This is a genomic window from Paenibacillus sp. FSL R7-269 (assembly GCF_000517865.1).
GTDB lineage: Bacteria > Bacillota > Bacilli > Paenibacillales > Paenibacillaceae > Paenibacillus_AQ.
In genome coordinates, this window is record NZ_ASPS01000099.1 from 57,672 (window position 1) to 111,799 (window position 54,128).

The 54,128-nt window shown below is 47.4% G+C and carries 60 protein-coding genes, 1 tRNA gene and 1 pseudogene (1 of these 62 only partly in view); 48 read left to right on the forward strand and 14 right to left on the reverse strand.

The window, feature by feature from the left end; translation table 11 throughout:
• A protein-coding gene (locus C162_RS30240) for a serine hydrolase domain-containing protein (RefSeq protein WP_051494049.1) crosses the window boundary here: on the forward strand, positions 1-1,449 show its 3' portion. It extends 33 nt beyond the left edge of the window; the window shows 1,449 of its 1,482 coding nt (coding positions 34-1,482); the start codon falls outside the window, past its left edge; its stop codon occupies positions 1,447-1,449.
• A complete protein-coding gene (locus C162_RS30245) occupies positions 1,440-1,997 on the forward strand; it encodes a hypothetical protein (RefSeq protein ID WP_036701130.1) in 558 nt (185 codons plus the stop codon). Before C162_RS30240 ends, C162_RS30245 begins: the two co-directional genes overlap by 10 nt.
• 52 nt (positions 1,998-2,049) lie before the next feature.
• On the opposite strand, the gene C162_RS30250 is transcribed toward C162_RS30245, so the two are convergent.
• Positions 2,050-2,601 (reverse strand): helix-turn-helix domain-containing protein, encoded by a 552-nt coding sequence (locus C162_RS30250; RefSeq protein WP_036701133.1) that lies wholly within the window; start codon positions 2,599-2,601, stop codon positions 2,050-2,052.
• Between the two features lie 29 nt (positions 2,602-2,630).
• On the opposite strand from C162_RS30250, the gene C162_RS30255 reads away from it, so the two are divergent.
• The 8 genes from C162_RS30255 (at position 2,631) to C162_RS30290 (ending at position 6,738) form a co-directional block, all read left to right on the forward strand.
• Complete coding sequence (locus C162_RS30255; RefSeq protein ID WP_036701135.1) at positions 2,631-2,996, forward strand: hypothetical protein; 366 nt, start codon at positions 2,631-2,633, stop codon at positions 2,994-2,996.
• Positions 2,997-3,038: 42 nt separating this feature from the next.
• Entirely contained in the window at positions 3,039-3,221 is a 183-nt protein-coding gene (locus C162_RS30260) for a hypothetical protein (RefSeq protein WP_036701136.1), read from the forward strand.
• Positions 3,222-3,605 carry a hypothetical protein gene (locus C162_RS30265; RefSeq protein WP_036701138.1) on the forward strand — a complete coding sequence of 128 codons (384 nt, stop codon included), beginning with the start codon at positions 3,222-3,224 and terminating at the stop codon, positions 3,603-3,605.
• A 107-nt stretch (positions 3,606-3,712) separates the two neighbouring features.
• Entirely contained in the window at positions 3,713-3,928 is a 216-nt protein-coding gene (locus C162_RS30270; protein WP_156949747.1) for a hypothetical protein, read from the forward strand.
• Positions 3,929-4,064: 136 nt separating this feature from the next.
• On the forward strand, positions 4,065-4,280 hold the full coding sequence (locus tag C162_RS30275) for a phage holin (RefSeq protein ID WP_036701143.1): 216 nt from the start codon (positions 4,065-4,067) through the stop codon (positions 4,278-4,280).
• 271 nt (positions 4,281-4,551) lie between these two features.
• Positions 4,552-4,764, forward strand: a complete 213-nt coding sequence (locus tag C162_RS30280; protein WP_036701144.1) for a hypothetical protein — start codon at positions 4,552-4,554, stop codon at positions 4,762-4,764.
• Positions 4,765-4,811: 47 nt separating this feature from the next.
• Positions 4,812-5,966 (forward strand): AAA family ATPase, encoded by a 1,155-nt coding sequence (locus C162_RS30285; protein WP_036701146.1) that lies wholly within the window; start codon positions 4,812-4,814, stop codon positions 5,964-5,966.
• A 4-nt stretch (positions 5,967-5,970) separates the two neighbouring features.
• Entirely contained in the window at positions 5,971-6,738 is a 768-nt protein-coding gene (locus C162_RS30290; protein ID WP_036701148.1) for an HNH endonuclease, read from the forward strand.
• A 466-nt stretch (positions 6,739-7,204) separates the two neighbouring features.
• Here C162_RS30290 and C162_RS34790 read toward each other — a convergent pair whose 3' ends face one another.
• Complete coding sequence (locus C162_RS34790; protein WP_051494050.1) at positions 7,205-7,879, reverse strand: hypothetical protein; 675 nt, start codon at positions 7,877-7,879, stop codon at positions 7,205-7,207.
• 298 nt (positions 7,880-8,177) lie between these two features.
• On the opposite strand from C162_RS34790, the gene C162_RS30300 reads away from it, so the two are divergent.
• The 5 genes from C162_RS30300 to C162_RS30315 all read left to right on the forward strand — a co-directional run bounded on the left by C162_RS30300 (position 8,178) and on the right by C162_RS30315 (position 11,821).
• On the forward strand, positions 8,178-8,375 hold the full coding sequence (locus C162_RS30300; RefSeq protein WP_200869251.1) for a hypothetical protein: 198 nt from the start codon (positions 8,178-8,180) through the stop codon (positions 8,373-8,375).
• A 291-nt stretch (positions 8,376-8,666) separates the two neighbouring features.
• Positions 8,667-8,816, forward strand: coding sequence for a hypothetical protein (locus C162_RS36260; protein WP_156949748.1), 150 nt, complete (start codon positions 8,667-8,669; stop codon positions 8,814-8,816).
• Positions 8,817-9,166: 350 nt separating this feature from the next.
• Positions 9,167-10,093 carry a hypothetical protein gene (locus C162_RS30305; RefSeq protein WP_036701150.1) on the forward strand — a complete coding sequence of 309 codons (927 nt, stop codon included), beginning with the start codon at positions 9,167-9,169 and terminating at the stop codon, positions 10,091-10,093.
• 82 nt (positions 10,094-10,175) lie between these two features.
• Complete coding sequence (locus C162_RS30310; RefSeq protein ID WP_036701152.1) at positions 10,176-10,928, forward strand: hypothetical protein; 753 nt, start codon at positions 10,176-10,178, stop codon at positions 10,926-10,928.
• A gap of 26 nt (positions 10,929-10,954) precedes the next feature.
• Entirely contained in the window at positions 10,955-11,821 is an 867-nt protein-coding gene (locus C162_RS30315) for a DUF1648 domain-containing protein (protein ID WP_036701153.1), read from the forward strand.
• A 123-nt stretch (positions 11,822-11,944) separates the two neighbouring features.
• Here C162_RS30315 and C162_RS30320 read toward each other — a convergent pair whose 3' ends face one another.
• On the reverse strand, positions 11,945-12,436 hold the full coding sequence (locus C162_RS30320; RefSeq protein WP_036701155.1) for an effector binding domain-containing protein: 492 nt from the start codon (positions 12,434-12,436) through the stop codon (positions 11,945-11,947).
• Between the two features lie 105 nt (positions 12,437-12,541).
• Between C162_RS30320 and C162_RS30325 the strand changes: the two genes are divergently transcribed.
• From C162_RS30325 to C162_RS30350, 6 genes are all read left to right on the forward strand, one after another.
• Complete coding sequence (locus tag C162_RS30325; protein WP_200869252.1) at positions 12,542-13,477, forward strand: helix-turn-helix transcriptional regulator; 936 nt, start codon at positions 12,542-12,544, stop codon at positions 13,475-13,477.
• 78 nt (positions 13,478-13,555) lie between these two features.
• Entirely contained in the window at positions 13,556-14,203 is a 648-nt protein-coding gene (locus tag C162_RS30330; protein ID WP_036701249.1) for a hypothetical protein, read from the forward strand.
• A gap of 21 nt (positions 14,204-14,224) precedes the next feature.
• Positions 14,225-14,584 (forward strand): hypothetical protein, encoded by a 360-nt coding sequence (locus C162_RS30335; protein ID WP_036701158.1) that lies wholly within the window; start codon positions 14,225-14,227, stop codon positions 14,582-14,584.
• Positions 14,585-14,770: 186 nt separating this feature from the next.
• Positions 14,771-15,487, forward strand: a complete 717-nt coding sequence (locus C162_RS30340; protein WP_036701161.1) for a hypothetical protein — start codon at positions 14,771-14,773, stop codon at positions 15,485-15,487.
• 196 nt (positions 15,488-15,683) lie between these two features.
• Positions 15,684-17,060, forward strand: a complete 1,377-nt coding sequence (locus C162_RS30345; RefSeq protein WP_036701163.1) for an ADP-ribosylglycohydrolase family protein — start codon at positions 15,684-15,686, stop codon at positions 17,058-17,060.
• Positions 17,057-18,007: an alpha/beta hydrolase family protein gene (locus C162_RS30350; protein ID WP_036701164.1), complete on the forward strand. Its 951-nt coding sequence runs from the start codon at positions 17,057-17,059 to the stop codon at positions 18,005-18,007. The genes C162_RS30345 and C162_RS30350 overlap by 4 nt, the downstream gene beginning before the upstream one ends.
• Here C162_RS30350 and C162_RS30355 read toward each other — a convergent pair.
• Positions 18,004-18,321, reverse strand: coding sequence for a hypothetical protein (locus C162_RS30355; RefSeq protein WP_036701166.1), 318 nt, complete (start codon positions 18,319-18,321; stop codon positions 18,004-18,006). The two genes, C162_RS30350 and C162_RS30355, sit on opposite strands and share 4 nt — an antisense overlap.
• 458 nt (positions 18,322-18,779) lie before the next feature.
• Here C162_RS30355 and C162_RS30365 point away from each other — a divergent pair, with 458 nt between their 5' ends.
• From C162_RS30365 to C162_RS30375, 3 genes are all read left to right on the forward strand, one after another.
• Complete coding sequence (locus C162_RS30365) at positions 18,780-20,588, forward strand: copper amine oxidase N-terminal domain-containing protein (protein WP_036701168.1); 1,809 nt, start codon at positions 18,780-18,782, stop codon at positions 20,586-20,588.
• Positions 20,589-20,704: 116 nt separating this feature from the next.
• Positions 20,705-21,622, forward strand: coding sequence for a metallophosphoesterase family protein (locus tag C162_RS30370; protein WP_036701170.1), 918 nt, complete (start codon positions 20,705-20,707; stop codon positions 21,620-21,622).
• 121 nt (positions 21,623-21,743) lie between these two features.
• Positions 21,744-23,846, forward strand: a complete 2,103-nt coding sequence (locus C162_RS30375; protein WP_036701251.1) for a thioredoxin domain-containing protein — start codon at positions 21,744-21,746, stop codon at positions 23,844-23,846.
• A 48-nt stretch (positions 23,847-23,894) separates the two neighbouring features.
• Here the strand turns inward: C162_RS30375 and C162_RS30380 are convergent, their stop codons facing one another.
• On the reverse strand, positions 23,895-24,692 hold the full coding sequence (locus tag C162_RS30380; RefSeq protein ID WP_162174501.1) for a PaaX family transcriptional regulator C-terminal domain-containing protein: 798 nt from the start codon (positions 24,690-24,692) through the stop codon (positions 23,895-23,897).
• Positions 24,693-24,888: 196 nt separating this feature from the next.
• On the opposite strand from C162_RS30380, the gene C162_RS30385 reads away from it, so the two are divergent.
• A complete protein-coding gene (locus C162_RS30385) occupies positions 24,889-25,575 on the forward strand; it encodes a metal-dependent hydrolase (protein WP_036701172.1) in 687 nt (228 codons plus the stop codon).
• A gap of 104 nt (positions 25,576-25,679) precedes the next feature.
• Here the strand turns inward: C162_RS30385 and C162_RS30390 are convergent, their stop codons facing one another.
• Positions 25,680-26,489, reverse strand: coding sequence for an alpha/beta fold hydrolase (locus C162_RS30390; RefSeq protein ID WP_036701173.1), 810 nt, complete (start codon positions 26,487-26,489; stop codon positions 25,680-25,682).
• 117 nt (positions 26,490-26,606) lie between these two features.
• Here C162_RS30390 and C162_RS30395 point away from each other — a divergent pair, with 117 nt between their 5' ends.
• Positions 26,607-27,476 carry an aminoglycoside phosphotransferase family protein gene (locus tag C162_RS30395; RefSeq protein ID WP_036701176.1) on the forward strand — a complete coding sequence of 290 codons (870 nt, stop codon included), beginning with the start codon at positions 26,607-26,609 and terminating at the stop codon, positions 27,474-27,476.
• A 183-nt stretch (positions 27,477-27,659) separates the two neighbouring features.
• Here C162_RS30395 and C162_RS30400 read toward each other — a convergent pair whose 3' ends face one another.
• The gene (locus C162_RS30400) at positions 27,660-27,887 is read right to left on the reverse strand and encodes a hypothetical protein (protein WP_036701178.1); all 228 of its coding nucleotides are present in this window, start codon (positions 27,885-27,887) and stop codon (positions 27,660-27,662) included.
• A 151-nt stretch (positions 27,888-28,038) separates the two neighbouring features.
• On the opposite strand from C162_RS30400, the gene C162_RS30405 reads away from it, so the two are divergent.
• The 3 genes from C162_RS30405 (at position 28,039) to C162_RS30415 (ending at position 32,034) form a co-directional block, all read left to right on the forward strand.
• Positions 28,039-28,878: a DegV family protein gene (locus tag C162_RS30405; RefSeq protein ID WP_036701180.1), complete on the forward strand. Its 840-nt coding sequence runs from the start codon at positions 28,039-28,041 to the stop codon at positions 28,876-28,878.
• A 361-nt stretch (positions 28,879-29,239) separates the two neighbouring features.
• Complete coding sequence (locus C162_RS30410; RefSeq protein WP_036701181.1) at positions 29,240-29,608, forward strand: hypothetical protein; 369 nt, start codon at positions 29,240-29,242, stop codon at positions 29,606-29,608.
• 182 nt (positions 29,609-29,790) lie between these two features.
• Positions 29,791-32,034 carry a helix-turn-helix domain-containing protein gene (locus C162_RS30415; protein ID WP_036701183.1) on the forward strand — a complete coding sequence of 748 codons (2,244 nt, stop codon included), beginning with the start codon at positions 29,791-29,793 and terminating at the stop codon, positions 32,032-32,034.
• Between the two features lie 142 nt (positions 32,035-32,176).
• Here the strand turns inward: C162_RS30415 and C162_RS30420 are convergent, their stop codons facing one another.
• Positions 32,177-33,061 (reverse strand): carbohydrate ABC transporter permease, encoded by an 885-nt coding sequence (locus C162_RS30420; protein ID WP_036701185.1) that lies wholly within the window; start codon positions 33,059-33,061, stop codon positions 32,177-32,179.
• A 380-nt stretch (positions 33,062-33,441) separates the two neighbouring features.
• Between C162_RS30420 and C162_RS30425 the strand changes: the two genes are divergently transcribed.
• From C162_RS30425 to C162_RS30435, 3 genes are read left to right on the forward strand one after another with little or no spacing between them, the layout of a single operon-like run.
• A complete protein-coding gene (locus C162_RS30425; protein ID WP_084649097.1) occupies positions 33,442-34,299 on the forward strand; it encodes an ABC transporter permease subunit in 858 nt (285 codons plus the stop codon).
• Positions 34,300-34,340: 41 nt separating this feature from the next.
• Positions 34,341-35,843 (forward strand): extracellular solute-binding protein, encoded by a 1,503-nt coding sequence (locus tag C162_RS30430; RefSeq protein WP_036701190.1) that lies wholly within the window; start codon positions 34,341-34,343, stop codon positions 35,841-35,843.
• Between the two features lie 51 nt (positions 35,844-35,894).
• Positions 35,895-36,854 carry a pectinesterase family protein gene (locus C162_RS30435; RefSeq protein ID WP_036701191.1) on the forward strand — a complete coding sequence of 320 codons (960 nt, stop codon included), beginning with the start codon at positions 35,895-35,897 and terminating at the stop codon, positions 36,852-36,854.
• A 120-nt stretch (positions 36,855-36,974) separates the two neighbouring features.
• Here C162_RS30435 and C162_RS30440 read toward each other — a convergent pair whose 3' ends face one another.
• The 3 genes from C162_RS30440 to C162_RS30450 form a co-directional block, all read right to left on the reverse strand.
• Positions 36,975-37,262, reverse strand: a complete 288-nt coding sequence (locus C162_RS30440) for a YxcD family protein (RefSeq protein WP_036701193.1) — start codon at positions 37,260-37,262, stop codon at positions 36,975-36,977.
• A complete protein-coding gene (locus C162_RS30445; protein ID WP_200869254.1) occupies positions 37,262-37,696 on the reverse strand; it encodes a hypothetical protein in 435 nt (144 codons plus the stop codon). The genes C162_RS30440 and C162_RS30445 overlap by 1 nt, the downstream gene beginning before the upstream one ends.
• A 295-nt stretch (positions 37,697-37,991) precedes the next feature.
• Positions 37,992-38,555: a beta-class carbonic anhydrase gene (locus tag C162_RS30450; protein ID WP_036701195.1), complete on the reverse strand. Its 564-nt coding sequence runs from the start codon at positions 38,553-38,555 to the stop codon at positions 37,992-37,994.
• Between the two features lie 232 nt (positions 38,556-38,787).
• Between C162_RS30450 and C162_RS30455 the strand changes: the two genes are divergently transcribed.
• The 9 genes from C162_RS30455 to C162_RS30495 all read left to right on the forward strand — a co-directional run bounded on the left by C162_RS30455 (position 38,788) and on the right by C162_RS30495 (position 46,336).
• Entirely contained in the window at positions 38,788-40,305 is a 1,518-nt protein-coding gene (locus C162_RS30455; RefSeq protein WP_036701196.1) for a carboxypeptidase M32, read from the forward strand.
• Between the two features lie 151 nt (positions 40,306-40,456).
• Positions 40,457-41,104 carry a PAQR family membrane homeostasis protein TrhA gene (trhA, locus tag C162_RS30460; protein WP_036701197.1) on the forward strand — a complete coding sequence of 216 codons (648 nt, stop codon included), beginning with the start codon at positions 40,457-40,459 and terminating at the stop codon, positions 41,102-41,104.
• A 169-nt stretch (positions 41,105-41,273) separates the two neighbouring features.
• Positions 41,274-41,630, forward strand: a complete 357-nt coding sequence (locus C162_RS30465; protein WP_036701198.1) for a putative DNA-binding protein — start codon at positions 41,274-41,276, stop codon at positions 41,628-41,630.
• A gap of 21 nt (positions 41,631-41,651) precedes the next feature.
• Positions 41,652-43,043, forward strand: coding sequence for a signal recognition particle protein (gene ffh, locus C162_RS30470; protein WP_036701200.1), 1,392 nt, complete (start codon positions 41,652-41,654; stop codon positions 43,041-43,043).
• A 357-nt stretch (positions 43,044-43,400) separates the two neighbouring features.
• The gene (gene rpsP, locus C162_RS30475; RefSeq protein WP_036701203.1) at positions 43,401-43,673 is read left to right on the forward strand and encodes a 30S ribosomal protein S16; all 273 of its coding nucleotides are present in this window, start codon (positions 43,401-43,403) and stop codon (positions 43,671-43,673) included.
• A gap of 22 nt (positions 43,674-43,695) precedes the next feature.
• Complete coding sequence (locus C162_RS30480) at positions 43,696-43,926, forward strand: KH domain-containing protein (protein ID WP_020432321.1); 231 nt, start codon at positions 43,696-43,698, stop codon at positions 43,924-43,926.
• Positions 43,927-44,030: 104 nt separating this feature from the next.
• Positions 44,031-44,555, forward strand: coding sequence for a ribosome maturation factor RimM (rimM, locus tag C162_RS30485; RefSeq protein WP_036701208.1), 525 nt, complete (start codon positions 44,031-44,033; stop codon positions 44,553-44,555).
• Positions 44,555-45,343, forward strand: a complete 789-nt coding sequence (gene trmD, locus C162_RS30490) for a tRNA (guanosine(37)-N1)-methyltransferase TrmD (protein WP_036701255.1) — start codon at positions 44,555-44,557, stop codon at positions 45,341-45,343. The genes rimM and trmD overlap by 1 nt, the downstream gene beginning before the upstream one ends.
• A 919-nt stretch (positions 45,344-46,262) precedes the next feature.
• Positions 46,263-46,336, forward strand: a tRNA-Pro gene (locus C162_RS30495).
• A 255-nt stretch (positions 46,337-46,591) separates the two neighbouring features.
• Here C162_RS30495 and C162_RS37730 read toward each other — a convergent pair.
• Complete coding sequence (locus C162_RS37730; RefSeq protein ID WP_353953970.1) at positions 46,592-46,675, reverse strand: putative holin-like toxin; 84 nt, start codon at positions 46,673-46,675, stop codon at positions 46,592-46,594.
• A 201-nt stretch (positions 46,676-46,876) separates the two neighbouring features.
• Positions 46,877-47,071 carry a hypothetical protein gene (locus C162_RS30500; protein WP_036701210.1) on the reverse strand — a complete coding sequence of 65 codons (195 nt, stop codon included), beginning with the start codon at positions 47,069-47,071 and terminating at the stop codon, positions 46,877-46,879.
• Between the two features lie 227 nt (positions 47,072-47,298).
• Here C162_RS30500 and C162_RS30505 point away from each other — a divergent pair, with 227 nt between their 5' ends.
• Entirely contained in the window at positions 47,299-47,556 is a 258-nt protein-coding gene (locus C162_RS30505) for a hypothetical protein (protein WP_036701211.1), read from the forward strand.
• A 118-nt stretch (positions 47,557-47,674) separates the two neighbouring features.
• Here C162_RS30505 and C162_RS36740 read toward each other — a convergent pair whose 3' ends face one another.
• Positions 47,675-48,622, reverse strand: a complete 948-nt coding sequence (locus C162_RS36740; RefSeq protein ID WP_051494052.1) for a hypothetical protein — start codon at positions 48,620-48,622, stop codon at positions 47,675-47,677.
• Between the two features lie 278 nt (positions 48,623-48,900).
• On the opposite strand from C162_RS36740, the gene C162_RS30515 reads away from it, so the two are divergent.
• The 6 genes and pseudogenes from C162_RS30515 to C162_RS34800 form a co-directional block, all read left to right on the forward strand.
• Positions 48,901-49,194, forward strand: a complete 294-nt coding sequence (locus C162_RS30515) for a hypothetical protein (RefSeq protein WP_036701213.1) — start codon at positions 48,901-48,903, stop codon at positions 49,192-49,194.
• Between the two features lie 146 nt (positions 49,195-49,340).
• Positions 49,341-49,685 (forward strand): 50S ribosomal protein L19, encoded by a 345-nt coding sequence (rplS, locus tag C162_RS30520; protein WP_036701215.1) that lies wholly within the window; start codon positions 49,341-49,343, stop codon positions 49,683-49,685.
• A gap of 255 nt (positions 49,686-49,940) precedes the next feature.
• Complete coding sequence (gene lepB / locus C162_RS30525) at positions 49,941-50,561, forward strand: signal peptidase I (protein ID WP_036701218.1); 621 nt, start codon at positions 49,941-49,943, stop codon at positions 50,559-50,561.
• A 40-nt stretch (positions 50,562-50,601) separates the two neighbouring features.
• Positions 50,602-51,465 (forward strand): ribosome biogenesis GTPase YlqF, encoded by an 864-nt coding sequence (gene ylqF, locus C162_RS30530; RefSeq protein WP_036701219.1) that lies wholly within the window; start codon positions 50,602-50,604, stop codon positions 51,463-51,465.
• Positions 51,466-51,908: 443 nt separating this feature from the next.
• Positions 51,909-52,541: a ribonuclease HII gene (locus C162_RS30535; RefSeq protein ID WP_036701222.1), complete on the forward strand. Its 633-nt coding sequence runs from the start codon at positions 51,909-51,911 to the stop codon at positions 52,539-52,541.
• A 70-nt stretch (positions 52,542-52,611) separates the two neighbouring features.
• Positions 52,612-54,128: pseudogene (locus C162_RS34800) on the forward strand (hypothetical protein); the annotation flags it as partial.

The window sequence follows — 54,128 nt, forward strand, 5'->3', positions numbered from 1 at the left end:
CTGAAAGGCATAGCGGTGCTGCTGATTGTGATCCTTGCTACGGCTGCATGTTGGCATGAGATTGGAACTCTTTTGGCCTCAGGGAAGGTTGACAATGAGTCCGTTATGGTGCAGAGCATCATGGACAAGACAGCGACTCCAGGTATAGCGATTCTATCCACCAGTCACGGTAAGACCGAATTCAAAACCTACGGCAATGCTGATAAGGAGCAGAGAAGGCCGGTTACGGCGGAGTCACTTTTTGAGCTAGGCTCAACGACTAAGGCATTCACGGCTCTGGCTGTGAGTATGCTGCAAAATCAAGGGGACTTGGCTTATACCGATGATGTCTCGCAATATCTGCCAGAGTTTTCTCCGGCCTACAAGGGGGAGAAGGTTGAGATCACGATTAACCAGCTACTCGCACATACCAGCGGAATTCCGTCCTGGAGCATCCGCCTGATCCCTGAAGGTTCAGGTAAAGAGCAGCTTGCAGCGACCATACATACGATGTCCAGTCTAGCGCTGGATACCCAGCCGGGCAGTGCCTATCAGTACGCAACAGTGAATTACGATATTCTGGCAGCGATTATTGAACAAGTTACAGGGATGAGCTATCAGGATTATGTGACGGAGCACATTTTGAAGCCGCTGGGGATGAACGACAGTTATTTCTCGACAGGACAGGAACGGAAGCCGGAGCAGCTTGCGCAGGGGTATCGGGTGTTTTTTGGCAAAAGCATGGCTTACGATGCCCCTAGATACTACGGAAATATAGCCGCAGGTTATCTGGTGACGAGTCTGAACGATTTACAGCACTGGGTCAACGCCCAGATGGGAAGCAGCGCGATCCCGGATGATCTGCAGAAGGCCATTCAGCAATCGCATGAGCCTGACCTCCGAACAGCGGGACATGAAAGTGAAGACTTACTCTATGCCTTCGGCTGGAGCCAAGACCCGGAGACGCGGGTAATCCGTCATAGCGGCAGCAACCCAAATTATTCTTCCCAGGCGATCATTGATCCAGCGCGGAAGGAGGGGGTGTTCGTACTGGCTAATCTGAACTCTACCGCACCTGCGCTGATTGCCCAGAATATCTATAACCAGATGCAAGGGAAGCCGATGAAGGCCTTCAAGTATGACGACACCTATATCCTAATGGACGGGATAGCTTCGTTGTTAGTTGTGTTCACTGTGATTGGTATTGTGTTTAAGCTCATTCGGTTGGCGGGAGGGAGAAGCACATACACCATGGATGAGAAGGTCATTCGCCATCAAAAGATCAAGGCGCGTATTACGCTTCTAATCAGAGCGCTGTTGCTAATATTTATGCTGGGCTGGCCTTTTTTGGTAAATTACAATTACACTATGATTAGTGTATGGATGTCCTATTCCGTATTGCTGTGGATGGGGCTGGCTTCGCTTAGCTGCGTATTGTCCATGATTCTGGCAGGCAGACATTGGCGTTAATTATAGAGAGGGAGATGATCCTTATTAATCGCTGTACAAAAATAATATTGAGTATGCTTTTATGTTCATTACTTGTGGCACTTACCGCTTGTGATAGTAGTCCTAAGAGTACCGTTACCATTCTTGGCGGAAAAGAAAATATTAAATATGCGACTCTAAATAGTGATCCAAAGGCCTCTTTATCCGGTCAGACAGCTTCACCGTTTTCCTTTGCGTTTGAGGAAGAGAATCCTTCAGACATTCAATATTTGAAAAATGGCGAAGAGATTTCAATTGATTTTGGATCGAATCCGCCTGACACACTTTCCATAAGCGATGGATTACTTGATGCTAATGGAGATTATTTATATACATCCAAATTAATAACCGACGTTCCCTATGTTACAAAGAAAGGCGTGTATAGTTTCAATTTAGAAACGCACATCGCTTCTTCCTTAAGCTCTTACTATGAACAAGATAAAAAGGAATTTAGAGGTTTTATCATCAATGCATTCTGGGAGAAGCAGGAAAAGAAATATGCTTTTGCGATCCAATCAAGCGCTTACTGAAAGGAGCAGATGATGCGGAGGCTCGTTTTTGGCTAAAATAATTGACCGTAGTCTATGTTTTACTAACTTTGATACTATTCTCGATCATATAGTTAATAACTTTATCGCTCACATTAAATTTATCCAATACAGGCAGCCCGCGTTTAACGTTTTCGTGGTGCTCATCAATCTCTTCTTTTAAATCTTGCATTTTAGTTCGTAATGATTCTTTGCCGCCGTAGTCACGGCTTTTGTAATCAGAAGCGCCTAACTTCAGCTCTCTCCAGTGCATATTATCCAGCCAGACGAGCAATAGCCCGCCCACCAAGACTGCATGGGAAGAAAAGGTCCGCTCCACTGAAAGCCCTGCTTCATCAGCCATACCCTTAACTGTCCTGTAAACAGCCCTTAATTTCCTCATATTTGTTTCTTCTTCAATCATAATTGGACCAAATACCTGTAACATCCCAACCTCAAGGACGACCCACTGCGTTCCAAACTTTCGGGCGGTACCTGCTGGGAAGTCCTTGATTTTTTGTCGTACCCTTGAAACACTTATATCCCACTTCTGTGCTGCTTCGGATAATGTCAGGATTGTTTCATCGTTAAGATTGATATCGTTCATACATACACTGCTCCTATTCGTGAGGGAATATGGCTTGTTCTTATTATCAACTGAACTCGCAGGCCAGGCAAGGGAATGGAGACAAAGGAAATTCTGACTTAGGAAATAACAGTCGGATACAAGTTTCAGAACATTTGGAGGAGAAGGCGGGTATCATAAAATATTTAAAACTTTTCGATCTTTATGACGATAATAGAGGAAACATATCCCAAAAGGGAGTGCTTACCTTGAACAAGTTTATATCTGGGTTTATCACAGGCGCGTTATTGTTTGGTGGAGTTTCTGCTTTTGCTGCCTCATCAGGACTTATTGGTCAGAAAGTACAAGGTCTCTTTACAATTGAAAAGGCGGGGGTAAAGGTAGCTGATGCTGTAGTTATTAAAGGTTCAGCTTAGGCTCCTGTACGTGCTGTGGCAACTGCGATAGGAGCGGGGGTGATGGTAGAAGAGAAAAAAATAATTATGGAAGACTCAGTGTCGCAATGGGAGAACACGAAAAAGGAAAGAATGGTTATGCTTGAACAACTTAAAGCTGAACTGAACACACTCCAACAACAACTTTCTGATTTAGATGCTCAAATCAAGGCGCTGCAAAAAAACATACCCTTTGGAGAATATTAAATGAACAAAATTTTAATTATCATCTTTTCGAGTGCTCTTCTATTCGGGGGAGTTCATGGTATTTCTTTAGACAGCCTATCTTCATCAACATCTGTATCAGATAAGGCAGGGTTGAGTGATCGCTTAGAAATGTTACAGATTGAGCGCGATGAAATGGAATCTCAGATTCTAACAACAGAAAGCTTCATTGATAGTTACAAGAAAAATCAGGTGGATAAATGGAAAATTCAAATAGAGAAAAATCCAAACTCTCCCATGGTTCCCCAATGGCAAGAAGCATTTACTGACACTAGTGAATATTTGGAAGAACTTAAAGCTGATCTTGCCGCGCTTCGACAACAACTCATCAAGCTAGATTCACAAATAGAAGCACTCAACCAATAAACCGTAGTACCGGAGTATCCTTAATCAATTACATTATAGTCATAAGAAAGCCTCTCCAATTTTGGAGGGGTTTTTACTCATGCTTGGAATGAGGAAAACAGTTGGTAGTGATAAAGAAACTTGAGTTATCCATTGACCTCACAAGACCGACTGAAGAAATTACTGAAGCTACCATTACAATAATGGAGTTCTTTCCAGGGCGGCAGCTTGGTATTTTGCAGCAGGTTGATCAGAATATCGGCGATATACTGGCCGCGATGCAGCCGAAGGAAGATCAAGGACCTGTAGAAACGGCTAAAGAATCAACTAAAGAATCAACGTAGAAAGAATAAATTATCACAGCGCCGATTTTAGGCGTTTTTATTTTGCCCTTTAATTGTATTTTATGGTTTGGGGGCTACTTATTATTAGGGAGAAATCATAGAGAGGTCGGGGGAGTATGGACGATAAGGAAATAGTATGAAAAGCAAATGGCGTAACTATAGGATGTGGGTGTCCTTGACCGCAGCTGTGCTGCTGGGTGTCCAGACGGTTGGGGTGATCTTCGGGCTACAGTTAGCCCCGGAGAAGTATGACCAGGTTACAGCGGCCATCAATGCCGTTCTGGGCGTGCTGGTTGTTCTGGGGATCGTAAGCAACCCGGAAGTTGGCAAGGGATACATGGATAAGGAGTAGATTTATCTGCCCACTGGCTTCGTCTGGTGGGCAATATTTTTTTGGTTTTTGGTTGTAATTTAGTCATGTAAATAACCTTTTTTAACGGACGAATTTAAGCCATACGGCTTCTGAAGGCGGGCATCCCAAAAGCATCCCAAAAGCATCTATATAATAGCCTTTAGTCTTTGAAGTAGCCTGTATGATTGAAAGTGATTTAGTTAATGAATAATCGTAAATAATGATCCTGTTTGGTCTTTCGCGTACATAATTTAGAATTGGAGGTGAAGAAATGAGCAAACTAGAAAAACTTTTTGTATCCTATTCAGTGCCACGGGTTGTCATTACTCATAAGAAAACCGGCACAAAAGAAATTTTATATGCTGTTAGTTCAAATGGAGATACTGCGATTATAGGTAAAATAGGAGAACAAAGTTCAGATTGGATTAATCACTGCAGGGAAGTATCTAAAATCGAAATAATTAACGAATATTATCTTTGTTAGAAAAAGGGGAAATATGTTACACTTCTTTTGTGAGGGGGGAAAGAGCCATGAAAGCGGATTATATTAATATTGTAAATATAGGTGGTATTAAAAGCCTTAGTATTAAATTTAACGATAGAATTAATTTGATTTGTGGTATGAACGGTGTTGGTAAAAGTACCATCTTAGAATGTATAGTTCATTCGTTTGGTTATGTATATTCAAATAAAATTAAGCGAAATCAAAGGTCTTTAATAGGTGAATGGGTGTTAAGTGTTGATGATCAGGAGATAACATTTAAAACAAAATCTTTTCAACCGTTTGAAACATTGATTGATTTCCAAGCAGCTTTCATTGAAAAAGTCCTAAAAATTATATATGTAAAAGATCAAAGATTTATAGAGTATACCCCAAATGAAGGTATTCGTAAGGATGAGGAACGAACCAAAGAACAACATCAACATCAAGTCATACTGGGAATTCGTCCAGAAACTATTAAAACATGGTTTAGCAACAGGGTCTTATTCGAACCACATGGTAACTTATCTGATGCAGAAATAGAAAATATATCGATAGCAAAAAAAATCTTTTCACTTTTAGATGATTCGGTGGAATATGAAAAAATTGATCATGCTTCTCTAGACTTAATTATCAGTACTTCCAGAGGAAGCATCCACTTCGAATATTTATCTTCTGGCTTTAAGTCTGCATTTTTTGTTTTACTAGGAATCATAAAAGAAATTGAGTTTAATTCTAACCCTAAAATTAGGGTAAGCGAATTTGATGGTATAATTCTAATCGATGAGGCGGATGCACATTTACATCCTCAATGGCAAGGCCCGTTTTTCAAGGCGCTTAAGGAAATATTTATAAGTGCGCAAATTATTATTACTACCCATAGTCCTCATATGATTCAAGTAGCAGATTCGGAAGAATTAATAGTGCTTGGGTTTGATGGACAAGGAGAAGTAAAACAACTAGATACAATTAAATCTGAGTATGGGTTTAAGGGTTGGACTGTTGAAGAAATACTAGAAGATGTTATGGGGTTGACCGAGACAAGATCAGACGATTATTTAAATATAAAAAATAAATTCGAGGATGCCTTAAATTCTGAAGATAAAGAGCTTGCTACAGAACTGTACATTGTCATAGAAAAGATGTTACATCCAAGAAGTCATATGAGGAAAGTTTATCAATTACAGTTAGGTTCACTGGGGTGAAAAAATGATAAAAGTAGAGAGATCAGAACCTCCGGCCAAATTGACAACTGAAAAAGTTAAGGAATTAACTGAGGAGTACATTAAAACAGATAATAATGTTTGGAATCAAGATTACATTAAAAAAGCTTTATTAAATATGAGTAATAATAAGTGCATATTTTGTGAATGTCGCTTGGGAGAAGAAAGTAAATACATAGAAGTTGAGCATTTTCACCCGAAATCAATATATCCTGAAGAGGTAGTGGATTGGGAAAACCTGCTTCCAATTTGTAAAAGGTGTAACGGTCTGAAAAGAAATCATGACACTAAGTCGGTTCCTATTATTAATCCCACTTTGATAAATCCTCGAGATCATCTCATAATTAAAAAATTTCGATTTTTTGGCAAAGATGAATTAGGTAAAAAAACAATAGGCGTTTTAAGTTTAAATGATTCAGATCGTCTTTTCTATCCTAGAGTAAGAATCGGAGAGGCTATTTCTAATATACTCGATAGTCTTGGGAAATGGGTTGATAAGATAAAGTTCGAGAGTTCCATTGAAGACCAAAACGAATTAGTTTGTAAGATGCGTAATCTATTAAAAGCGTGTCAACCAGATGCTGAATACAGTACTATATGTTCGTATGCCTTATTTGAAGATGATAATTATCATGAGACTAAAAAATTTATGCAGCAAGTTGAAATATGGGATGAAGACCTTAGTACACTAGAGGCAAATTGCATTAAATATTCTCTTACAGAATATGGACATCTTAGATCAAATGTTTGTTAGGCTATTAAAGAATGCCTCATCAATATTGATGGGGTATTTCTTTGCGTTCAAGAAAAGTTTCCTCGGGTGGGGATGGTCTAACGTTGATATTCCACTCTTCCAACTCTTCACAAACCTTCATCCCCTTTGATATTTATGCATTAAGCCTACACTAAAAAAAGGCGAACAAACAGTCTGTTTATCGACAGAAATTCACAATACACTTGAATCTGATTGAGTAGCACATATAAAGTCCTGGAGAGCGATACAGACTTCCTAGTTGCAGCCCTGGCGCAGTCTAAGGTATCGTATGGTACCGGGAAGAAGCGGACCCAATCGGCCATCTGGTGGACTATGGTGGCATAGTGGAGGGGTACGCGCCAGAGTCCATTAAGATAGCTGGTGCTCGTTTCATCCGGGAGAGATTGGAATTTAGAGCTTACATAAAATAACCCGCCGGGCTTATGCCTGACGGGTCTCTTTTTGTTTATTGAGCTGTATACTCACTTACTTCAAAGGTTAGGATCTTATCATGTATTACATATTCAGTGCGTTTATTGAATGGGCCTTTGTTGTTGTCGTGCTTGTTAATACCATATCGAACAGATCCATTAGATGAATCATACCAGGTCAAGAAAGCATTAATTTCTGACATAGGAAGGTCGTATTCCTTTTCAGCACCAGTTGTAAGTTCGATGGTCAGTAATGCATGATCCCCATTTGGTATTCCTGGAGTTGGTGTAGCTATTGGGGTCGGCTCCGGCGTAGTACTTGGTGTTGGCACTGTCGGAATCATTGATACATCCGAAAAAGCTCCTACATTAGCCACTCCTCCCATAGTACTATTATATAAGTAAAGACTGCTCAGGAGACTCCCTTCACTAATAGTTACTTTTGCATAATATGGGTATATTGATCCCGTATCATAGCCTACTGAGATGTTTTTAGTTATTTGTAGATTGGTTAGTGTCTTGATCTCAACACCGTCCTTGTCGTAAAAAATAATTTCAGCAATTGTGCCACTATCTCCAACTGGAAACACTTTCTGAATGACGTTACCCATAGTATTTATACTGACATATTTCACTGTATTAGCTTCGGCTGATACAGTGCTAACCAATATTGCAAGCAGTAAAAAGATTGAAAAAACTATTTTTTTCAAATTACACACCTCACCATAATTTTTTTATTGAATTATTTTAGAAGAAATATTATGTATCTGATCAGTTGATAGTTCCGTTTCTCCTTTCATCGTAAAATGTTTATTCAAGTTGCCTGACTATCCTAAGGCAAAAATTGGGATATGTCTAAACATTAAATCTTATATATGGGATATATAGATTGAAGAAATTAAAAGTACATAATTATGGAATATAGACATATAATCATGATTGATTAGAGAACGCTTGTTTGGTTATGATAAAAACAAATGTTCTTGTTTGATTCGGAGGCGATCAATCATGAAGATGAGTATCGACCAAACTATCGAAAATATATATCTGGACAAGGCGGGCAGGATTACACAGCGGAAGATTGAGGTACGTGGGATTTGGGACGGCCGTATCCAGGCCACATGTCTGACCACCGGCGCACCCCGGGTATTCCTGGCCGCCAATATTCTGTCGTGGATTCCGGTACCGGAGCGGCAGTATGCTTGATGATACCCCGCGCAAGCTGCTGTGGATCATCGTCCAGTTTAAATACCATTTTAAACGTATGCCCTCGATCCGGGAGCTGGGGAGGTTAAGCGGACGGCGACCAACGGAGATCATCAGGGGTTTAAAGTTTTAGCTGAGAAAAGTATATAGAGTGGGATGAAGGCAAGCCCATTGAGAAAGTCGCAGTCATTGAGATGTGTACAACTAGATACAGGGCCGCAAGATGGCACACAGGGCGGCAGGCGTGGCGGTAATGCTGATTAATGGCTGTACCATTAAGGGGAAGTATTTATGAGTAAGCTAGATGGTAACGAGCGGTGGAAGACAAAGATGCTCATGACGGAGCATGTGGAAGAGTATGAGCAAGCGGAGCGGGCGGCCACGAGTGACAAAGATGATATTAGAATTGCTATCGCGGCATATCGCGACAAAAATATATGAAATCAACCGTCTCTAATTATATAACACTTGAGGAACTTATGAGGATTTTAAGCACCCAAGAAGAAAAGGAAAGGTTTAGTACGGAATTGTTGAACAAAACGATCCCATGTCTACGGATTTGGAAATCAATGCTTACCTAAACTTATTAATTCAATAACCCGATAGCAGCGCTACTTGCCCCAAACTAACCCATCCCACCTGAACTTCAACCCCTAACTTCATGTTAGTGTCTTTTTCGTATGTTCCTAAGCTTCGCCATACTTCCGCCATGTTCTGGTTCCATCTACTATGACATAATACGGTAAAGAACAGAGGTTGGCTTAACATCAGCCCTTTAAGGAGGAATTGGCATGTTTCATAAAACAGTGACGCTGCAGCCTTTTGCTGATATTTCGGTGCATACCCAGGGGTTCAAGATCGTCTCAGCGCAATTAGGTGGAGATGGCTGTATATATGTCTTGCTGGTTAATCAGATCCCGGAACGGAAAAGCGGAATGTTCGTGCAATCCGCCTTGAAGCAACCGCGTACCTACAAGGTTCTGATGGTAGAAAGTCAACATTACATCGATGAAATTACATTTCCGGATCAGCATTTTAATTATCATTATGTTCAGCCGCTTCGCAGACATCTGCTGTTGGTTGGAGCACGCAGCATGTATTATGGTGCAGGAAGATATGATCTGAACGCCAAAGTATGTGATTATACAGGACGTACCGTTCGTGAGTTCCTGCTTGGAGACGGGATTCAGAATGTTCAGGTGACGGAGAAAGGCACCATCTGGACCAGTTATTTTGACGAAGGCGTGTTCGGGAACAACGGGTGGGATCAGCCTGTCGGTGAACACGGCCTGGTGGCCTGGGATGAGCATGGCAACAAATTGTACGAAGATCATGTGTCGGATATTGCTGATTGTTATGCTTTGAATGTTGTCCGTGAAGAGGAGGTCTGGTTTTATTATTATACGGACTTTTTGCTCGGCTGCATCTCAGGCGGACCCAATCAGCCCAAGGTTACGTTTATGAATCCTGAGATTTCCGGTTCGGCCGGGTTCTGCACGGATGGTTATCACTTCTTGTTCGATGGCGGTTACGGCAAACACGGAGAATATTATGTCAAGAAAATTGAAAAAGCAAGCTTGAACAAAGGGCATAAGATACAGTTTCTGAATGAAAAATCCGAGCCGCTTGTACCAGTGACGCAAGATTTCCGGGAAGACCGCGTGTTGTTCTGTGCAGATCATAAGTTGTATCAGGTATCGGTTAGTGAATTGCTCTGATGATGGGGTGCGGGTAAGTGACACGTACCCCATAATATGGTAGGGTTATTGCATTACGCGGAAATTGAGGGTGGCATACATAATGAAGGTTAAGATTTTATTTATTTTATTGACAGTTTCATTAACAGTAAATGTAGTGATATTTTATGGATTATCGAAGTTTGATTTAGTTGAGAAAGGAAGTACAATTTCGAGTATCACTAAGTCAGCTTCAACTTCTATTGATATCCCTAACACAAGTAAAACTGGAACAGGTAGAACAAACACAAGTAGGACAGAAGATTCATTGACAATAATAGATAAAGATATAATAGAAGCAAAAGTAAAATCGGGTTACGGATATATCTATAGCTTAACTGATGATCAAATTACGAAGGCGATCAATGAAGGGAAACAAGATCCTGCTTATATCGGTGAAGACTTCAAATTGCCTGTATTATCATCGACCAGCAAAGATAGAGCATTTGAATACATGGGCGTATTTATTGATACACCTTACAGATATGTAGCCATATATTCAAGCGATCTATACGAGAATTATGGTAGGACGTCATCTATTAATGAAGTTTATAAATTTATCGGCTATGATCATATTTCATTTTCTGCTTACGTGTTGGATGGTTGGGCTCAGAAGATAGCCATGGAATTTAAACAGGAGGGTGAAATCATACAACCCTATAAGACAGAGAATAATGAGAATGGAACTAACAAGAGTATCAAATTTTCAGTAAATGATATAGATTTTCGGGAACCCGCTTATTTGAAAATATATGAAAAAAGTAATCCGGAAAAGTATGCTGAATATAAGATCGCTTTTGAGGATTATGTAAAATAATATGCATGTAGAATGAGGTGAATGATATGACGATGCTGCCTGTTATCGTATTTATCTTAGTATTTGTACCTACCATTATAATCATCGTGAGTATGCCGGATTTAACAAAAGAGACGATTAGTTTCGGAGTCACCGTCAGCGCTGTACAATTCTACAGTGAGCAGCTGCGCCAGATGCGGAAGTCGTATGCCAGGATTAGTGCTTTTTTACATACCATCCTGTTCATTGTTGGCATCCTATGCTTAATCTACAGTGATGAACATTCGAGGCAAGTCAGTTGGATCATTATCTCCTATGCACTCGCCATGCTCGTAATCTCCCTGGTTATTAACTTTAGCTATCACTTGAAAATGAAAAGCGTACTACCTACGCTGCCTGCTGCTCCCGAATCACCGGTTATGGAGATGGAACCTGGATTGCGTAAAGGAAATGTTGGCCTGTCCAGTCAATGGTTCCTCATTCATGCTGTTATTATTGTGGTTAGTATTGTAACCGTGCTGCGCAACTACGATCTGATTCCTGACCAACTTCCGGTCCATTTCGACAGCGGTTGGAACGTAGACCGCTATGTAGATAAATCTTATAGTATTGTGTTTATACCTACGATCATGCAGGTGTTAGGGGCACTTCTGTTCATCTTTGAGTACTGGAGTATCCGCAGAGGTAAGAAGAGGGTTAGAGAAGACGTATCTTACCGCCGTGCCTGGTCCAATTTTATGATTACAGCAAGCTTCTTGTTTGTTATCCTGTTATCCGTCGTGCAGCTAAATATGATCTCTCTGCTTCACATTAATTTTGTTATCCCCGTTGTCCTAAGCATTATTGCCTTTATCATCCTATACGCCTGCACCTTAACGTTCTGGAATGGTCAGCGCGAAAGCCGCCTTACATGAGCATACGATTGAGCGCTGGATCAGCCGCACGCACACACCCGGAGTGCCGCTGATCCAACGCGCTACAACGCAGCGAAGCTGCTTTTACCTATAGCCTAACGTTATTTCCTCTTAGGGGAGTCCTCAAACCGCCTTCCGCTTTGTCACCGGCACCCATACTTCAACTTCGGCATCCATAGGGTTGCCATTGGTTAGTACCTCCGCAATTGGGTGTCCGGTATACACGTACTCATAGTTATCGTTCAGGATACTACCGAATGCCTCATCCTCCAGCCGGTCAAACGCGAGACGCGATAACCCGCCTTGACCCGACAACACCAAATACTCTCCTCCCGGAAAAAGTACTTCTCCCGCAGCCTCCGGCTGGTGCCCCGACGACTGAACGCCTGCAATATACAGGATCTTCCCATCCTCCTGAGCAATCGCGGCGAAGCCGTAGGGGCTCTCAGACAGGGGACGCAGAGAGGCCATGGAGCCGTTCTCCAGCATGCTTTTGAAGAAAGTGGTTTTGAGCGGAGAATACGCCGGATCGTGCACTGCCCCGCCTTCACTTATAACTGTCTTGTACCCGATGATACGGAATGCTTCTTTCGTTTCAATTCTGGTCGAAATCATGACAATGTACCTCCTGGATCATGGGATTTGTGTATTCCAAGCAAGCATAATCTACCAACTGTGACAGCTGTATGGCATACTTGATTAGAGGTGGTTAGGATGAAAATGGATCGCTTGATTGCGCTCATTATGATCCTGCTGGAGCATGAGCAGATTAGTGCGCGCGAGTTAGCAGAGCGTCTCGAAGTCAGCAGACGAACGATTTACCGGGATATTGATACGCTGAACAGAGCCGGCCTGCCGATCTATACGCTCATGGGGGCATGGGGCGGTGTCGGCCTGATGAAATCCTACAAAGTCGGCAAAACCGTGTTCACCCCGCAAGAAATCCAGAACCTGCAGAATGGGATGCAGAGCTATAAGCAGCTTTTTGGAAGACGGGAAATGGTGTATGCAGCGGAGAAGCTGAACGCTCTCTACCCGGACAATGCAGAGGGCAGACCGAATGCGCCGTTCGTCATGGATCTGTCCTTGAATCAAGGGAATGAGTCGCTGCGCAGCCTGTTCGGGATGATCGAGACGGCGATGAATGAGCACGCTGTGCTGACTTTTGCATATACGGATGCGCGGGGGCAGATCAGTGAACGGCGGGTGGAGCCGTATCAGGTGGTTTTCAAGGAGAGCAGCTGGTACTTGCAAGCCTATTGCCTGATCAAGCAGGACTACCGGATCTTCAAGCTGGCCAGAATGAGCGGTCTCCAGGTGACGAAGGAGCAGTTTGCTCCAAAAGAATTCACGCCTCTCCCGATGGACGGCAGCGATTGGCTGAACCAGGGCTGGGTCGAGGTTACAATCCGGCTGGACCGCTCCGTCATGGATCGGGTGATCGAACGGTTCGGCGCTGACCATATCCTGCGGGTGGATGAACACCACTGCTGGACCAAGTATCCCATTATTGCAAATGACCATGGCTACGACCGGCTGCTTGCTTTTGGTGATAAATGTGAAGTGCTGGGGCCGCCCGAGATCCGTAGCGGGTTTAAGGCATATGTGCGGGGGATTATGAGTAAGTATGAGGGGGATAACGATGTAGATTGGTGAGCGTGGCAGGATGGGTGAGCTTTTGGCACATGAAGTTGAATGGATCTGGGGAGGATGAGGATCATGGGGGACACTGGGATGGCAGAGAAAAAGGTTGGAGCCAGCGATTATCTGTCTTTAGCATTGTATGCGTTTGCAGGGTTTGGTCTGGAAGTGCTATTGTCGATGGTATTGCCTTCAATCTTAGGAGTTAAAAGCTCCGAATATACACTGCTTCATCAATGTATCCACTGGGGAATTACATGCCTGTTATGGGGAAGCATGGCGGTATTCCTGATTAGGCTCTCCAAGCGCAAATACGATTTTGACATGATGAAGTTAAATGCGAAGCCAGAGGCCAAGGAATGGTTGCTCGCGGTGGTGGTGTCGGTGATCGCCATTGCAGCTACCACAATCGTATGGGAGGGGTTTAAGCCGGTTCAGGAATACAAGGATGCGGTGAGGTTCGTTTTTCAGAATATCTATTACTTGTTTGAAGCTGCGCTGATCCTGTTAACGATTGTTTTTGGACAGAAATTCGGTGAAACGCTCTTCAAAAGAGACGGGCTGCCCTACGGAGGGATGTTCCTCGCACTCACCTGGGGCCTGATCCACATTCTGCTCCAGGGCGGGGCGACAGGAATTTATGCGTTTTTCATGTCACTACTTTACGGAACGATATACATAATGTTGAGAAAGAATGTGCGGTATTCGTATTTGGTGATTGCGGTTGTGTTTGTTTTGTGAGGCAGGATTGGAGGGGCAGGGATGAATGGAATGAAGTACTCTATTTGGATTGAAGCTGAAGAATGGGCTGAAGGGGAATGGAACATCGTTGATGGTAATACGGATGCTATAGTAACCTTTGAAGATGGCTCAAGGTGGGTGGGTTCATTTTTTACATACAAGAACATTCAGACACTGGCTGACAAGAATAAACATACGGGTGAGTGCTTACACGGAAAGTATCTGTGGGGAAGTGACATGGTGCTTGTGGACGAGTGCAGCCGTAAGCGGATTGAAGAGGTGACTGCACATTTAATAGTTAGTGGTGAGTTTGAAGTGGTGTTTGGTAGGTGTGAAGATGAATATTCAGATGTGACGGTAGAGTATTGGGAGAATTCCTAGAAAAGGTGAAAGTAATAGTGGCCAAAAAGCGAGTTGCGCCAGTTAGAGAATACGAGTGGGATACATCTTTCATTAGGAATGTACATTCGCAATAAATATGAACTATCTCATTCTGAAAAAGTAAAACAAAAGTCAATCATAAAGTGACACTAGGTTGTGAAAAACTATTTTATGAGGAGTAGTCGCATGTTTACAGATCTTATTCACAGACTTGGCCTTACATTGCCTGTTGCATTAGTTGAGGAGTTGGAGCTGCACAAGGAGAAACAAAAGGATCAAAACTACTTTTTAAGATTAATGGAAGCTGACGAAATTGTTGAATTAGTTGATTATATGTCCAAAATAGAGGCTTATCGGGATATGATTCCTTTGTGGAGTGACGATCATTCAAACTATATTGGCTTGTACGTACAAGGCGCATGCAAATACAGGATATGTTATATCGATCATGAGGAAACGGATGTATCTCCGGCCTTTAGAAGTATACGTTCATTTATAACGAAAATCGAAAAATATCCTGATCTGGATTGGCATGATTTGAATAAAGACTATCCAGCAGAATTTGAAGTTAGTCAAACTGAAATGAATGAAGATCTCGCTTGTATTGACGAGTTGAATCTAATGATAAGCTCTGACCAACTTATAAGCGATGATATTCGCTGTCAGTATATTTTTTCGATTATGGCATTAACGCCAAAAGGAAATCTTAATTCCATCATAAAATATCTAGACGATGAAGATATGTTTGTTCAAGAAAGAGCATGTGAGATTATTGGATTTCATACTTATATACCAGCTAAGGAAAAGCTGGTGAAGATCTCCAAAAACGGAATGCATAATGGGAAAATAGCAGCCAAAAGAGCATTAGAAAGGATAAGGGAAGACCGAAAAAATGAAATTTAAAAGCTCTGAATTGCTCTGTAAATCGACTCAAACTACTAGGAAATAGAGTACACAAAAGTGAATTTATAAATGAGATACGAACTAAAATTATGGAATTTATTAAGGAGATTCATGCGATAAACAGTGAGCTTTTGAAATCGGTTTATTTTTCTAAGTTGTTGGGGTTTTGTGATAATCAGAATAAAGGAGAGACAACATGCTGCCATCACTAACGTTTCTGAAACATCAATTAGAGGGGATTCTGCGTAATAAATTTGCACAGGGACATCAAACCTCCGGTTATTTAGCCCGATTGGAACAGCTTCCCTCAAGCTACGATGCTTATCTGGAATTCGCCCATAGCTTGGCTGATATTCCAATGCGGGACAACTGGCCTTACTATGAGCCGGACGATTTGCAGGAGATATGGCGGGAATGCGACCCGGATAGACCTCTAGGCCAGATCGGAGTATTGAATCTGAAGGACAGTGCCAAGCGTGTAGAGGCAGGCTTCCTCGCTTCAGTCTGTGGTTCAATGCTGGGCAAGCCGATCGAGGTCAATCCCACGTTGCCAGAATTACGTCAAGCGTTAACCGCTATAGGGGAATGGCCGCTGAATGATTATATTTCTGAAAAAGCTCTCCATGCTTTGGATCGTCGCCATTGGTCCTGGTTCGAGACGACGCGGGGGCGGATTCGTTATGTGGCACCTGACGATGATATCAACTACACCTTAATGGGCATGATGGCGTTAGAGCAATTCGGTAAGGGTTTTACGAAAAGAAACCTAAGAGATTTATGGATCAATCATCTTCCGATAAGTACAACCTGGGGACCGGAGAGGGCCATCCTGGTTCGGTCGGGGATAAGCTATCTAGAGCATGACCGGGAATTATTCAATCATTCTGAGATGGAATCTTGGCCCGACTTCCTGGTGCAAGGTACAGAATTATGCGGTGCGGCAATTCGTGCAGATGCTTACGGCTATGCCTGCCCCGGTCAACCTGCGCTTGCGGCCGAGCTGGCTTGGCGTGATGCCAGTTTTACACACCGCCGGACAGGAATTTATGCCACGATGTTCATTGCCGCTGCAATTGCCGCCGCACATGTGCTGCACGATCCGCTTGAAATAATAAGTACTGCACTGCAATTCGTCCCTAGAAGGAGCCGGTTCTATGAGATTACTGCGGATTGCCTGCAGATCGTAGCGGATGCAGATAACTGGCTGGACGCTTATCAGGACATTCATCAGAAGTACGCGAATCATTCCCACTGCCAGGTATATCAGGAAATCGGCACCTTGATAAATACCTTTCGATTTGCTGAGAATACCGGAGACGGAATATGCAAGCAGGTCATGCAAGGCAATGATACCGACAGCTTCGGAGCAACAGCAGGCTCGCTGCTCGGAGTGTATTTCGGCCCAGACAGCTTGGAAGCGAGATGGCTTGAACCTTTCCAGGACCGGATTCATACGGGCTTATCTTATTTTCATGAGCAACAACTCTCCCGCTTGGCTGAGCGCGTAGGGCGTTTGCCAGAGCTATTGCACACCGGTCAGCACCGTATTCAACCCAGCGAGCTGTATTTATGAAAGAGGTGAGTAACATAGCGAATTTAAGAAATGAAATAGCAGAAGCCATTGGAATAACATCTCCTAATCCCATAACTAATATCGAATATAGAATACTGGATTCAACGAAGGAAGATGGATATACAAGGAAATTAATTGAATATGATTCTTACGGAGACAAAGTTATTGCCTATCTTTTGCTTCCGGAAGTACTTGATAAAAACCCAGCGATTCTCATCCATCACCAGCATAATAGGGAGCATCATTTTGGAAAGAGCGAAGTGTGTGGATTAGCAGGAAATCCGTTGCAAGCTTTCGGACCGGAATTGGTCAAAAAGGGATTTGTTGTGTTAGCTCCTGACTCCATATGCTTTGAGGACAGACGTACAAATGCACACGGAATTGAACCTCTCTCAGGCGACGCTGACTTTTGGCAACATTATAATGAAATGTGCTACCGTATAATACAAGGCGATTGTTTGATGAAAAAAGTGATAGATGATGCTATGAATGGTATAACATTGCTTTCTAATCTCTCTTTTGTTGACAATGAGTGTATTGGCACACTTGGACATTCATATGGAGGTAATACTGTTCTGTTTCTATCTGCGTTAGATGAACGAATAGCTTTTAGCTGTGCAAGCGGCAGTGCGTGTACTTATGCAAATCGAATCAGTAACAATGTTGGGATCGAGATGGCGAGTGTAATTCCGAACTTCCACAGTAAATACGATATATATGATTTAGTATCTTGTATTGCACCAAGACGACTGCTTATTGTATCTGCGGATGATGATAAATATTCAAGAGATGCTGCATATATTGTTGAAAAAGCCAGTCCAGCCTATCTAGAACAGAAAGCTCTACATAATTTGCAACACAAAAGATTTCAAGGCAGTCATGGATTAACGGAAGAAAGATTCGATTATATTATTGGCTGGCTTAAATCAAATGGGAGACATTGTTAATCGCGTAATTTATATTCCCGCCATACGTTTTCATAGTCTTGGCTTTTTATGAAATAACGGTCTTCGAAGACATTGCTTTTGTAGATTTTAAGACCAAGTTGAATTCCGTCTTCCGTATCAGTTACGTTTCCCGTATCTACCAGTGTGGTCTCATCCATCTGGTCATAAGTAGTTGTATAAAAGTATTTGTTTCCATCAATTGTGAGCCAAGTCACGGGATCGCTATTGGACAAATTATTGTTGCTTGTAGCTTTGGTATTTGAACATCCTAATAAAAGAAAGCAAACAGATATAATAAACAGAAGTTTTTTCATTTAATTAAGTCCTCCGGAGTTTTTCGTAAGCGCTATAAACATAGTTTATGGCGCTTACGAAGATTAGTTTAACTTTTGGAGTAAGGTTTCTTTTGGTTCGTTCGATTAAGTAAATAGTCAGTACTCGTCATATGAAAATCTGCCAGCTTGATCAGAATCGCTGTGGGAATATCGACATCACCGCGTTCATAATTACTATAATCCGCTGGCTGCATTGCAAAAACTCCGCCATTTGAGTTTGCGTCAAATCCTTATCTTCGCGTAAATCCCGGATATGTTGATACATATCAAACACCTCCATCGCAAGCATATCTTAGCGAATTATTCGCTAGTGTAAACCTTTGAAACATCCAATAAAACAAAACATGACAATAAAGTACAAAATATACTATTGACTAATAGATTTATGCTATCCTTTATAGGATGGAATAAGATGCATTTTGAAGGGACGATTGTTTATGAGGAAAGTAATAGGATTGCTTATTTTTTGCATGATATTTATTAGTTTTTCAGAGATGGGAATTTCAGAAGCCAGCCAGCAATCAAAATATTTAACAAAGGAACAGAGTATCGTACCCCCGGTAACATTTTATGATAGTTCTGGAGAGAAGACAAACACATCGTTGAATTTTCTGACCAACGGTACATATGAATGGAAATGGACGATTCGCAGTGCACACCAATTTAGCTTTGATAAATTTTCGGACAATATGGTTTATTATAAGGACTTTAATGACATTTATACAGCAGTTGATGGAGAGGGAAAGAGAAACTGGATGTTTTTTGACGAACGGGCAAATGTATCTCGCACTACGAAGGGGACGCTTATTTCTACATTTTATGATCAAACAAGCACCCTTCAGATTATAGATGAAGAACCAAGAACTATTACTCAGCATGGATATATAAAAATATACAATTCAGATGAAACAGTTCGGGCAACTCTAAACTTTGTAAAACCTAATAGTCCTTTCTCAGAAATTTATTGGTTGGATAATAATGAGAATATAATTGTATTGGAACAAACAGGAATAGTTTCTTACAATAAAACCGGAAAGAAAAATTGGACGTATGAAACAGATGTTTTGGTTTCGGAGGATCGTCTTTTGGGCACAACAACAAATGTAGACAATATTTATTTTTCTGATTTAAACGGATATCTTATTGTTGAAATAGGCAATAAGATGATTTTATTGGATGATCAAGGCAAACCGGTTAATAGCGAGAAAATAGCGGGGAATTTACAAAGCTCATTCACAAATAATGATGATACCAATCAATGGAAAGGTGGCTCTTATGAAGCTGGTGAAGGTGCAATTCTAATCGCAAAAAATTTATCGGGGAAAATAAAATGGAGCTATAAATTGAGGAAATATGGACCACCTGAAAATATTGTTGCGAATTCTAAAGGACATGTGTTTTTTTCGGATAGTAACGGTAATATTTATGGATTAGACGAGATGGGAAATGAGATGTTCTGTTTATTACGTAATAATTCAGGGCTGACCCTCACTGAATTACTTGTGGACAATGAGGGCGACTTAATCGGAATCACAGATAATATAGGTATGTTTAAAATAGGTCTGAGGAAAGCTTCAATGCGTATTAATGGAGAGTTATTTAAACTCTCTAACCTGCCTATTGTGAAAAGTGGAGTTGTATTGGTACCCTATCGCGATTTACTTGAAAGATTGGGGTTCAAAGTAGTAGAGAACCAGAAAACACACGAAATCACAGGGAAAATGGTAAGTAAGGAAATTCGGTTTAAGCCAGGGGATACCACTGTATATCTTAATGGTAAACAGCGGAAACTTGCAGTTGGGGCTGAGATTCACAATGGAACAACTTATATTCCACTTCAACTCATTGCAGAAGTATCAGGGTTGGCAATGGAATGGGACCCAAGTATAAAAGAAGCGCGATTAGGCACAGCGTCTAGTATTGCTCAAAACGCAGTTGAACGCTTCTTGCTTCAAGTTGAACAGGGGGATGAGATTAAGATAAAGAATTCCTTAGTTACAAGTAACAATTTGAATTTGAAAGTTGCCAAACTTCTTGGAACTCATCACAGTTTTAAACAAATATATGATCTAAAATCAATCTCTGTTAAAGCTGTTGGTGAAGATGAAATGATTGTGGAAACTGTACAACGAAATCAACAATATTTTCAAGAAAATCAAGCAATACTTGATAAAGTAATGACAAATCATTTTACAATTAATCGGATGAAAGACGGACAATGGAAGATCAGTGATTTCGATTTATAGGTTTATGTCGATGTAGTCGGAACCCTAATGATCATGAATTTCCGGTCCCTTACTAAATACTTGCGAACGAAAAATTACTTATGTAATCTGAATATTTAAAGGAGGTAGGTAATCTAATGGGTATTATAAAATTTGCACTTTTTACAGATTTACATCATGATGTTATTCCAGATGGGTTAGAAAGATTAAATAGTTTTATAACAAGGGCACGTGAAGCAGAGGTGGATTTTATAATTGAGCTTGGGGATTTCTGTCATCCATGCCATAAGAATGAAGAATTGCTATCAATATTTAATGGTTTTGAAAAGCCACATTACCACGTAATAGGCAATCATGATACTGACCTGTATACTAAAAATGATGTTATAAATTGGCTTGGTATGGAACACTCATACTATTCATTTGAATGTGGAAATATAAAGTTTATAGTGCTTGATGCAGCTTTTATTCGATACGGTAATGAATTTGAAGTATATCATAAGCGTAATTATGAAGTAACAGATGGTATATATCCATCAATACCTGATTTTGAATTAATTTGGCTACAGCGAGAAATTTCAGAAAGCTTGCTACCTGTAGTTATATTTTCGCATCACAGCTTAGAAAACAGCTTTAGAAAACGTGGTGTATCAAACCGAGAAGAAGTACAAAGTATCATTAATCAAGCAACGGCTAATGGGAAGAAAATATTACTTTGTGTTAATGGTCACGACCATACAGATTCAATAGAAAAAATTAACGAAACTTATTATTTTACCCTTAACTCAATATCTTATAAATGGTTTGGTCCAGAATTTGAACATTTTTGCCACTCCAGTGAAATTCACGACAAATATCCATATATGAAAGATATTGTATTACATAGTGAACCTTTATCTGCTATTATATCAATTGATGAACAATACAATATTGAGATACAAGGTATGGAAGGTGGCTATCAAAAAATTACACCAAAGGAGTTAGGGATTACTGGTCCTTGGGATGGAAGAATAATTTCTCCTAATGTATCTTCTATGCGGTTATTGTTTGAATAGTATAAATTAGCTTTATTAACTTTTCGCATAAAAAGACACTAACTCTCGTTAGTGTCTTCTCTCTTCTATTGGGTAATACTAAGAATGGTACATCCTGCTTAAGGAGGTTACACAAATGAAGATTGAAGAAAGCCGGCAGCCTAATCGATTGACAAATGAAAAGTCCCCATATCTATTACAACACGCCCACAACCCCGTGGACTGGTATCCATGGGGAGACGAGGCTTTTGCCAAGGCGCAGGCGGAGAACAAGCCGATCTTCTTATCTGTCGGCTATTCGACTTGCCATTGGTGCCACGTAATGGAACGCGAATCATTCGAAGACGCAGAGGTCGCACAGCTTCTCAACAATCACTACGTAGCCATCAAAGTAGACCGCGAGGAGCGGCCGGATATTGATGCGCTGTATATGTCGGTGTGTCAGGCGCTGACGGGGAGCGGGGGATGGCCGCTGACGGTGCTGTTGACGCCGGAGAAGAAGCCGTTCTATGCCGGGACGTACTTTCCGAAGCGGCAGATGTTCGGGCGGATCGGGCTGATGGAGGTGCTTGAGCAGATTCATGCGAAGTGGGAGCAGGATGGCAAAGCGCTGGATAAGCTGGGCGATGATCTGCTGGCTGAGCTGCACACGCTGGATCACAAGAATGCGTACAATCCTGAAACTACGGGCGGTATTCCCGGAGCGGAGCTGCTGCATGAGGCGTATGAGCTGTACCGGCGGCAGTTCGATGAGGAATACGGCGGGTTCGGCAATGCGCCGAAGTTCCCTTCGCCGCATAATTTGTCTTTCCTGCTGGCGTATAGCCAGCTTCATGATCAGCCGGAAGCGCTGCGGATGGTGGAGCATACGCTGGAGTCGATGTATAAGGGCGGCATGTACGACCATGTGGGCTTCGGCTTCGCGCGGTATTCGACCGACCGGGAGTGGCTGGTGCCGCATTTTGAGAAAATGCTCTACGACAACGCTCTCCTGGCTAACGTCTATCTGGAAGCCTTCCAGCTTACGGGGAAGCCGCTGTATGCGGAGATTGCCGAGCAGATCTTCACGTATGTGCTGCGCGATATGACTTCGCCGGAAGGTGCCTTCTACTCCGCAGAGGATGCGGATTCCGAAGGGGTGGAAGGGAAGTTCTATGTCTTCTCCCGCGAGGAGATTGAGGAAGCTTTGGGGCTGGAGGATATGCATTCGTATTGCCATGTATATGGGATTACGCCGGAAGGTAACTTCGAAGGTGAAAATATTCCGAATCTGCTCCAAGGTCTGCCAGAGGAGATCGCGGAGCGCATGGGCATGAATCCTCTGGGTCTGCGGACCCGGATGGACGAATGGCGTACGAAGCTGTTCGAGTACCGGGAGCAGCGCATTCACCCGCTTAAGGATGATAAGGTGCTGACCTCGTGGAACGGCCTGATGATTGCTGCGCTAGCCCTCGGAGCCAAAGCTCTACAGAAGCCGGAATATGCCAAGGCCGCCGAACGTGCAGCGGACTTCATCTGGGACAAGCTGCGGCGTGAAGATGGACGGCTGCTGGCCCGTTACCGTGACGGGGAGTCAGCGATTCCGGCGTATGTGGATGACTATGCTTTCCTGATCTGGGGCTTCAGCGAATTATATGAAGCTACAGGTCATGCGGTCTATCTGGAACGGGCGCTGGTGCTGAAGGACGGACTCTTGGAGCTGTTCCACGATACGGATGGCGGCGGCTTCTTCTTCACGGGTCATGACGGGGAGAAGCTGCCGGTCCGCTCGAAGGAATTGTATGACGGGGCGATTCCGTCCGGGAATTCGGTGGCGGCGAAGCTCTTATGGAAGCTGTCAGTTATTACTCAGGATATGGAGTTAAAAGAGATCGCGGAGCGCACCGCTGCGGTGCTTGCTTCCGCTGCATCAGAGTATCCGCCGGGGTATGCGATGTATTTGCAGGCCCATCTGGGGATGGTCTCCGGGGGCAGAGAATGGGTCCTCTCCGGCAAAAAAGAAGATCCCGCACTGCACGCCATGCTCGCTCAGGTCCAGCAGACCTATCTGCCGGACGCAGCGCTCATCGTCAACTGGGAAGGGGACAGCGGAGAGATGCTCCGTCTGCTGCCGCATCTGGCTGACAAACCGGCCATCCGCGGCGAAGCAACTGCCTATGTCTGCCGCAACTTTGCTTGCCGGACTCCGCTTACGAATAAGGAAGCGGTTCGGGAGCTGCTGGCTTCCGGCAGCCTAGAAGAGTAGTTCATATACGAAGAGCAGCCCTTCATCCGGGCTGCTCTTTGCCATACCTTATTGAACGAAAGGAGCATAGAACGAATCTGCAGGTATCGCCTGAGCGGCTCTAACCATGTATTCTCTCATGTCTGAGAGGACCCGTTTGCCCGGCCAGTGGTCCGGCAGCAGCTCATCCGGGAGATAGGGGTCGGCCATGAACAGTCCGCTTAACTCTTCACCCATTTGCAAATATAGCAAGAACAGCTGTAACGGTTGCCCCGCCTGAAGTCTATCCGCTAATCTCGGAGCGAACTCTTCCTTCAGCCAGACTGCTTTCTTCCGGTATAAGGCTTCGATGTCGTCCAGGTGCCAGATGGTCTGCGCTTTGAGCGGTGTAATCGTGCCTTCCTGAAATTGGCCTTGCAGGATGGACACCTTGCCTTCCAGCTCCAGCTTCTGGATCTGGGCTAAGACTTCGTCCTGATAGTTCCACGGTGAGATGTACACACTGTTATATAAAAGCCCATAACCCAGCTGCCCGAGTGCTGAGCGGAACAGGTCACGCTTCTTGCGCTCGGATTCGGGCACCTCCAGCATCACGACATCCCAGGTATGGTCCCACTGCTCCTGGTAACGGGCGGGCTTGCTGTTTATTGCCTTAATGTAGGCGAGGCCCTCGGCAGTGACGTTATACCAGGAGCGGGCCGGGGATGCGATATAGCCCTCTTTTTTCAAGCGGGATAGGGCATTGCGGATATAGGTGGAGGTGTACCCCCTGTGTTCATAGATCTCGACAAACTGCTGGGCGCCCATCTGCTCCACCTTAGATAACAGAAACAGCATTGTTTTCTCAACGGACAGCAACTTCTTCACACCTCTCTTGACAGCTGGCAGGAATAGATATATCATAAAAACAAACGAACGTTATTATTTATGTTATATTCGTCAATCGCACTGCTGGATTTGGATGTAGAGCAACTTGGTGTCATTGTAACGTAAACCTTGGGTTTTTGCACGATTCATTCCTAAGGACTTATTAAAATCTAGTCATGAAGAGGAGAGGAATTCTATGAAAATTACCTTCCACGGCCATTCCTGTGTTCAAATTGAGGTCAACGGCAAATCGCTGATCATCGACCCGTTCATTAGCGGTAATCCGGCGGCGGTGACGACTGTAGAGGAGATTAAGACCGATGCGGTGCTGCTGACGCATGCCCATATGGATCATATGCTGGATGCCGCACCGATTGCTAAGCGCAATGATGTGCCGATTGTAGCGATTGTGGAGCTGGCGGGTTACCTTGAATCCCAAGGCGCACAGACGATTGGCATGAACATCGGGGGAACGGTAGATCTGGGGTTCGCCAAGGCGACGATGATCCATGCTTTCCATACCTCAAGCATCACCCTCGAAGACGGACAGAGTATCTATGGCGGCACACCGGCGGGCTTCATTATTGAGGCGGACGGACACACGGTACTGCATGCTGGGGATACAGGGCTGTTCGGCGACTTGAAAATGTTCGGGGAGCTGTATGACATCGATCTCGCGATCCTGCCCATCGGTGGACATTTCACCATGGGGCCGGAGCATGCGCTTATCGCGGCGAAATGGCTGGGAGCAAGACAGGTACTTCCGGTTCACCACAATACCTTCCCGCCAATCCGCCAGGATGTAGGAGCCTTCGTTCAGGCGCTGGAAGAGGCGGGAATACGCGGCTCGGCGCTTGGCTATGGAGAGACGCTGGAGCTGTAGCGATCCCCTCAAGCCGCCGTATAATTTCTGCATTAACCACAGGGCTGCCCCAAATCGCTATTTCATGGCTTTTGGAGCAGTCCTGTTCAGGTTATGCATATAATCTACTGGGCGAACCGCGACAGCTCCCGGTTGAACCGCTCCCGTTCGTCATAGAATAATCCGTGTCCGCTGTTCTCAAACGGAATAAGTACTGAATTCCTGATCCCTTGGTGCTGCGCTTCCGCAAGCGGGTACAAGCAGACCTGATCATGGATGCCGTGAAGAATCAGCGTAGGTACATGAATTTGGGGGAGATCCAGGAATAGCTCTTCTTGCAGCCAAGCCTCAGAGACAGCGATAGTGGACCAGCTAGCCGCCTCTAGTCCTAAGAGGAAGAACCAGTCCGAGAACGCCGGAGAGACTTGGTGATAGAAGAAAATCTTGCCGAAATCCTGCAGCATATTTGGCCGGTCCTCATAAGTTGACTTAATAATCTGCTCTATAACTTCTCTGGTTGTGCCGTAAGGGAAGCCCGGCCGCTGAATCAGACTGGGGGCTGCCGAAGCGAATAGGGCCAGCTTGGAGACTCCGTATCCCTTATGCCGTGCCATATAACGGATCGCGACAGCCCCGCCGGTAGAATGCCCGCCCAGCGTAATATTGCTCAGCCCTAAGGCGCCGATTACGCAGCGGATATCATCAGCGAGACGGTTGTAATCGTATCGGCCCAGCGGTTTATCTGATTTGCCGAAGCCCCTCATGTCAAGGCCAATACAGCGATACCCTTGAGGTACCAGCTGGTTGTATTGATACTCGAACATCTGGTGGTTCGCAGGCCAGCCGTGAATGAACAGGATGGTTTTACTGCCTTGTGGATTGATATCATTGACATAGATCTTCACGTTCGGTTCTACTCTGATCCAATGTTCCATTTCGCTTCCCTCATTTACTGGAGTTGTCTGTTTGCCTCATTGTATTCAGCATGCTGGGGAAAGTGCCTAGAAGACTGGCTTAGGCTGGTCATTCATACGAAAGGGGAATACAATATTATGAATAAGATTCTGAACGGTATCCGCTGGCAGGAGCAGGGCGCAGATAGTGAAGGCCTAATAGCAAGGCTGGAAGAGGCGGCCGTAACACAGATGAAGGGCGGGTTGGAAGCCGAAGTACATAGAATTACACTGCCGGATACGAAGCTTGTGCTGAAAATTTGGAACCGTGAGTCCCGGCCGGACATCTCGATCCAGTATCAAGTGCTGGAGCAGCTGTTCCGGCAGGGATGCGCGGTCTCACGGCCGTATGCTTGGGGGCTCGACGCTGAGGGTCATCAGGTGCTGTTAACCAGCTTCGATGGTATGCCCGTTAAGAAGGTGAATGCCGACAGCCTTACAGCCATAGCAGCCAATCTGCTCGATGTACATAAGCTGGAGATCGATTCTTCCAGCAGCTTGAAGGTTCCTGCATATGATTTCGCAGATTACTTTTTCCCTTCCTGGGCAGAGCAGCCGGAGATCCGATCGCTGGCGCAGGAGCTGGCGGAGCGGGGCAAACTGACTGCTCACCAGCTCATTCATGGCGATTATCATCTGGGCAATGTTCTGGAGTCTTCCGGGAAGTTCACTATCATCGACTGGACCAATGTCCAGCATGGCGATCCGAGGTATGATATTGCGTGGTCTATTCTGCTCTTTAGAGTGTATCTGGCGGAGCGGAATGCCAGCGTCTACCGGTCAGCCTTTGCCGCCAAATGCAATTATAGCCCGGCAGAGCTGGAGCTGTTCGAGGCACTGGCTGCTCTGCGCTGGCTTCAGCTGCACCGGACAACGGGTGTCCCGGTGCAGCGGAACACGCTGAAGGTGATGCGGACGCTAATACGGGAGAACCGGTATTTGCCGGATAGTCTGTCTGAATCGTTGTAGCTGATACCCCGCTTGGCTATTTCCCGTCCTCACAAGCACTACGTTCTCCAACCAACCAGTGCAAGCAGAAACGGCTACGCTATCCTCTTAAGGACGGCATAGCCATTTCTGCTTGCATGATAAGAAAGGTTGAGGAGTAAATATGCTCCCATAGAATGAGAAGCATTTCAGCCATTAAGCTGCTTAATTCTTACGCTCCGGGTTCTGCGGCTTCACACGGGCGGGCCGGGTGACCCAGTTGCTGCGGTTCATCGGCTTGACCGTATCAATCCGCTCGTTAATAACCTCAGCTTGTGTCTCCTCTGCCGGAGCAGACTCTGCGCTGCTGTCCGTGTCCACGGCAGCCGGGGTTTTCTTGGACAGGCCGGCACCATTATGCTTGCCGCGGTTCCATACTCTATTCTTGCTCATCTAAGTACACTCCATTTCTGTAACCATATGCTTCAACCATATCACAACTAGGACTAAGCACAAAACTCCGATTTTGACAAGTTATAAATTGTACTATCGATCTCCGGAAAGGGTAACTATAATGGTATAGAATTGAAAGGAGAGCATTCTGATGCCCATCAAGATAATAACGGATAGCGGTTCGGATCTACCCCCTGAATACACGAAGCAGTATGACATCTCCATTGTTCATTTGCCGGTCCATTTCGGCCATGAGCTGATGCCGGATGATATGAATGCCAAGGATTTCTATGACAAAATGCATGAATCGAAGGAGTTGCCTACGACTGCAAGCCCGAGTCCGCAGACCTTCCTGGACAGCTTCAAGCAAGTGGAAGCAGGCACTGACATTCTGGTCATCTGCATGTCCTCTAATATTAGCAGTACTTATCAGACCGCAATGATTGCCAAGGAGATGTACGAGGAAGAAGGACATCCGAATGCGATTGAAATTATAGATTCCAAGCTCTTCTCCGGCGGCTTGACCCTGATTGTCGCTATGGCGGCCAAATGGTCACTCACCGCAGCAAGTCTGGCTGAACTGAAGGACAGAGTGCTAAGCAAGGTCGAAGAGACGACTGCGTACTTCACACTGGACACCCTGGAAAATGTGATCAAGGGCGGACGGCTGAGCCGGATCTCCGGCGCTGTGGCTTCCGTGCTGAACATTAAGCTGCTCCTGAAGATCAGCGACGAGGGTATCGTTGAAGTGGTCGAGAAGACGCGCGGACTGCCCAAGGCACTGACTCATCTGCTGGCCAAGCTGGACCAGAAGCAGCATGATTATGAGCAGGCGGTAATCGCAATTGTGCATAGCAATTGTGAGACGCTGGCGCTGGAGATCAAGCGGCGTATTCTGGAGAAGCATCCCTTCAAGGAGGTTCTGCTGTCCACGATGGGACCCGTGATGGGAACCTATGCCGGGCAGGGCGGAATCGGCGTGGCATTTTAATTATATTAGGAAACTATAGTTTCCTGCTGCTGTGGAAAAGGTGTGTGTTGAACCAAATGTATATCAAAAAAAGCATACATTGTGCTCGCAAGCAGGCATGCGGCCTGAATGTATGTTAAAAACAGCATACATTGTGCTCACGCGAAGGTAATCTTACTCGCCCTCAGGGTGATTTTGTCCTTATTCCCAGAGTAAAGCACTTGTAGAGTATTAATAACTAAGCCGTATACCGGACTTTCCGGTGTACGGCTGTTTGGTCTGAGTATGCGGATAGTATGAACGGCGGGAAGCAGGCTAGGCACACCGGACTGGGCAGGTGCATAGTATGAAGCAAATCCAATTACACGGAGGTCAACCACTTATGTCGACAACTTCTTCCGGCCAGCAAACGTCGGTAATCTATCAGGCAGACCCGGCGGTGGTTCAGCATCTGAACGGGGTCCGCGATTCGCTTCACCAGTCTTGTAAGCCGTATCTGAATCACAAAGTGCAGGTGCAGACCCTTGACGGTCAGATGCATGAGGGTACGATTGCCGGTATGGACAGCAAGCATATGTACCTGGCTGTAACCATAGCCACGGATATGGGCCGCGGATATTACAACCCATACTATAAGCCTTATCCTGGTCCAGGATATCCTGGCCCGGGCTACCCGTACCCCGGTACGGTGAACAGCAATGTGATTATGCCGCTGGTCTTGTTCGAGCTGCTGGCGATTTCGTTACTCTAAGCAAGGCTCATAGCCCCAGGATGTGAAAGGACCGGATCAGCCTATCGCTGATCCGGTTTTTCAGCTGTGCGGATGATATTCACCGGGAGATCTGCAAATTGCACACGTGAAAATAATCATGGAACCGCATTCATGAAAACGCTATAATTTAATGGAGTCTATCAAATCAAAGGGGAAACACAATGAGCAAAGGAAGAATGTTCTACAGCATCTTTATTCCTATATTAATTCTGGGCGTGGGACTGGTGGTCGGCTTCGGAAGCTATATCTACATCAGTACCATCGATTCAGTGGTCGAGCGGTTCTCCAGCAGCAAGCAGAGCTATATCGAGCAGATCAAGAACAATCTGGAGCATAAGATCCAAACGATAGAATATGCGTTCAACACCTATAGCACCACCAGCTCTTTTCAGGAGGTTGTGACCCATCCCATTACTGAGCAAGACTTCATCGCTTACCGGAATGTGAACTCGCAGCTGAATTATATCGCCTCCATGGCGGCTGAAGGGACGGAATATTCGCTGATCAGTCTGGTGCAGAACTGGCAGATCCTGAATGAGAAGCTCAGCAATCTCAGTGCCGAAGAGGTCCAGCAGCTCCGGGAGCAGTATATTGAGAATCAGGAGCAGAGCCTCTTCTGGATGAAGACGGACAAGGGCATCCGGTTCGTGAATACACTGCCGGTGTTCTCCAGTAAGAAGCAGGCGATTGCCTTATCCGACATTTCATTACATACCCTGAATGCCACGATGAAGAGCGAGGAGGATGCCTACGTCTACATTTTGAACAAGCATGGAGAACTGATGTATGAATCCGATCCTGGCAAGGGGCTGTTAGCCCCGGAGCAATTCGGTCGGCTTGCCGGAACGATCAATTCCATGGAGGACAAGGGGACGGTCCAACAGGAGATCTCCGGCCGTGACAGCCTTAAGCTTATCTATGCCAAGTCCTCGTATAATAACTGGATTTATCTTACTGTACTGGATCAGGCGGAGATTACCCGCTCTTTGGAGATGACCAAGTTCGGGATCTCCGCGATGGGGCTGCTGTTGATTCTCCTGATCTGGGTGGTGGCTTATATGATCTCCCAATATTTCACCAAGCCGATTGAGCAGCTCAAGCGCAGTCTGCCGGTTATTCCGCAGATGAATTCCAGGAATGAGCTGGAATATATCCGGCATTCTATTGATACGATGATCTCGGAGAAGGCTTCGCTTGAGAGTCTGATCGAATCGGAAATGCCCCGGCTAGAGACACAGTTGATCCTTAATCTGTTCCGCAGCCGCGTCTCGGCAGAGGAGCTGGAGCAGAGTCTGCTCCGGTTCGGGTACAGCCTGTCAGAGAAGCGCCGATATGCGGCGATGCTGATTCAGCTGGACAGTCTGAGCGGCCGGGAGGCTTCGGACAAGGATGTCCTGCTGCTTGCCGTCAATAAGATGGTGGAGGAGCTAATCCCGCCTGGGCACCGGCTGCTGCCTATTATCCTGAATGATGATACCCAGGCCACGATCCTGACCTTCGCCGGGTACAGTGATGCCGGGATGAACAAGGAAGTGACTGATTATGCGGCAGCCCTGCTGAAGGCGGTGCGCGATTATCTTAAGGTGTCGATCAGTATCGGCATCAGCAACTTTTACAGCAATCTGTTAGAGAGTAAGGAAGCCGGGGAGATGAGCAAGCAGGCCCTGCATCAGCGGCTGAATCTGGGTAAGGAATCGATTATCTTCTATGAGGATATATCCATGGTCGTCTCCGGTCCGGTGTCGCTGCATTATCCGGCAGAGCTGGAGACGCAATTGTTCAATGCCATCCGTCTGGGGGATAAGGAGCAGGTCACCGCTGCGCTCTATCCGTTCCTGGCGGAGCTGATGGGCAAGAACAAGAGCACCCTGAAATTTGAGGTCATGCTGGTGCGGCTCGTGAATAACCTGATCCAGCTCGAACAGCATCTGGGAGTTAGCGTCCTGTTGACACAGGATAACAATAAGCTGTATCACCGCCTGCTGGACATCCGTAATCCCGAAGAGATGGAGCGGATGCTGGTGCAGGAGGTTATTTACCCCATGATGTACAGCATGAAGGACAAGACCAGCCAGCAGTTCCGCTGTCTCTCGGATAAGATCACCGACATTGTGCACGCGGAATATGACCGTGAGCTTACACTGGAGGGGATCGGCGAGCGGCTTCATTACAATCCGAATTATCTAAGCAGCATCTTCAAAAAAGAGTACGGCACCGCCTTCAGCGAATACCTCATGAACTACCGCCTGGAGATGGCCAAACGGTGGCTGACGGAGACGGATATGACGATCAAGGAGATTGCCGAACGGCTGCAGTATCATAATCCGCAGAATTTCATCCGTTCCTTCCGTAAGAAGGAGCAGGTTACGCCTGGCGCTTACCGGAAGCTTAAGCAGGGCGAGTAGTGGTTGATTTTAGCGGGAATAGGGGATATTGGCTTAGGAGCTTGTATCAGGGGTCATGCAGAAACGGTACCGTCCTTGCTTCAAGGCGGTACCGTTTCTGCATATGTTCTATATTTTTGGATGGAAGCTGAACGGCGGACCGTCAGCCTTTGACTGCTCCGAGCAGAGCGCCCTTGGTGAAATGCTTCTGAACAAAAGGATAAGCGGCCAGCATCGGCACGGTGGCGATGACAATGACCGCCATTTTGATCGTCTGGGCCGGCGGCACAATATCGACTGAGCTTCCTTCGGCCTGCATCCCGCTGGAGACAATGACGATCTGGCGCAGCAGCACCTGGATCGGCCATTTTGCCGAATCATTCATGTAGAGGATCGCGTTCATGTACGTGTTCCAGTAAGCAACCGCGTAGAACAGGGAGATGGTGGCGATGGAAGGCAGGGCCAGCGGCAGCATAATCCGCATGAAGATTCCGAAGTCATTGCTCCCGTCGATCTTGGCGGACTCCTCCAGACTGTCAGGCAGCGCCTGGAAGAAGTTGCGCATGATAATCATGTTGAAGGCATTGACGGCAACCGGGAAGATCAGTGAGCCGTACGAGTTGATCAGGCCGACGCTTTTGACGACCAGGAAGGTGGGAATCATTCCGCCGCTGAACAGCATGGAGAAGACGACGATGAAGTTAATCGTATTGCGGGCAGGCAGGTATCTCCTGGACAAGCCGTAGGCCATCAGCGCGGTAAGCAGCATACTGACTACGGTTCCTGCAATAGTGACACCCACGGATACCCCGAGTCCCCGGAAGATGGTAGGCGTCGAGAGAATGTAGCGGTATGCATCCAGAGAGAAAGTGGTCGGGAATAAGATGAACCGCTTGGCCATGACCTCCTGGGTGGTAGCGAAGGAGCTGGCAATGATATTGATGAAGGGCAATAAGCAGACAAGCGCAATCAGAACGAGTATGGCTGCGTTAACGAAGGTGAAGATCCTTCCGCCGACTGATTCTTTTCTACGTGAGCTATGGTTCATTCTGTGATCCTCCTCGTATTTCAGTACCTCTTCACTGTAACAAGGGGCAGAAATTACGTATATAATCCGGGCATGAGGTGTTCGCAGACCAGCCCTGTGCAGCACGCCTCCGCAGAATAATCATTAGCCTAGGCAGATAATCCTCAGAGGAGATCTGATCGGCCTTAATCCCGCAGCCACGCGGGTTCTGTAAACGCTATCACATAATGATTATATACGTAATGTAAGAAATTTCTTACGCTGGGATCGTAACAGGAACGAGCAAAGGAGGCTGACATGTGAAAGCAACAAGCATCACCGCAACACCAAATCTGACCATAGAAAAGGGGAAAGGCGCACGCGCTCTTACGGCTCTGAACAAATACAAGCTGCTGTATCTGATGATCCTGCCCGGGCTGCTGTATTTCATCATCTTCAAATATCTGCCCATGGGCGGGCTGATCATTGCGTTCCAGAATTATCAGCCGTTCCAGGGAATTACCGGGAGTGAGTGGGTCGGCCTGAAGCATTTCATCCGGTTATTTACGGAGCCTACGTTCATGCAGCTGCTGCGCAATACCCTGATTCTGTTTGCCATGAACATTGTGATCTTCTTCCCTCTGCCGATTATTGTAGCTTTGATGCTGAACGAATTGAAGGGACGCTATCTCAAAAACTGGATTCAGACGATTATCTATATCCCGCACTTCATGTCCTGGGTCATCATTGTCTCTATTACGTATGTGTTCCTGACGGTGGATGGCGGGGTCATCAATGAGCTGATCGCAAGTCTCGGCGGCAACAAAATCAGCTTCCTTACCTCCTCCGAGTGGCTGCGGACGATCTACATTCTGCAGATAATCTGGAAGGAGCTTGGATGGTCAACCATTATCTATCTGGCTGCCATTACTGTCGTGGACCCGCAGCTCTATGAAGCCTCTGAGATGGACGGGGCCAGCCGTCTGCGCAAGACCTGGCATGTTACACTGCCGGCCATCCGTCCTGTGATTATTACTCTGCTGATTCTCAAAATCGGCAGCACGCTGGATCTCGGCTTCGAGCATATGTATCTGCTGCTGAATTCACTGAACCGCAGTGTCGCCGAGATTTTTGATACCTATATCTATACGGCGGGCCTGAAGAACGGGCAATTAAGCTTCAGCACCACGATAGGTTTGTTCAAGGGTGCTGTCGGGTTAATTCTCGTGATGCTCTCCAACAAGCTGGCCAAGAAGATGGGCGAAGACGGCGTGTATTAAGGCTAAGGCTAACTATTTCTATCTACCAAAGGAGAAGTGTTATGAACAAAAAATGGGTCACTCTAATTGCAATCGCTACAATGGCTACCACTATGCTCTCGGCTTGCGGCGGAGACAAGGAAGAGAAGAAGAATGCCGCTGAAGAGGATCTGAACTCGACACTCGAAGTAACCTGGCTGAATATTCTGCACACGGCGTCACCGCCGACCGATACGATCAAATCTCTGCTTGAGGAATATACCAACAGCAAAATCACCTTCAACTGGGTGCCCGATGCTTCCAAGGAAGAGCGGATCACTACGGCGCTGGCCTCCGGGGAGCTTGCAGACATTGTCACCCTGACCATGATGACCAATTCATCGGTTAGAAGCTCACTGAAATCAGGGCTGTTCTGGGATGTGGGGCCGTATCTCGCAGAGTTCAGTAATCTGGCGAAGATTGCTCCTGAGCTGAAGGAAGCGGCTTCGATTGAAGGCGTACTGTACGGCGTTCCTTTCCAGAAGAATCTGGCGCGTTCCGGTCTAATTTTCCGCAAGGACTGGCTGGATAAGCTGGGTCTGCCGGTTCCGAAGACGCTGGATGAGGTGTATGAAGTAGCCAGAGCGTTCACAGAGGACGACCCGGACGGCAACGGTGTGAAGGATACGACAGGCTTCGGGGACAGATCAGAGCTGAAATACAGCAGCTTCAAAACACTAAGCTCCTATTTCGGCACGCCGAATGGCTGGAAGGTGGATGATAGCGGCAAGTTTACCCCTGAATTCGATACACAAGAGTATATCGACACGATGAATTACTCCAGAAAGCTCTACGAGAACGGATATCTGGCGCAGGACTTCGCAGTTACAGCCAAATCAGACCAGCAGCAGCAATTCGCACAGGGTAAAACCGGGATTTATACCGGTATGGTGGACATCACCAGTCTTAGAACACTGGCGCAGGATCTGCAGCCGGGCATGGAGCTGGTGCCGGTGAACAAGATTTCGGGTGGAGATGAACAGTATCATATCTGGTCCGAGGGCAGCGGGATCGGCGGATTGATGGCTTTTCCGAAATCAGAGGTGAAGACCGAAGCAGAGCTCAAGCGGCTGCTGAAGTTCGTCAATGACCTGATCGATGAGAAGGCGTTCATGCTTATGACCGGCGGGATTGAAGGCACTCACTTTGAATACGATGAGAACGGCGCCTTCAAGATTCTGAACACCGAGCTGTGGCAGGCGGATGTGCAGCCTTTCTCCTCCAGCAGACCTAGTGAGATTGCCTATACGCTTAAGGATGCGAACCCTGAGAAGCAGCTGGCTAATGAACTGATCCGCGAGAATGACAAGTTCGCTGTGCTTGACCCGACTGTTCCCCTAGATTCGGCAACCAACAATGAACAGGGAACGGAATTGCAAAAGATCATCACAGATGCTACCTTCAAATATATCATGGGCCAATCCGATGAGGCGACCTTCAAGAAAGACGTACAGACCTGGAAGGATTCCGGCGGAACCAAGATCACCGAAGAATATGAAGCTGCATACAAACTGACACAGAAGTAAGTAAGTAGGGTTTATGCGAAGGCTAGAGTCTGAGAGGGGATGGGAAAAGGGATGCTGGTGGGCAAGGAGGGCTTTTGCGATTACTCTACCATTCAAGCGGCAGTCGATGCCCTGGAACGGCTGGACCCGGACATAGAGGCTACGCTCTACATTATGCCGGGAGTGTATAAGGAGGAGGTGAGGGTCTACCGCTCCTGTCTCCGTATCATCGGCATCGGACAAGTGGAGATCACGATGAACCGCTATGCCCGGGAGCTGGATGAGCAGGGGGAAGAGATCGGGACCTTTGCCACTCCCACCCTGTTCCTGGGCGGCCGGAAGCTGGTGCTGGAGAATCTGACTATTTCTAATACAGCGGGACAAGGCAGTGAGGTAGGACAGGCTGTGGCGGTGTACGCCCATTGTGATGAGACGGTATTCCGAAATTGTACATTCAAGGGCCATCAGGACACACTGTTCACTGGTCCGCTGCCGCCGGCTCCCAGAGAGCGTCTGCTGTTCGGCGGGATTCCGCTCAGGGAGCAGCACGCGCAGTACCGCCAGCTGTACCAGCACTGTCACATTGAGGGAACGGTAGATTATATTTTTGGCGGAGCAACGGCCTACTTCGAGCATTGTACGCTGCACAGCCTGCGGGGTAGCGGAGGCCATGCAGGCTACATCACGGCAGCCTCCACTCCCGAAGGGCAGGCCTACGGCTACGTGTTCAGCCATTGTTATCTGAGCGCTGAGCCGGGCACAGCTCCTGTATTCCTGGGCCGCCCATGGCGGGAGCATGCCAAGACTGTCTTTGTGGATTGCCGGATGGGCCAGCATATCCACCCCCAAGGCTGGGCTCATTGGGGCGAGCCTGCCAATGAGCAGACGGTCAGGTATGCGGAGTACACTTCTGAAGGAACTGCGGCGATTCTGCGGCAGCAGCGTGTGCCTTGGGCTGAGCTGCACGGAAGCGGCGCAGCGCGGGTTGGCAGGGACGATGTACTGGCCGGGTTCCATACGCCGGAAGGATAAATGATCTTGTGGATATAAGGCGCTGACAATAAAAGGTAGGGAAACTAAACAGCAGAAGAAAATAAAAGGGATGACCCCGCTACCCGGGGTCATCCCTTTATTCGATCAAGTCTTCAACGCTTACGTGTTCACAACTGCTGTAATCTCTTCGTCCAGCTCCAGCCGAACATCTTCACGGTAGGCTCGGATGCCGTATTCGCTGTGTACGTAGCGAAGAATGGACTCAATCATGTTGGACTCTACCAGGTACTGGCTGCGTCCTTGTATCCAGACCTCTGCGGTGTATCCGGTGTCCTCGTCCCAGCTCAGTTCCACCTGGACTTCCTCCACCCGAACAGCCTTGCGTTCCGCCATATGCAGGCAGATCGCATTGATAATCTCGTCCATACTGAGAACGGTAACACCCATTAGTAGCGTCCGTCTCTTTCCTGCATTCTGCGTCGTTCCTGTCTGCGCTTGAAGAAGGACATAATCAGCGTAATCACGAAGTAGATGGCCAGCATGTTAATCAGGAATCCTATGATATTTCCAAAAGCACCCATTCCGGCGAACATTCCGCCGAAGAGGAAGCCGGCGATCCCGCCGATCATCAGGCCTTTCATCAAGCTGCCGCCGCTGAAGAAGCCGCGGTTCGCGTTCGCTGCAGTTCCGTTGGTGTTGCTTTTGGTGCTATCGCTTTTTTTCACATTATCAGTGGTCGATTTCTTCGGGGTCGTTGTGAATCCCCGGCTGCCTGATTTGAAGCCCCCGCCGCGGCGGGCATCTGCGAAGTCAGGAACAGTGACGGCGAAGAACAGTGTGAAGGCCATGACGATCATCATTACACGTTTCATTGGTTTCATTGAGTACGAGAACCTCCTAGAAGTTGGTAACACCCAGTGTACCTGGCTGTTGCCCGGTAATACGCAGAGCGGAGGTTAAGGTTTCAATTTTTAAAATATAAGAATTTATATGTTTCACACGATAACTTATCCTTCTATTTCTCGCTGAAACGGTATCGTCCTTAAAAGGACGGCAAAGCCGTTTCCACTTGTTATCACAAATATAAATGTTATCATCCGGCATTGGCCTATGAACCCGGACACAAAAAAAGCGCGGGTCCGGGACCCGCGCAAACAGCAGTATCAGAGAGTTGCCTTAGTCCGCGTAGCCGTCCGAGACAAGCTCAAGCGCTCCGGTAGCCGGATCGATGATCATGCCGTGAATAGGTACGTTTGGGGGGAGTAAGGGATGGCGCTTAATCAGCTCCACAGTCTGAATTACCCCTTCCTCGACATTGTCAAACCCGCGCAGCCATTTCGTCAGCTTAATTCCCGAATTCTCCAGGGTGCTGAGCACTTCATCAGACACTCCACGCTCCTTGATAGAGTTAATCATCTTGTCCGCGTTCAGGGAAGCCATGCCGCATTCATAATGCCCCACGACGATGACTTCGTCTGCATCCAGCTCGTATAGCGCAACCATGACGCTGCGCATAACGCTGCCGAACGGCTGGGAGATGACGGCTCCGGCGTTCTTGATGATTTTGACATCGCCGTTCTTGAAATTCATGGCCTTAGGCAGAAGCTCAACAAGCCGCGTGTCCATGCAGGTGATGATCAGCATTTTTTTATCCGGGAAGCGGCTGGTCAGATAGCTCTCATATGCCTTTTCCTCTACAAAATGCTTGTTGAACTCCATAATGTCTGTAATCTGACTCATGAGCATGCGCCTCCTTAATTGATTAAACTGTAATCCATTGTACTGCGTCTAGCCGTGAACATAAAGGGCTTCCTGTAATCAAATATTGCAAAATCTAAGCGGAGTCTGTCTCCGTGCCTGTGAGCCGTTAACTGCTTCAAATTTGAAGAGAAACAGCCCGAATTTGATTATACCGATTATAAAAAGTATCATCAAGAGGAGTAGAAAAAAATGACAAGGCAGGTGCTCAGACATGGAACAGCAGGTCCGGGAACAGTGGGATAAATTCAGCGAGCTATTATTTAAAATCAGAGGCTATTATGAAGCAATTGGACTTCTGGGCTGGGATCTGCGTACAGGCGCGCCCCGCAAAGGCGTAGAGACCCGTTCTGCCACGCTCGGTATGCTGAGTGGAGAGGCGTTCAGACTCCAGGTATCTGAGGAGATCGGAGCGTTCACAGAGTATCTCAGCCGCCCGGAAGTAGCGGAGCAGTTGGACGGCAATCAGAATAAGATTGTCAAGGATACGCGCAAGGAGTACCAGCGGAGCAAGAGCATTCCTTCCAAGACCTTCGAGGAATATTCGGTGCTCACCGCCCATGCGCAGACCGTGTGGGAAGAGGCTAAGGATGATAATGATTTCGCCTCCTTCGAGCCATATCTGACCAAGATTGTGGCCTTCAAACAAGAGTTCGTTGATTACTGGGGCGTACAAGGCTCGCGGTATGACACACTGCTGGATATGTACGAGCCGGATTTGACGGTTGAGAAGGTGGATGCTATCTTCACCCGTCTGCGCAGCCGTCTTGTTCCGCTGGCCGAAGCGATCAATGCTTCGCCGAACAAGCCGGACACCGAATTCCTGAGCCAAATCTTCCCCAAGGAGCAACAGGAGAAGTTCGGCCTCTTCTTACTCGAACAGATGGGTTATGATTTCGAGGCAGGACGTCTGGATGAGAGTGTGCATCCGTTCGCAACGGGCCTGAACCCCGGCGATGTCCGAATTACAACGAACTATCTGCTCGACAATGTGACCAGCTCCATCTTCAGTTCGCTGCATGAGGGCGGACATGCTCTGTACGAGCAGAATTTCGGTGAAGAGCTGATCGGTACACCGTTGGCACAGGGCGCCTCCATGGGAATTCATGAATCCCAGTCCAGACTGTGGGAGAATATGATCGGCCGCAGCCGGGCCTTCTGGCAGCGTTACTATGGCGATCTGCAGCAGCATTTCCCGGAGCAGCTTGCGAACGTGGAGATGGAAGACTTTTACCGGGCAATCAACAGCGTAGGCAATTCCTTCATTCGGATCGAAGCCGATGAACTGACGTATAACCTGCATATTATTGTGCGTTATGAGATTGAGAAGCTGATTTTCAATGAAGGGCTTGAAGTCAAGGACTTGCCTAAGACCTGGAACGCGAAGTATCAGGAATACTTAGGTATTACACCGCCTACGGATGCGCTTGGCGTGCTGCAGGATGTTCATTGGTCCGGTGGAGATTTCGGCTATTTCGCTTCCTATTCCTTGGGTAACATGTATGCGGCCCAGATGCTGAACACTCTGCGCAAGGAGCTGCCGGAGTTCGAAGAGCTGATTGCTGCCGGTAACCTGCTGCCGATCAAAGAATGGCTGACGGGCAAGGTATACCGCTACGGCCAGAGCCTGACCCCTTCCCAGATTATCGAGCAAGTCACAGGCGAACCGCTGAATCCCGATTATCTGGCAGATTATCTGGAAGCGAAGTATACAGAGCTCTACAAGCTATAAGATTTGAATAAGCCTTGCTGCATCAGCAAATGATGGCTTCTTAAGCGATTAAATGATACAGCAGCAGCCTGCCCTGCGGCGTCCCTAAGCTGGAAGGACTTCGGAGAAACGGCTATAATAGAAGGAAACCGCAAACGGAAGGAATCGTGGTATGGCTAATACTCACACTTACAGCCGCAAGGAAGAAGTTGCCAATGCGGTTACTCACGGGATCGGCGCCGTCTTAAGCATTGCTGCGCTGGTGATGCTGGTCGTATATGCCGTTCAGAACGGCACGGCTTGGCATGTAGTCAGTTTCTCCATTTACGGCGCTACTATGCTGCTGCTGTATTTTAATTCAACCATGGTGCATAGTCTCAGGGAGGGGAAGGCGAAGGATTTCTTTGAATTCCTTGACCACTCCTCGATTTATTTATTCATTGCCGGAACGTACACCCCGTTTATGCTGGTGGCGATCCGCGGACCGCTGGGCTGGACCTTATTCGGTATCGCTTGGGGAGTGGCGGTGTTCGGTGTCTTCTTCAAGGCCTTTTTCGTCAAAAAATTCCTGTTCATGTCCACCATCTTCTACATTGCGATGGGCTGGATGATCGTAATCGCCTGGAGCCCTCTGTCCCAGGCTGTCGCCAGTGGCGGGATGACACTGCTGGTAGCAGGGGGGTTGATGTACACCCTCGGCACCGTCTTTTATGTATGGCGGGGCTTCCCGTACCATCATGCAATCTGGCATTTATTCGTGCTTACGGGAACCGTTCTGCACTTCTTCGTTGTATTGTTATTCATTCTCCCTATTCATTAATGCGGGAAGTTAGGGCAGGTATGGCGCCTGATTTCAACACGGGAATGCCGGTATTGGGCAAAGTGAAAGATGACAAGTAAAAAGACTTGACATCTTTCTTTGTTTTCGGTATCATAAGGGACGTTGTGAAGCTGTAAAGTGTTTTTCCTTGACGAAGGGAGTGCCCTTAATGAGTCAGGAGAATAGGCTCGAGAAAACCAACCGTATTAACCTGTTATTTGCTTTCTATGAACGGCTGCTTACTGACAAGCAACAGACGTTTCTCAAATATTATTTCCATGATGATTTCTCCCTGGGGGAGATCGCAGCGGAATTTGAAATTAGCCGCCAGGCTGTGTACGAGCATATTAAGCGGGCGGAGCAAGTGCTTGAGAATTATGAAGAGAAGCTTGGACTCCTGTCCAAGCATGAAGACCGCAACAAATACTTAGAAGAACTGCGCAGATTGCAGGATACGGCAATGCTGCCTGAGCAATATAAACAGCAGTTCATGGAACTCATGGAACAGCTGCAGAAGTTAGAGTAGGAAGAAGGGAGCGAGCCGCCTATGGCATTTGAAGGATTAACCGGAAGATTGCAGAATGTGTTCAGCAAACTGCGCGGCAAAGGGAAAGTATCCGAAGATGACGTAAACGAAGCGATGCGTGAAGTGCGGCTGGCCCTTCTGGAAGCCGATGTTAACTTCAAGGTCGTCAAGGACTTTGTGTCTAAGGTGAAAGAGAAGTCTGTTGGCACGGAAGTGATGGACAGCTTCACGCCAGGCATGGTTATCATCGATATTGTGAACAAGGAACTGACTGAGCTGATGGGCGGAAGCCAGGCGAAGCTGGCTAAGTCGAACAAGCCGCCGACGGTCATCATGATGACGGGTCTGCAGGGCGCGGGGAAGACGACCACATCCGGTAAGCTGGCGAAGCTGCTGCAGAAGGGCAATCACCGCCCGCTGCTCGTAGCCGCCGATATCTACCGTCCGGCTGCAATCAAGCAGCTACAGGTGCTCGGAGAACAGATCAAGGTTCCTGTCTTCTCGCTGGGTGATCAGACCAGTCCGGTAGAGATTGCCAGACAAGGTGTTCAGCATGCGAAGGATAACAACCTGGATTATGTCATCATCGATACGGCAGGCCGCCTGCATATTGATGAAGAGCTGATGGAAGAGCTGAAGCAGATCCATAACGTGGTAACTCCAGACGAAGTGCTGCTTGTAGTCGATGCCATGACCGGTCAGGATGCCGTGAATGTGGCGGACAGCTTCAACAAGCAGCTGGAGCTTACCGGCGTAGTGCTTACGAAGCTTGATGGTGACACCCGTGGTGGTGCTGCGTTATCCGTCAAGGCGGTCACCGGCTGCCCGATCAAATTCGCCGCTCTCGGCGAGAAGATCGATGCGCTGGAGCCGTTCCATCCGGAGCGGATGGCTTCACGGATACTCGGCATGGGCGACATGCTGTCGCTGATCGAGAAGGCTCAGGCCAACATCGATACCGAAAAAGCCAAGGAAATGGAACGTAAGATGCGCAATGCAGAGTTCACGTTCGATGATTTCCTGGAGCAGATGGATCAAGTGAAGAAGCTTGGACCGATCGATCAGATTCTTGATATGCTTCCCGGCATGAACAAGGCCAAGGGCATGAAGGACCTGAAGGTGGATGATAAGCAGATGGGCCGTGTCGAAGCCATTGTTCATTCCATGACCAAGGCCGAGAAAGCCCAGCCTGAGATTATCAACCACAACCGCCGCAAGCGTATTGCAGCAGGCAGCGGTACCAACGTCGCTGAGGTGAACCGGCTCATCAAGCAATTCGATGAAATGCGCAAGATGATGAAGCAGTTCTCCGGTATGATGGGCGGCGGAGGCGGCAAGGGTGGTAAGAAGAACGCCATGAAGCAGCTCAAGGGCCTTGCCGGCAAAGGCGGCATGAAGTTCCCGTTCCGTTGATCTTAATCTTCAGGGTCAATCTTTAATGTTTAGGTTCTAGGTTTAAGGTTTACCCCTAGATCTGATATAGTACAACATCAGAAGATCGAGTAGTCTTTTGACCTTAATCTTTTGATCTTAGTCTTTCGATCTTGAAATCTTTAAAACCTCGTTGCCAGGGAACGCCGCCAGTCAAGCGTATCCCGCAGGGAGGAAAAGCGGTCTCCGCTCGAACTCATTCCAAGTCCCGCCAATCTGAACGCCTACGCTAGTTGCACTTAGCGGGTGTCCAGAGGGCAGAGCCCTTGGGGCCCTCCCTTCGGGAAGGGAGGGTTTGGGAGGGATCGACAACGATATTCTTTTAAGGAGGTGAATTTCGTGGCAGTACGTATTCGTTTGAAAAGAATGGGAGCACATAAAGCGCCTTTCTACCGTGTAGTGGTTTCCGATTCCCGGTCTCCTCGTGACGGCCGTTTTATCGAGGAAATCGGTTATTATAATCCGATCGAAGTACCGGCAGTCGTTAAGATTGACGAAGAGAAGGCTCTTAAATGGCTTCAGACAGGTGCACAAGCATCTGATACCGTCCGCAACCTGCTTTCCAAAGCTGGCGTGATGAAGAAGTTCCATGAGTCAAAGCTTCAGAAATAATGACTGATTGCGAGGGTCCTCTATGGAAGAATTAGTTGGTGTTATTGCTAAGGCTTTAGTGGATCATCCGGAGGATGTGGCCGTACGGACCGTGGAGAAGGATCACCTGATTGTCTATGAGCTCTCCGTGCATCCTGATGATGTCGGTAAGGTCATCGGCAAGCAGGGACGGATCGCCAAAGCGCTTCGTACCGTAGTCACATCTGCAGCAGTCAAAAGTGATAAACGCGTTACCGTGGATATTTTATCTTAAGGATGCGCACAAGGAGGGGCTAGGGATAGTATATCCCGGCTCCTTTTTGTTGAAAATATAAGAATTTATTAGCTGTACGCAATCAACGTGAAGGAGATGAACACATGACAGAAGAGTTAACCGTAGGCAGACTGGTGAATACGCACGGCATTCGCGGAGAGGTCAAGATCCTGTCGCATACCGATTTCCCGGAAGTGCGGTTTGCACCCGGCAACAAGCTGCTGCTGATTCCCGCAGACGGAAGCCCGAAATTCGAGGTTACGATAGAATCGGCGAAAGAACATAAAGGAATGTATATCGCCAAGCTGAAGGGGTATACGAATATTAATGAGATCGAGAAATACAAAGGCAGTATGCTCAAGGTGCCTAGTGATAATCTGGTTGAGCTGCCGGAGAACGAGTATTACTTCCACCAGATCGTAGGCTGTGAAGTCTACACGGATGAAGATGCCAGCCAGCCGCTGGGAACGATTACAGAGATTCTGCAGCCCGGGGCCAACGATGTCTGGGTAGTGAAGCCGAAGAAGGGCCAGGATATTCTGATTCCGGTTATTAACGATGTAGTGCTGGACGTCAATATTGCAGACAAAAAAATCACCGTGCATCTCATGGAAGGGCTGCTCCCATGATCCGCATCGACGTGCTGACGCTGTTCCCGGATATGTGTGAAGGCGTCTTCGGCACCAGCATTCTCGGTAAGGCCCGTGATAAAGGCATTGCTTCACTGAACACTGTGAACTTCCGCGACTTCTCGGGCAACAAGCATAATAGCGTAGATGACACGCCTTATGGCGGAGGGGGAGGCATGGTGCTGAAGCCTGACCCTATCTTCGCAGCGGTGGAGCATGTGCTGGCTCAGAATAACGCTGGCGGGGAGCATGGGGACAACGGGGATACAGAGGCAGTGAAGCCGCGTATTATTCTGATGTGCCCCCAGGGCCGGACCTATAACCAGCAGATCGCCGAAGAGCTGGCACAGGAACAGCACCTGATCTTCATTTGCGGTCATTATGAGGGCTATGACGAGCGAATCCGTGAGCATCTGGTGACGGACGAGCTGTCGATTGGCGACTATGTGCTGACCGGCGGTGAGCTGCCTGCCTTGACCGTAATAGATTCGATCGTGCGGCTGCAGCCGGGGGCGCTGGGTAACGAGACCTCTGCAATCTCTGACTCCTTCAGCACCGGGCTGCTGGAGTACCCGCATTATACCCGGCCGGCAGAGTTCAGGGGCTGGAAGGTGCCGGACATGCTGCTCAGCGGACATCATGCCAATATCGAAGTGTGGCGGCGTGAGCAGGCGCTTCAGCGTACCCTCGAACGCAGACCGGATCTGCTGGAGACGGCTGAGCTGACAGTGAAGGACAAGCAGACGCTGAAGCGGCTGCAGGAGCAGGCAAGCCTTAAGAATAATTAACTGTAAATTTGGGCCTGAATAGAGTCATAGCAGGCGTCTTTTTAACGTATATTACGTTAGGGAGGCGTTTTTTGCTGTGTGCTGGGGATTGTAAGACATGTTTCATGAATGTGACAGGTAGGCAGGAAGAGTAGCTTTTTATTTGAAAATAGAAGCAGGGGTGTGTCGGTACCCATGTAGAGGGGTAATAATAAGAGGCGCCGCAAGAGTAGATGCAGCGTAAGACACAGCTAGCTTAACTATCGAAAGGAATGACTGAAGTGACTACGAATACGCATGAACCATTCAAGCCAGCCGTGGACACAGTCCACAACAAAGAAGCGGAGCCGCTCCGCACAGTAAGTGATATTATCGATTTCTATAAGAATCGTAAATCATAACTAAGATGTGCAAGGAATGAATTAGACCCTGGTATCAGGTTCCATAGCCTCAGTAATACAGCAGATTACACCAATAACCGCTTGAACAGAAGGACTTAAGGTCCTGATGGCTCAAGCGGTTATTTTTAGATAATAAGCAGGTAAATAAAAAAGACCGTCCGAAGACGGTCTCTCTACCCGAGGCGCTAGTTTGTAACTTTGATCCGTATCCCGCGCCACCAAGGCTAAACCATTCAGCCGTTGGTCCGGGTAAGGGATACGTTCAGCATGTCATGCTTGATGTGAACGCACCTCCTTTCCTTGTGCCAAGAGTATAGCACAGCCTTTACGGAAAATCCATTAAATTTTAATAACATCCGAAAAAATATTGAACTCCATAAAAACGCTGAACTCTATTTGAAACTACTGCACTAGTGAGGTATATTTATAGTATAAGTAGTAAGTAACCGCTTACAGTCATATTATGTATTAGATGAACGTATGTTAATCGTAGGTATGCGGCAGACGTAAGTATGAAGGAATGGATTGATTTGAAATGTCGGGGTATAGCGCAGCCTGGTAGCGCGCACCCTTGGGGTGGGTGAGGTCGCAGGTTCAAATCCTGTTACTCCGATTTAAACAACATAACGATTCCTTACCAAGAGGGAGTTTTTGCAAGCTTCATGAAAAATTGCGTATGAATTAGAGTGATGAAAGTAAAAATAACTATAAATGGTTTTAAATTATAAGCAATATGTTGTATACTATAGAAATTACAGGAGTCGTACATACGACACGACTCCCGAGCAATAGCCGCTTTTAAGGGCGGTAGGCTTAAAAAGTGGAATAATCAACAAAAAGTAGACCATTCACCTTTGCCGAGGGCGGTCTACTTTTTGTTGTGGAATGATAGTATAAGAACAACCAAAGTCGCAAATGAAATCATTAGCGTTAATGTGTCTTTAACTGTCATATGGGCATCCCTCCCTTCTACGGAGAGGTAGCCGACCGCCCTTGCAAGCCTATTCTATTGCTTCTGCGATTATATCATATTTTGTAGAGGATTGGCATTTATTGTATTCCCGTTTTCGCTAAAACAAAAAACACTTCCGTCAGCGCAGCACGCTCTGTAGGAAGTGTTTTTATTTAGGTGATAAGGCTATGTGCGGTTAAACTAGAACCTGCCCCTGTCTCTATCCCGGCGGGTAAGCATAATGACTCCCGTAACCAGTGAATACAAGGCAACAACCATAAGCAATACAATGGCCCAAGTATAATTGCGCACCGTGTAGGTGAGCGAAGCGAAAATGATAAACCAGGCGATCCGCAGTACTCCTTCATTAATAAAACGTCTGCCTGCTGTACTCATGATTCCTGCCTCCTTATGGATTGTAGAAGATTGTTCACAACCGTAAGCGGTTAATTGTTTTGTTACTTTAATATTACCCCTTTTTACACAAAATTGATACACAATGTTCACAAGTTATTCATTTCACAGCTAATTTAATTATAGACAGCTGCTGCGTGACGATAGCCGTTACCGGCTTATCCCTCCCCTCATAAGATACAGAACCACGATTAAGGAGGAAACAGCAGATGGAAGCTTATTATAATTGTCTCCATTGCAAGGATAAGCGTGTACGCATTATGACTTCTGACGGCAAACGTCATGAAGGAATTATTGTGGATGTGGACCGGAATAATGTGTATCTGAAAACAAAGGGCAATGGTAGAATGCAAACTTCGGCCTTCTATCCGGGCGGTGCAGGAAACTACTATGGCGGATACTATGGCTACGGCAGTCAGATCCTTACCTTGAGCCTGTTCACGCTTCTGGCGATTGCGCTAATCTGACGATGGCCTGAACAACACAAAAAAGTGGGCTCCTGGAAGTCAGGAAGGCCCACTTTTTGCGTGAATAAATTATAGGATGATATAGTATACGGGTAAAATGCGCTCAAGGTAGAGGCTGTTAATTAACGGATATAGCTCCGATCTGCGTGGTTAACGATAGCAGCGGACCGCCGCCATTATAATCCTTAGATGTACCGTTGTCAGCGCCGGAGATGTGGCCAAGTTCGCTGCGGGCTTTGACCGTACATGCGGTTGATGCTGACAGATCGGCGGAGATTCTTCCGATATCGCTCTTGGCCTTGAGGCTGCTGCCCTTGGTCATGCTGGATACTCCAAGCTCAATACTTCCCGTATTCGACTCCACACTGGACTTGCCTGTGAACACGGTGTCTTGAAGGATGATGCTGCCCACATTGCTGTTAATCTCAAAAGTCCCCTCGAGCCCGCGGAGCTGAACGGTGCCTACATTATTATCAATCTCAAACCGGTCAACGGTCTCTGGAATCCCGATTACATAATTAATGCTGAAGTTGGAATCGCCGTACTCATGCTGCGCCCATTCCCAGAGATCCTTCTTTGCATTGCCTTCACCATGAGCAGAGACGATGAGAGCGTCACCTTTATGTTCAATAGAAACTTCCGTATGATCCAGTACACCGGATACCAGCTTGTGGCCTGTCTGCTCATGGACAATGACGGTGGCCTGGACAGTAATCTCGTCACCTGATGCGGGCGCCACTGCGACTTCCCCCACCGAATTATCTAACTTAAGGACAGAAGCCGAAGCAATAGGCAGGGAGGTGGAGAACTTCCGGCTGATTCCGCTAGTGTTCATTTGATCTTCAATCATGCCCGCTGTGTTCTCGATGGCGTCGCCTACAGCATCACTGGCATCGCTGAGACTCTGCTTCACGGCTTCTGCCGCTTCCTGGGTGAAGCTGCCGGAGATCGTCTGCTCCAGTTGGCTATCCGCTGCTTCCTTGCCGGGAAGCTCCCGGCAGCCGGTAAGTGCAATAGAAAATACGGCCATTGCTGCAATAATTGCTGTGCTGTGATGTTTCTTCATTATATAGGCCCTCCTAAAGGCATGATTATTTGCTTATGTATACTCAGTATTATATATTATGGGAAAACACTGGATAACAGCCTGGCGGCGGGTTGTTGTACTGGACTATAGTCCAGTAAGCCTGCGGCTACATTTCAACTCTGCATTATGGTACACTAGCGTTAGATTAAGGAACGGAAGAATGAAATGTGACAGCTGGAGGGCCGGCACGGAAGCAGACCCGGGAGACGGTCTGTTTACTATTTTGACTGAACAAGTCAGAGGGGCGGATGAGCCAAATGCAGTATGCAGCTTTCCTGATCGTTGTGTTGGTGGGCGCAGTTGTCTATACCGTGTACCGCAGCCGGATGAGCCAAGAACAGACTGAAGCGCCGAAGCAGGGGAAGGCCAGTAATGTGATTTCTATGGAAGGGCACCGTAAGGCCAAGCAGAATGCTGCGGATCAGCAGTGCTCCTCCTGTAAGAAGAAGAACGGCAAGCTGATTTTTTATGCCCAGGATGACGGAAGTGTGGTCGGACTCTGCAAGGATTGCAAGGTGAAGGCGAAGAAACGGGATATGCTGCCGCTTTAAAGAATAAATATATGTTGCATGAGCCTGTCTTTTATGATAAAATTACTTCTGTTGTGTGGAATACGGTGGTCCTCTGCGGATAATGAGGGAGAGCAACGGCTCTCCGGAAGAGGCAAGAACACCTGTACGGAAGGAGGAAGTCCTTAATGAATATCCTACAAGCAATTACACAAGAGCAACTTCGTAAAGATATCCCGAGTTTTCGCCCGGGTGACACTTTGAAGGTGCATGTAAAAGTTATCGAAGGAACTCGTGAGCGTATCCAGTTGTTCGAAGGCGTTGTAATCAAACGTCGCGGCGGCGGTATCGGTGAGACTTTTACGGTTCGTAAAATCTCTTATGGTGTTGGTGTGGAAAGAACATTCCCAGTTAACTCCCCTAAACTCGAGAAAATCGAAGTGGCTCGCCGCGGTAAAGTTCGTCGTGCGAAGCTGTACTATCTTCGTGACCTGCGCGGTAAAGCTGCAAGAATTAAAGAAATTCGTCGCTAGAATAGTGACAAAGGAAAGGGGCTTGAATTCAAGCCCCTTTCGTTTATTTCTTGTAATTAAAGAATTGTGCTCCCCGCAAAGTACCTGAGTAAGCATCGAAGTTCAAGCATCACTTTGTGGGTTTTTAGACATATGTGCCTTAGGAACAGCTTCTCCGAAAAGGCCTCCTGAAGGAGTAATCGCGGGGGAGTTTTTGGCAGGAGCTTTTTTGTATTGTATAGTGGAGATAACAATTATTGGAGAGGACGGTGAACTATGCAGCAGGATTTGCAGCAAGGGCAAGGCGAAGTGATTGATTCAAACGGCCAGAGCCCCCGGAAGCCAAAGAATGAAGTCCTGGAATGGATTAAAGCGATAGCGATTGCATTGGTTCTGGTTATTCTAATACGCTGGCTTTTGTTCAAACCGTTTATCGTAGACGGCCCTTCCATGAAGCCTAACTTCCATACCGGCGAAAGAGTGATTGTTAACGAAATTCTCTACGATATCCGCAAGCCGGAGCGCGGAGAAGTCATTGTGTTCCATGTGCCTTCAGAGGGCCGGGATTTCATTAAGCGTGTCATTGGTGTGGCAGGCGACACAGTCACAGTTGAAGGGGATGTCGTTACAGTTAACGGAGAGCCTGTGAACGAAACGTACATCCAAGGCGCGATTGATGATGCGCATAATAACAACATTTTGTACAACAATAAGAACTTCCCGAATGAGCAGTTTACGGACAATAAGGTGCCGGAAGGCCATGTGTTCGTAATGGGGGATAACCGCTCTGACAGCACGGACAGCCGGATGATCGGTTATGTGCCGCTGGGGGATATTGTCGGCCGTGCAGACCTTATTTTCTGGCCGGTGAAGAATATTTCATTAATAAATCATTAATTCATTACGAAGCTGACAGAAGTCAAAGGAGGTGACGGCATTGGCCATTCAATGGTTTCCTGGTCATATGACGAGGGCTAGACGGCAAATCGAGGATAAGCTGAAGCTAATTGATGTTGCAATAGAACTGCTTGATTCCCGTCTGCCGATTTCGAGCCGCAATCCGATGATTGACGATATTTTGCGGGACAAGCCAAGACTGATTATTCTAAATAAAGCAGATCTGGCCGATCCGGAAGCTACGCGCAAGTGGCTGGCTTATTTCAAGGAGCAGGGTCATGTTGCCTATCCGGTAGATGCTTCTACTGGCACTGGAATTAAAGAAATTCCGGAGCAGGTGAAGCTGCTGCTAAAGGACAAGATCGACCGGCAAATTGCCAAGGGCATGAATCCGCGTGCGATGCGGGCACTGATTGTGGGCATTCCCAACGTAGGCAAATCGACTCTCATTAACCGGATGGCAGGAAGAAATATTGCAATTACCGGTGACCGTCCGGGGGTTACCAAGGGCCAGCAATGGATTAAGACCGGCGGTAGTCTGGAACTATTGGATACTCCGGGGATTCTTTGGCCGAGGTTCGAGGACCAGGCGGTAGGCTATAAGCTGGCAGTAACCGGGGCCATTAAGGAAGAAATCCTGAATATTGAGGATATTGCTTATTATGCGGTGAAATATCTAGTGAAGGATTACGGAAGCCGGTTCAAGGAGCGCTTCGATATCAGTAAGCTGCCGGAGGACTTAGAGAACCCGGATGAAATCGTAGCCGTTATGGAAGCGGTAGGGCGTAAGCGCGGTTGTCTGATGAGCGGTGGCCGTGTAGATCTGGAGAAGGCTTCACGCGCGCTGCTGCATGAGCTTCGTGCCGGGAAGCTTGGACGCTTCACGCTGGAGACACCTGAATAGTAGAATGTAGTATGGAATGGAAGAGCCATCCGTGAATGTGGGGTGGTTCTTTTTTGCGTATTAGAGGGTTGAGGAAGAATGGGCTGGAAGTCGTTAGTGCTGTGAAGTGTGAGAAGGAGCGCGAAAAGACATTGGGAGAGTAGGAGAGAACAAGGGTAGGGGTATGAGAAGATGCGTGAAGCAATCATGTAAGAATTGCAACTTTTCTCTATTAAAATTGGACGGAGCAGCAGAAGTGTTGTCTTTCATACAACTTTTTTGGATTTGCGCAGTATTAATGAAGGGATTGTTGTATTCAGTGCAGAATTTTAAGATTCTGAGACTGGGATTGGATGGAAATGAGTGCAAGTTCGAAGCTCTTTTGGGATTCGCATTCTGTCATATATTCGTAGGAAGATCATAGATGTAGCTTATTTTAATTTTAGTGGGCAGGTGGAGAGACGATGAGTGAGATAGATATGCTTGGGTATGAAAAAGAAGGCTGGGGACAATCTTTCCGTCACATCGCAGGTGTGGATGAAGTGGGCCGGGGGTGTTTGTTCGGGGATGTGGTGGCTGCAGCGGTAATTTTGCCGGTGGGGCTGATTATTGAGGGTGTGGATGACTCTAAGAAGCTGACGGCCAAAAAGCGGGATGCTCTGTATGAGACCATTATGGAGCAGGCGCTGGCGGTAAGCTTAGGGCATGTGGGGGCAGCGGTGATCGATGAAATTAATATTAAGCAGGCTTCGCGTTTGGCGATGCGCCTGGCGGTAGAAGGTTTAAGCCAGCAGCCGGACTATATGCTGATTGATGCGGAGAAGGTGGAACTGCCCTTGCCGCAGCGCGCCATCATCAAAGGGGATGCCAACAGCCAGTCGATTGCTGCCGCCTCCATTATAGCCAAGGTGACCCGTGACCGGCTCTGTGAGGGCTTGTGGGAGGAATTATACCCGGATTATGGGATTAAAGTACATAAAGGATATGCTACCAAGCTGCATCGTGAACAGATCAAGGCACTGGGTGTAACTCCGATGCACCGGCGCAGCTTCATCGGCAATATTCTGGCGGAGCAGGAACAGCTGGCTTTATTCTAAGCGTGTGACCCAGATAATCACAAATGAAGGCGAAATACCGATATAAATAGAAAGAAGGGAGGCGGACAACATGAACATCGGATCACTGGTTCGCGGTTTGCTTGGCGACAGTAAGGCGGGAGAGGCCAAATCTGTAGAGCTTAAGGAAGGTCAGGTTGTTCGCGGCGTTGTGCTTAGCATATCCGATTCCGGAAAAGAAGCGGTGGTGCAGATTCAGGGAACGCCGGTACGGGCTGAACTGGAAACACCGCTGGCAGCCGGTCAGACGCTGAACCTGCAGGTGGGTGCACCAGGAGAAGGCGGCTTGCCGGTGCTTAAGCCGGTATCTCTTGGGGAGGCGGCTATGGTCTCGCCGCAGAGTATGGGCGAGGCACTCGAGTCGCTTGGACTTGCCAATTCCAAGACGGGCCGGGAGATTGTTCAAGCGATGCAGGCTGGAGGACTGGCTTTCACTAAGGAGACTGCGGCGAAGCTGGATGCAGTAATGAATGCCAAACCTCCCGGTGTCCCTGCTTCAGAATGGCTGGAGGCGGCTGTAATCTCGGTGAAGCGAGGCTTGCCTGTAACGGCTGAGACGGTGAAGGGGCTGCAGCAGGCTGTATTCGGACCGAAGCTGCATGATCTGCTGGCGAAACTGGAGACTGCGCTGAACGTATGGGTGAAGCAAGGGGCGGAAGGCGACGGATCAGGTCAAGCTGCGGGGAATAGCAGACCTGCGTCAGGGCTGCTGACAGGCGGAGTGAATGCTGCGCTGGCTGGCAATGGAGGGACTGCCGGAGTGAATACTCAGGCGGGACAGAGCGGTAATGCGGGCATTTCGCAGGCTGTGGGTGCCAATGGACAAGCTGCATTGGTATCAGCGGGAGATGCAGAACCTGCAGGAAGCGGGGATGCGGTTGGAGTGCGTGACGGTGCGGGGAACGCGACTGGAACGCGTGAAGGTGCAGGGAACGCAGCTGGAGCGCGTGGCGGAGGTGCGGGGAACGTAGCAGGAACGCATGGTGAAGGAGCGGGAAGCGTGGCTGGAGCGCGAGAAGGCGCGGGAATCGCGGCGGGAACGCGTAGTGAAGGTGCGGGAAATGCAGCCGGAGTGCGTGGAGGTGCGGGGAACGTAGCAGGAACGCATGGTGAAGGAGCGGGAAGCGTGGCTGGAGCGCGAGAAGGCGCGGGAATCGCGGCGGGAACGCGTAGTGAAGGTGCGGGAAATGCAGCCGGAGTGCGTGAAGGAGCGGGGAACGTAGCAGGAGCGCGTGGCGAAGTTGCGGGGAGCGTGGCAGGAACGCGAGAAGGCGCGGGGAATGTAGCTGGAGCGCGTGGCGAAGTTGCGGGGAGCGTGGCTGGAGCGCGAGATGGAGCGGGGAACGCCGCAGGAGCGCGTGAAGGTGCGGGTACCGCAGCTGGAGTGCGTGAGGGCGCGGGCGTAGCCGCGCAGACGCAGAGCGCTGCGGGGCCTGCCTTGCTTGCGAAGCTGCAGGGCGTGCTCTCCGAGCTGCGCGGCACTCTGCCGCAGCTCGCCGAAGCGCCGCCCGCCTCCGGCGCGGCGGGCGGCAGTGCAGCCCCTGCGGCTGCGCCGCCGCAGGGGGAACC

What these genes read in the sequence shown, in the direction of transcription:
- C162_RS30250 (WP_036701133.1), bottom strand. Translation starts at nt 2,601, where the DNA reads ATGAACGATATCAATCTTAACGATGAAACAATCCTGACATTATCCGAA.
- C162_RS30255 (WP_036701135.1), top strand. Translation starts at nt 2,631, where the DNA reads ATGGCTTGTTCTTATTATCAACTGAACTCGCAGGCCAGGCAAGGGAAT.
- C162_RS30260 (WP_036701136.1), top strand. Translation starts at nt 3,039, where the DNA reads ATGGTAGAAGAGAAAAAAATAATTATGGAAGACTCAGTGTCGCAATGG.
- C162_RS30265 (WP_036701138.1), top strand. Translation starts at nt 3,222, where the DNA reads ATGAACAAAATTTTAATTATCATCTTTTCGAGTGCTCTTCTATTCGGG.
- C162_RS30275 (WP_036701143.1), top strand. Translation starts at nt 4,065, where the DNA reads ATGAAAAGCAAATGGCGTAACTATAGGATGTGGGTGTCCTTGACCGCA.
- C162_RS30280 (WP_036701144.1), top strand. Translation starts at nt 4,552, where the DNA reads ATGAGCAAACTAGAAAAACTTTTTGTATCCTATTCAGTGCCACGGGTT.
- C162_RS30285 (WP_036701146.1), top strand. Translation starts at nt 4,812, where the DNA reads ATGAAAGCGGATTATATTAATATTGTAAATATAGGTGGTATTAAAAGC.
- C162_RS30290 (WP_036701148.1), top strand. Translation starts at nt 5,971, where the DNA reads ATGATAAAAGTAGAGAGATCAGAACCTCCGGCCAAATTGACAACTGAA.
- C162_RS30300 (WP_200869251.1), top strand. Translation starts at nt 8,178, where the DNA reads ATGAAGATGAGTATCGACCAAACTATCGAAAATATATATCTGGACAAG.
- C162_RS36260 (WP_156949748.1), top strand. Translation starts at nt 8,667, where the DNA reads ATGAGTAAGCTAGATGGTAACGAGCGGTGGAAGACAAAGATGCTCATG.
- C162_RS30305 (WP_036701150.1), top strand. Translation starts at nt 9,167, where the DNA reads ATGTTTCATAAAACAGTGACGCTGCAGCCTTTTGCTGATATTTCGGTG.
- C162_RS30310 (WP_036701152.1), top strand. Translation starts at nt 10,176, where the DNA reads ATGAAGGTTAAGATTTTATTTATTTTATTGACAGTTTCATTAACAGTA.
- C162_RS30315 (WP_036701153.1), top strand. Translation starts at nt 10,955, where the DNA reads ATGACGATGCTGCCTGTTATCGTATTTATCTTAGTATTTGTACCTACC.
- C162_RS30320 (WP_036701155.1), bottom strand. Translation starts at nt 12,436, where the DNA reads ATGATTTCGACCAGAATTGAAACGAAAGAAGCATTCCGTATCATCGGG.
- C162_RS30325 (WP_200869252.1), top strand. Translation starts at nt 12,542, where the DNA reads ATGGATCGCTTGATTGCGCTCATTATGATCCTGCTGGAGCATGAGCAG.
- C162_RS30330 (WP_036701249.1), top strand. Translation starts at nt 13,556, where the DNA reads ATGGCAGAGAAAAAGGTTGGAGCCAGCGATTATCTGTCTTTAGCATTG.
- C162_RS30335 (WP_036701158.1), top strand. Translation starts at nt 14,225, where the DNA reads ATGAATGGAATGAAGTACTCTATTTGGATTGAAGCTGAAGAATGGGCT.
- C162_RS30340 (WP_036701161.1), top strand. Translation starts at nt 14,771, where the DNA reads ATGTTTACAGATCTTATTCACAGACTTGGCCTTACATTGCCTGTTGCA.
- C162_RS30345 (WP_036701163.1), top strand. Translation starts at nt 15,684, where the DNA reads ATGCTGCCATCACTAACGTTTCTGAAACATCAATTAGAGGGGATTCTG.
- C162_RS30350 (WP_036701164.1), top strand. Translation starts at nt 17,057, where the DNA reads ATGAAAGAGGTGAGTAACATAGCGAATTTAAGAAATGAAATAGCAGAA.
- C162_RS30355 (WP_036701166.1), bottom strand. Translation starts at nt 18,321, where the DNA reads ATGAAAAAACTTCTGTTTATTATATCTGTTTGCTTTCTTTTATTAGGA.
- C162_RS30365 (WP_036701168.1), top strand. Translation starts at nt 18,780, where the DNA reads ATGAGGAAAGTAATAGGATTGCTTATTTTTTGCATGATATTTATTAGT.
- C162_RS30370 (WP_036701170.1), top strand. Translation starts at nt 20,705, where the DNA reads ATGGGTATTATAAAATTTGCACTTTTTACAGATTTACATCATGATGTT.
- C162_RS30385 (WP_036701172.1), top strand. Translation starts at nt 24,889, where the DNA reads ATGAAAATTACCTTCCACGGCCATTCCTGTGTTCAAATTGAGGTCAAC.
- C162_RS30390 (WP_036701173.1), bottom strand. Translation starts at nt 26,489, where the DNA reads ATGGAACATTGGATCAGAGTAGAACCGAACGTGAAGATCTATGTCAAT.
- C162_RS30395 (WP_036701176.1), top strand. Translation starts at nt 26,607, where the DNA reads ATGAATAAGATTCTGAACGGTATCCGCTGGCAGGAGCAGGGCGCAGAT.
- C162_RS30400 (WP_036701178.1), bottom strand. Translation starts at nt 27,887, where the DNA reads ATGAGCAAGAATAGAGTATGGAACCGCGGCAAGCATAATGGTGCCGGC.
- C162_RS30405 (WP_036701180.1), top strand. Translation starts at nt 28,039, where the DNA reads ATGCCCATCAAGATAATAACGGATAGCGGTTCGGATCTACCCCCTGAA.
- C162_RS30410 (WP_036701181.1), top strand. Translation starts at nt 29,240, where the DNA reads ATGTCGACAACTTCTTCCGGCCAGCAAACGTCGGTAATCTATCAGGCA.
- C162_RS30415 (WP_036701183.1), top strand. Translation starts at nt 29,791, where the DNA reads ATGAGCAAAGGAAGAATGTTCTACAGCATCTTTATTCCTATATTAATT.
- C162_RS30420 (WP_036701185.1), bottom strand. Translation starts at nt 33,061, where the DNA reads ATGAACCATAGCTCACGTAGAAAAGAATCAGTCGGCGGAAGGATCTTC.
- C162_RS30425 (WP_084649097.1), top strand. Translation starts at nt 33,442, where the DNA reads ATGATCCTGCCCGGGCTGCTGTATTTCATCATCTTCAAATATCTGCCC.
- C162_RS30430 (WP_036701190.1), top strand. Translation starts at nt 34,341, where the DNA reads ATGAACAAAAAATGGGTCACTCTAATTGCAATCGCTACAATGGCTACC.
- C162_RS30435 (WP_036701191.1), top strand. Translation starts at nt 35,895, where the DNA reads ATGCTGGTGGGCAAGGAGGGCTTTTGCGATTACTCTACCATTCAAGCG.
- C162_RS30440 (WP_036701193.1), bottom strand. Translation starts at nt 37,262, where the DNA reads ATGGGTGTTACCGTTCTCAGTATGGACGAGATTATCAATGCGATCTGC.
- C162_RS30445 (WP_200869254.1), bottom strand. Translation starts at nt 37,696, where the DNA reads ATGAAACCAATGAAACGTGTAATGATGATCGTCATGGCCTTCACACTG.
- C162_RS30450 (WP_036701195.1), bottom strand. Translation starts at nt 38,555, where the DNA reads ATGAGTCAGATTACAGACATTATGGAGTTCAACAAGCATTTTGTAGAG.
- C162_RS30455 (WP_036701196.1), top strand. Translation starts at nt 38,788, where the DNA reads ATGGAACAGCAGGTCCGGGAACAGTGGGATAAATTCAGCGAGCTATTA.
- trhA (WP_036701197.1), top strand. Translation starts at nt 40,457, where the DNA reads ATGGCTAATACTCACACTTACAGCCGCAAGGAAGAAGTTGCCAATGCG.
- C162_RS30465 (WP_036701198.1), top strand. Translation starts at nt 41,274, where the DNA reads ATGAGTCAGGAGAATAGGCTCGAGAAAACCAACCGTATTAACCTGTTA.
- ffh (WP_036701200.1), top strand. Translation starts at nt 41,652, where the DNA reads ATGGCATTTGAAGGATTAACCGGAAGATTGCAGAATGTGTTCAGCAAA.
- C162_RS30480 (WP_020432321.1), top strand. Translation starts at nt 43,696, where the DNA reads ATGGAAGAATTAGTTGGTGTTATTGCTAAGGCTTTAGTGGATCATCCG.
- rimM (WP_036701208.1), top strand. Translation starts at nt 44,031, where the DNA reads ATGACAGAAGAGTTAACCGTAGGCAGACTGGTGAATACGCACGGCATT.
- C162_RS37730 (WP_353953970.1), bottom strand. Translation starts at nt 46,675, where the DNA reads ATGACAGTTAAAGACACATTAACGCTAATGATTTCATTTGCGACTTTG.
- C162_RS30500 (WP_036701210.1), bottom strand. Translation starts at nt 47,071, where the DNA reads ATGAGTACAGCAGGCAGACGTTTTATTAATGAAGGAGTACTGCGGATC.
- C162_RS30505 (WP_036701211.1), top strand. Translation starts at nt 47,299, where the DNA reads ATGGAAGCTTATTATAATTGTCTCCATTGCAAGGATAAGCGTGTACGC.
- C162_RS36740 (WP_051494052.1), bottom strand. Translation starts at nt 48,622, where the DNA reads ATGAAGAAACATCACAGCACAGCAATTATTGCAGCAATGGCCGTATTT.
- C162_RS30515 (WP_036701213.1), top strand. Translation starts at nt 48,901, where the DNA reads ATGCAGTATGCAGCTTTCCTGATCGTTGTGTTGGTGGGCGCAGTTGTC.
- rplS (WP_036701215.1), top strand. Translation starts at nt 49,341, where the DNA reads ATGAATATCCTACAAGCAATTACACAAGAGCAACTTCGTAAAGATATC.
- lepB (WP_036701218.1), top strand. Translation starts at nt 49,941, where the DNA reads ATGCAGCAGGATTTGCAGCAAGGGCAAGGCGAAGTGATTGATTCAAAC.
- C162_RS30535 (WP_036701222.1), top strand. Translation starts at nt 51,909, where the DNA reads ATGAGTGAGATAGATATGCTTGGGTATGAAAAAGAAGGCTGGGGACAA.